We start from the raw sequence: 57,671 nt of genomic DNA, 5'->3' as shown, positions 1-57,671 counted from the left end.
AATCTATAACACTACATCATATCCATACCTGGCATCATACCGGGCATTCCGCCCATGCCATGCATCCCACCCATCGACTCCGCATCGACTTTTGGCTTTTTGGGCTCCGGTTTTTCAGTCACCATAGCAGCAACCGTCAATAAAATAGATGCAATAGATGCGGCATTTTTAAGCGCACTCTTAGTTACTAAGACCGGATCTATCACGCCGGCTTCAACTAGGTTTTCAAATTCCCCCGTTAAGCCATTAAACCCAAAATCGCCTTCTTTTTCTGCGATTTTTTCTGCAATCATTTCTCCTTGACAACCACAATTATTTGCAATGGCGATTGCAGGAGCAAAACAGGCTTTGCGCAAGATTTGTATGCCGATATTTTGTTCCTCGTCTAATTGGAGTGCCGCTAGTGCTGTTGAAGCTCTAATAAGGGCTACTCCACCACCGGGAACAACACCTTCTCTCATTGCAGCCCGTGTCGAATGGAGCGCGTCCTCTATCCTTGCTTTCCTTTCATTGAGCTCAGCTTCAGTCGGTGCTCCAATATGAATGACAGCAACACCTCCGGCTACCTTGGCTAAACGCTCTTCTAACTTTTCGCGATCGTAATCTGAAGTTGTAATATGCATTTGATGGCGAATTTGATCCGCTCTTTTTTTGATTTTAGCGTGATTCCCCTGCCCATCAACAATCATTGTTTCTTCCTTCGTGATTTTGATTGTCTTAGCAAGGCCGAACATTTCAGGTTGTATATCCTTAAATTGATACCCCATTTCTCCGGTAAAAGCAGTAGCTCCGGCAACAATAGCGATATCCTCTAAGATTTCTTTGCGTCGATCTCCAAATCCGGGCGCTTTGACTGCACATACGGATAGGCCCGCCTTTAATTTATTGACAACCAAGGTTGCCAAGGCTTCTGACTCAATATCTTCTGCAATGATGAGTAACGGTTGATTGCCCCGCTTTTGAGCAGCTTCTAGAATAGGAATGATATCATTAGCCGAGGAGAGTTTTTGATCTGTAACAAATATGAGCCCTTGATTGAATTCCACGCTCATATTTTCTGAATTCGTTACAAAATAAGGAGATAGATATCCTTTATCGAATTGCATCCCTTCAACAACTTTTAGATACGATTCAATACCGCGGGCATCAGCAATTGTAATACTTCCGTCATTGCCCACTTTTTCAATTGCTTCGACAATCATTTGCCCTACTTCAGGGTCATTATTAGATGAAATTGTGGCGATATGCTTAATTTCTTCCTTAGAAGAAATTTTATGACTCAAGCTATCCAACTTCAGAACAAGAGATTCAACTCCTTTTTCAATTCCCTTTTTTATAGACATTGGGTTAGCGCCCGCAATCACATTTTTGAGACCCTGCGTAAAAATGGCTTCAGCAAGAACGATGGCTGTTGTTGTTCCGTCTCCTGCAATATCTGCTGTTTTAGATGAGGCCTGCTTGACAAGTTGCGCTCCCATATTCTCAAACTTGTCTTTTAGAGCAATTTCTTTTGCAACCGTCACGCCATCCTTTGTAGAAAGTGGCGTTGATGCCCCTTTATTGATGACCACATTGCGCCCTCTAGGACCTAACGTAATAATCACAGCCTTTGAGAGTGTTTTGACTCCGCGATAAATCGCTTTCAATGCCTTTTCATTAAACATAAGCATCTTTGACATGATAACTCCCCTTATTTTACAATAGCAAAAATTTCATCTTGATTTAGGATCAACAAGTCTTCATCGACATGATCCAAAGTGACTTGAGTTCCGGAATAAGAGCCAAAAAGCACCTGATCACCCACTTGCACTTCCATCAATAATAAGTTCCCTTTCTCATCATAATCGCCCGGACCTGCGGCAATCACAGTCCCCGTTTTAGGCTTTTCTTGGGAAGATTCTAGAAGTAATATCCCCCCTTTCGTCATTGGAGATTGAGATCGTTTTACGAGTACCCGACTGCCTAGAGGCTTAATATGCGATGACATAGATAAAATCCTTTAAAAACAAATATCTCTTTAGAAGGTTAAAGGCGATGACTTTTTTTGTCAATGTGAAGGAATATTAACTTAGCAGAAAACAAAAATGACTGCTAAATTCAACATTATTCATATTCTGTAAATAAATATTTTTTTCGTTTTGTAAGGAAAGATTCGCTCTCTTTTTGAGACTGCTCTATAAGCTTCCATGCAAAAATCGATTCTTTTTGAAAAGCATTCCATGCATCTTGATTTCCAATGGCTTTACAAAATAATTCTTGCTTCTCTTTAGAAATCCCCTTAATTTTTATTTCCATATCTTTGGGATAAAGACTTTTTAAACATCCCAAAAGCAGCATTTGTACGCTTAATGGACGATAAACTTGATGATTTAAAATTTTGATTAAAACTCCTTCGCAATCAATACCTTTATAAATTCCATAATAGGGCTTGAATACAAAGGGAGAAAAATAAACCCCGGCTAATTTTTGCTTATTGAGATGCTCTGCAAATTCTTTCCCTTTAATCCATGGAGCACCTACAATTTTGAAAGGAAGGGTATAACCTACTCCGATATTGACAATACCGAGTTCACCAAGCGCACCCGTTGTTGCCGTATAATAAGGCGTATCGGGCTCCGGAATATTCGGTGATGGAGGAAGCCAAGGCAGGCCTGTTTCAGAAAAACTCATCCCCCTTTTCCACCCTCTCATTTTGATCACCTCTAGATCACTGTGCAAATGATATTCCTCATTAAAAAACGTAGCAAGCTCTCCAATCGTCATTCCATGGCAGTAGGGCACATTGATATACCCGATAAAACTTCTCAAGTTTTTTTCATCCAAGAGCGGACCGTCAACGAGAACTCCGGACATCGGATTGGGGCGATCTAGAACTATAACTTTAATGTGGTGCTTAGCCGCTTCTTCCATCGCATAAAATAATGTAGAAGCGTATGTATAGGGGCGAACTCCGATGTCTTGTATGTCATAGATCAAAACATCGATCCCTTTTAACATGGCATCGGTAGGACGCCTCGTTGCCCCATGTAAACTATAGATTGGCATTGTATCTTTTTTCTGATCGGCGATGAATTCCCAAGCATGGGATTGCCCACTGATGCCATGCTCCGGAGAAAATAGTGCAACCAAATTGAGTTGGCTCGACCCACTCAAGAGCTCTATCGTTGTTTGCCAATTTGAGTTGACCCCCGTCTGATTTGTAATCAGACCAACGTTTTTATTTTTTAATTGTTTCATGACGGGATGATCAAGCAATAAATCAGCCCCTGTCTGAACGGCAGATGCAACAGAAATCCAAATTAAAAATAAAAAAGGGCAATATTTTCTCATACGGAACAACTCATTTTGAACGGGGACCAAGCTGCAATCTCCCGGATTTAAGCCGGGAGCTCTCAGGCAGCCAACGATGTGCTAGCCAATATTCCTTAACCATCAAAAAATCTCCTCCATGGAGGTTTTTTTTAATCCTGTAAACTCAGTTCTTTGAGGGTTCTATCTAAATAGCGCTTCCTAATCGGATCCAGCGGTTCATAACGAGGTAATGACCGAACATACCGATCGATTTTTTCTTGGAAAGCTTTGCTAAGATTATGATCACTGATTGGATTGGTATCGTTATAGATATATAAAACATCATTGATAAACTGGTAATGACCTAGGGCCATCTCAATCATAGGCATCATTGACCCGACATCTCCTGACATTGTTAAAAACTTGCCGTCATAAAAAAGGTCTTCTTTTTTAATTTTTTTAAACAGCCATGCATAGAAAGTGCGTAGATGAGAAGGCAAATGAACATATTGTCTAAAGGAGCAGGTCTCATCGATCTGTTTTGGCATAGGGCTACACCATCCAACAGTATTTGAACTTTTGCATTTAAACTGCCCATATGTCAGTAAAGTTTTGTTTTTTTTATTTCGATATATTCTGTCTAGATAATTTAAAACTTTAGAATGAGCCAACGCATCATCCCCATCGAGAATCACAACAACATGATCATCCGGAACAAATGAATGAATAGCTGAATAATAATTGCCAATGGATGTCGATTTTTCTGAATTGTTCACAAATGTAACTAGATGTTCTTTGTTCATTTGTGCGACCAAATTTTTAGCCATTTCAAGTGTATTATCTGTCGAACAGTCGTTTAAATAATAAATATGAAAAAATTTAGAATCATACTCTTGATTGATTGCACTGGCTAAATTCCACTCTACCCACTGTTCGTTATTGTAAGATGCAATCATTATTGCAAATTTTGTTTTTTTAGGAGTTGTAATTAACGGATTGAAATCATGAGCCATGAGTAAAGAAATGGCGCTTGATAAAATGAATGACAAAATAAACTTCATAATCCCCTTATTCCTTGTTATGAAATCAAATTCTTATATGCCGCAATGAAGATTCAAATTTTTAACAAAAATGACACATCACATCCTTACTGAAGGACATTTCGATATAACCAATGGTCCTTTTCTAAAGCGAGCAATTTTTTCTTAAATTTACCATGGATTTTCCAGTTTTTTGCCTTTTCATCACTACTCGTATAACAATACGATGGGGAAAGAATTTTTGTAGGAGGATTCTTTGCAAAATAGGCATTCAAATGACTTTCATCATGCCATTTGGCAATCACATTGGATTCTAAATCTTTATGAATGTTTTGAGAACAAATTTCATTCATTTTTATAAACTCTTCTCTTGAACCACCATAAAAACCTCCGGCAAAGTAAATTCCTCGTAAGGCAATGGGGAGAAAAGCTCGCGAAATCTTCCTCCCTTCAAAATCACCGGATGGAACTCCCGGCCGCCTGACAGCATATCCCGGATGCATTGTTGCAACACGGTCATGTAATATTTCCGAGCCAACAAAATCGACAAATAGCATATCAGCATCTAGAGCAAATAAATAATCGCATCTGTTGAAACAGTCTTTATTTTTTGCATACACTTCAAATCGCATCATTGTATCATAGGGCCATCCCATCTTAATATGGGGGATTCTAATAATATTTTCTCCCTCAATTTCCCCATCTGTAAACACAAAATAACTCACATGGTCATCGGGCATAAAATATTGACGCGCGCTTTTAATTAATTCATCGACAAATTCTATATATCGACCTGTTGCAACAATACATAAGCCAATATTTCTGGGCTGCGTATGCTGTGCCGAAAAAATGATTGTTTGGAAAAGTAATATACAACAATAAAAAGAAATTCTTATCTTTCGCAGATCAAAATACATAAAACCCCTTTTAAAAAACCCCCTCCATAAATAGCTGAGATCTTTTGACGGTTAAGGAATAGTAGCTATCACATCATTGGGTGCTTAGAGCGCCCAGCTTGGATTCCGTTCAAATTCGAGCTATCATCACAATCGAACAAAAATTAGTCAAATAAAAAACATACATCAAGAAGGGGTAAAATACGAGCTAGAGAACAAAGACCGCGGCAGGCGGGACCAAAAAGTTGCAAAGTCGAGTTCAAGCCTAAAGATTACAAAGTTGAGATGAGGAGGATTCAATATCCTGGAATTTTTTCCCATTAATCTGTTAGGCTTTTCTTCAATGACCGATATTGAGCTTTTGAATTATGAATACACTTGTTCTTAACCCTCACCAACAAGAAGCTATTGAGCACATTCAAGGCCCTTTGCTCGTGCTTGCAGGAGCCGGATCGGGTAAAACCCAAGTTGTCACAGCTCGTATTGCCCACCTCATCGAAATCGGAGTTCCATCATCGGAAATTGTTGCCGTAACATTTACTAATAAAGCTGCAGCTGAAATGCAGTCGCGCATTAAAACTTTATCTAACCAAATTGTCTTAACTTGTACATTTCACTCACTGTGTGCTCGCATTCTAAGGGAGTCCATCCATTATCTTGGCTATCAATCCAATTTCACTATTTACGACCAATCAGATAGCGACAACCTCCTCAAATCATGCTTGAAATCCCTTCATGTTGATTCCGATAAAGCACAGGTTCGCTTTTATAAATCAGCCATTTCTCATGCAAAAAATGAACTGATTGGACCGGATTCTCTTTCAAAAAATGCGGCATTTGATCAAGTTTATCTGACCTATCAGCGCCATTTAAAAGAATGTAATGCACTCGATTTTGATGACCTATTATTTTTAACGGTGCAACTCTTCCAACACCACCCTGAAGTGAAAAAAATATATCAAAGTCGGTGGTCATTTGTTTTGATTGATGAGTATCAAGACACCAATAAGGCTCAGTATACCTTCGCGAAATTGTTAACGGAAAGACACCACAATATTTTTGCCGTGGGGGATCCTGATCAGTCTATCTATAGCTTTAGAGGGGCAAACGTCCAAAACATCTTGAATTTCGAACATGATTTTCCCAATGCCAAACTGATTCGATTGGAGCAAAACTATCGCAGCTCCACACATATTTTGGACGCCGCGAATCATCTCATCCAAAACAATCAGAACCGCCTTAAAAAAAACTTGTGGAGTGATCTTGGACCGGGTGAGAAAATCCGAATTTACATTGCTGAGAATGAGCGAGAAGAAGCCCAATTTGTCTATGACACAATAAAAGAGCTCTCGTCATCATTTTCACTTAACGATATGGTCGTATTTTATCGCACTAACTCCCAGTCTAGAATTTATGAAGATCAGTTTTTAAAACAAAATCTCCCTTATCAAATTATTGGGGGAATCTCTTTTTATGCCCGGCAAGAAATTAAAGATGTCCTTTCTTATTTAAGAGTTCTACTTTCACCAAGTGATTATATCTCCTTTGATCGGGCCATTAATCTTCCAAAACGCGGATTAGGGCCTTCTTCACTACAAAAAATTCGCGCACTTGCCCAAAATTTAAAACAACCCATTCTAGATATTGCTTATCAGATCGCTGAGGGAGCCATACACTCCGGTTTGTCTCAACGACAAATCAATGGGTTAAAAGAATTTACTGATACGGTTCAGTTTTTAAAACAGCGCCTCTCACTCCCAATTCATCAATTAATTCAAACTATAATTGAGCGATTCCGCTATATAGAACATCTAAAATTAGATCCTGAATCGTTTGCCGATCGGAAATCAAATATTCAAGAGTTGATTTCAAAAGCTCTTGATTGGGAAGAAGAAAATGAAAATAAATCTCCCACGGATTTTTTAGAAGAACTGTCCTTGAAAGGACAAATTGATGATCACGATCCCTATGTGAATAAAATCCGGTTAATGACCATTCATAATTCGAAAGGATTAGAATTCCCCATTGTCTTCATCGTCGGAATGGAGGAAGACATTTTCCCCCATGTCAATTGTAAAGAGACCCCTGATCAAATTGAAGAGGAACGCAGACTGGCTTATGTAGGAATCACCCGATCTAAAAAACAACTCTTTTTATCTGCTGCTAAGTATCGATTGCTTTGGGGGTCGCCTAAAATTATGCAACCCTCCCGTTTCTTAAAAGAACTCCCCCAAGAACATATTGAATCATCGAATAAAGAAAACAATGATGAAGATGATATGCTGTCTTCTTCCGATGAATTCCTAATCGGAACTGTTGTCTCACATAAAAGTTTTGGCAGAGGTGTCATTAAGAAAGCCTATCACACATCCCTTGGCTTAACTTATGATGTTTATTTTCCTTCCAGCGCATCAATTAAAACGCTTGTGGCTAAATATGCAAAACTTCAAGCTCTCGATGATTTATAGTTTTTTTTAATCAATCTATTGACAATCTCTTAAGAACATGGAATAGGGTTAGGAATGTTTCGTCATTTACCTGATTTGAGATATTATGCGTAAACCAGCCCTCCAAAAAGCATTCGTTTTATTATTGATGATCGTTTTGCCTGTTTTTATTATCAAAAAGCATAAAATTTTTAGAGATCGAACCGCTTATACTTCTACTTATAAAATGAATCATCAAGCCCATATTCAAGACAAACATTTTGCCGTTTTAATTCCCATTAACACCGTTACGGCAAAATTAGAAAACAACTTAAAGCATTTACTCTCTCAAAAGTACTCAAACTATGAAGTGATCTTTATTAATATCGAAGAGAGTAATCAACTGAAAAATGAAATAGAAACATCCTTTGCTAATATCAAAAATACACTCGAAAAAGAAGGGCATACCAAATTCCCCTCCTATTTTATTTCTAATAGTTATTTTGAATCGATACACTCTCTAAAAGATGATGATATTGTATTACATCTCGAATCAAGTGATTGGCTTGCAAGAGAAGATGTCTTCGAAAAGATTGCTACCGTTTTTGCCAATACGGATGTTTGGCTTGCCTATTCTACATACCTCGACTTTCCCTCGTACGAACACCGATTTGAACATTACCAAAAAGATGAAAAATGGTGGAAACTCCATAATAAAAAATCAGAATGGCTAACCTCCCCTCTAAAACTATTTTATGCAGGACTGTTCAAAGAAGTTAAATTTTCCTCATCCAGCCCAAAACACCTCAAACCCCGCCTACAATTAAATGTCTACCTCATTCCAATGGTTGAAAATGCAAAAAAACATATCACATATATTAAAGATATCCTATACGTTCATGATACCGGAACTCCATCGATTAATACTGACATCTTAATACACAATTAAAAATCTCCCCTAATGCATATTAGGGGCCTTATGGAGATTTGCGAGTGCCACTTTTTAATCGCTCTACCTTATTGTTTTGGATTGCTATATTACATGGTTTATTTCTCCCCATCTTTAGCAATGAATACCAAATTGTTTTTATTCATATCGGTAAACAACTCCCTTCCCATATTGAAGAAGCAATTGATCAGGCTGCCCTTTTTAACCCAAAGGCTCATATTTACCTACTAGGCAATGTTAACGCAATCAGTCATGTAGCGAAAAAATATGCATACACAAATATTGAAATCATTCCATTGGAAAGCATACCAAAATCTAAAGAACACTGCCGTTTTCTACGCTCTCCTAGATCAATATCTACGCCAAAACAAAGCGAGAGCCTTGATCAGCTAGAGCATCTTTTTTATCTAGATGATTTCACTCAAAAATTTAATTTAGAAACGATCTTTTATCTCGAAGACGACACAATGCTTTATGTCGATTTATCCGAATTATTGCATCTATTTAAGACATTTTATCCTTCAATTGGAGCAACTTTTGATAATGAAGAGAGATGTGTTCCCGGATTTATGTATTTCAAAAATCAATCTTCGATTAATCATTTGACTCAATTTATACAAAGACAAACGGCCAATAAATTGAATCACATGGAACTTCTTGCAAAATACAAAGAACAATTTGGAACTGAAAAAATTGATTCCTTACCCATTCTCACAAATGAATATGCCAAAGACTCTCCTATGATTTCCATCGATGGACACAAGGCAAATGAAAAACACGACTATCAAAAAAATATTTATTTTTTTAACTCAATTTTTGATGCTGTGGCTATTGGTCAGTATTTAAACGGCATTTATACCAATGATACGCTTAATTCATTACAATTTATTAATAAATCCTGTGTATTTAATCCCAGACACTTTTCCTATCTATGGAAAATGGATCATAAACAGCGCTTGGTCCCGTTCTTATCATACCATGGGAAGGAATATAGGATTAATAATCTCCACATCACTTCAAAACAGCTTTCTTATTTTTCATCTAAAAAAAATAAAGGGTAAAAATCCATTCTTTAGTTTATTTCGCCATATGATTGAAAGAGTTGCTCCCATTTTAATGAATGATCTTTCCAATATTGCAATTGCTTTTTAATTTCTTCAATTGAGAGCTTTGATAACGTGTTAATTTCATCATCGTCGAGCCGGATGGCAATGATCAACGGGTCAACGGATCGAAGAATCTTACTTAATTTTAAAAGAAGCCGATTGAACACCCTTTGCTTTCTAAAAAGACGCAGACACCCATAACCTGTGGTTGTGATTAAAAAAGATAGGGTAATGAAAAAGACAAATGACACAATCAGACCATTAAAAAGGGCATAGGCCCAACTTGATATAAGAGAGACAAAACACAATAGAAAATAAACGAGCGACTCTTTTGCATTTTGAAAGATAGGACCCAAAAACCGCCTGAATAAGCTCAAAGAGGTGCGATAGGCAATGAGTTCTTCATACTGTTTACCTTGCATCTGCGTCCGAACTGCATGAATCATCTCATGTGATAATACTTCATTCAATGAATACCCCAAAAAAGCCCCTTTTCTTAAAAAGGAAGTCCGGAATTGGATTAGCGGTATATTGATATTGTGTTTAAATAAACTCCATGCACAGGCCGCTTCCCACAATTGCAAGTTTTGATGCCCAACCAATATTGGAACCCAATAAGGATCAATATCATATCCATTAACCAAATGGTCCCTTTGCAAAGGTAACTCGGTCAAATCAAATGCAGGAGTCGATTCTGATATTTTTAAATCTTGTCTCGCATTTAAATACATCGCGACCCGAATCGCAAAATCTTCATATGACTCATCATGATTTGCAATGATTCCCAAATGATTCAATTGCTTCAAAGTCAAAGCGCCATCACTCATTTGCTTTTTCATTCCGAGGGCATTAATTTTTTACGTTGCTTCGCTAGCATCACTCCAAAGGAAATAGCAAAAACCATATTGATCATCACTGATATGCCACTAATCAATAAAATTTGATTCATCTTTCTTGACATCTTTATCAGTCGACGTCTCATCAAAGCTTCACTTGGATCTTCTGTTTTATACCACTCCCCTAAATACTCATGATGAGCAAAAATCCCAAATGATCCGTCAATTCGGTTAAAATATGCTGCCGGATAGACCATGTCTCTAAAATTAAACTTTAAAATGTTTTCGGAAACAGCTTCATCAAAAGGACAAAAAGTACGATGAAAAACCCTCAAAATTGTCGATTCCTGATCATTACCGGGGTACATTTCTTTGACGATATTCCAACGATTTTTTACCTTCTGAATCGACTTGCCTAAAATGGGATGCCCGGGGATCGACCCGATTAAATTATTGCATACGGATATGGATGTAGTTGCAATTGGCTTATGCGGAGGCTCTAAACCACAAAAAAATTGATGGATGGAGCGAATCGGCTCAAAACTTTGATAACAGGTGACATCATGATCAACATAGATTCCACCCTCACGATTTAAAATTTCATACCGTAAGAGATCAGATCGCTCAGCATAGTTATTTGAATCATTATAGCAATCATATAGAAAATTAAAATCAGCGGGACTAACCCGAACCATTTCCAAACCGGGAATCGGAATTGAACGTTGACGATCTGTCCAAAATTTAATCTTCCACTCCGGATTATGGGTTGACCAAGAGCGAATATTCTTAATTGAATTTTTGGGAAACTCTTTAGGACCTAACCAAATAAAATGAATAGTTTTAGGAATTTCCGGTTCCTGTGCTTGCCGAAGTTTATATTGGGATTCATAAATTTTTTGAAAAAACTCGAGCTGGCTTTGATCCTCTTTAGTCAAAATATATTTCCAAAGAGGCGTCCCTTTTCCCATTAAAGTTTCAAAGTCTATGTGATCGACTTTCTTTTTTTGACAGCCTGATACAACACAACCCATCCCTATGATAGCGATAAGAATAAACAAGGAGAGAATACTTGCACCTCTACGGGGAAAAGCAAAAAAGGAAAATTTCCGAAGACTATTTCTCATTGTTCATACCTCTTATAATGAATCTAGATTGAAATAAGAAAAATATTGTGAGCAATAATGTTAAAAATGAGAACACCACCAATATTCTAAACACCCTTGCTTCATATTTAAACAAAGGGGATAGCATCATGTAAAACTCTTTAGCTTTTGTCTTCTCACCCAGGTGATTCCATGATGTCCCATAATAATGTTTGGAATATAAAAACTCATTTTGATACTTCGAGGGATAGAAATATTGTGAAGGAAAAATAACATCACAATCGCGTACCGTTTTAAAATAATCAATCGCAGAGTAGGTTATGGGAATATAAGTGCGGTGGGTTACACGTTCCGCTCTTGATTGCGCGTCAAATGCATCAAACCGTTTTGTTTCTTCCTCCCAGCGACTAGAAATCAAATCAATGGTTTGCCGGATCAATGGGTGTCTCGTTTTTGATGCTACGATCCCTATCCCAACAGTGAGAGCCATATGGTCAATTGGATCATGCGGCGCTTCTAATGCAGCAAAGAAGTCAAGGTGTTGCACTAAATCGTCAAAAGACTGCAAACAATCTGCATCATGATCCACATAGATCCCGCCCTGTTGATTTAAAATTTCAAAACGTAAAATGTCTGATTTTTCTGCCCAATTATCCGATTCTTCATAATAGGGCTTTAATGATTCAAAATGGAATGCATCGACATAGCAAATATTCATCCCGGAAATCGGGGCCATTCTCGGTCTATCGGTCCAAAATTTGAATTCATAATTGGGATGAAATTGCTTCCAGTGCCTTATGTTTTCAATCGACTGCAAAGGAAAATTCTTTGGACCCAACCAAATAAAATGAATGATTCGAGAAATACGAGGCTGATGAGTTGGTTGCTTAAGTTGATCTAATACTCGGTTATACGTCTTTTCAAAAGAGTCTAAGTGAGCATGATCTGATGGGTGTTGAACCATAGCCCATAACAGAGAGCCTTCTCCTTGTAATGATTTAAAACTAGAATCTAATGGATTATTCTGATGTGTAATTTTCGCAAAAAGAGGAGAGGAAAAATCAGAAGACAGCAAACAGAAAAAGAGACACATATATGTTATAAAACGGATCATTATCACTTGAATCTCATTACAAAAGTTGGCTCATACTCCATATGAGGAGACCTATTTTCAATTTGATGTAGTGGTTTTAAATCGATCTTCTGCCCCTCTAAGAATTTTTTTAACAGTATTTCGACTGAATATGTGTTCATTGCTCTATTGATTGGATTTGAGACAAGATTGAGAGGGATATTGACAATGCGAGATTGGCGATGACAAAGCCCCCATTTTTTAAAATCGGCTTTTGACGCCCAAATCCCTTCCATTTCATAGGGAATCGTGAAATGAATTTCCGCAAGAGCCGACTCAATATCCGCTTTGCGATAAAGTGTAAAATCAACTGAATTGGGATATTTCCAATCATTTTGGCCTGCTTCAAACTCCCAAGCATACACATCAGCCCCGAGATCCATTAAATCCGGAACACCTTGATAAGCGTCGATCATATAACAATAATCGATATGTTGCCCTAAGCGATAGAAAAAACCATATGCCTGAGAGCGCTCTAGAGATTGTATCCCCTTTGCAAAATCGACTTCATCCTTTAAAACCAGATCATCCGTTGAAAATGTAATGTACTTTGATGATGACAGGGCCGTATTGAATGCGTATTTCATCACCATGGGTTTAAATTCTTTTTTCGCTTTTTTTTCATTTTGCCGAATAAATTTAACCTGACCAAACGCGCTTTTGACATTCGTGTATCCCATTTCAAAATCATCGTTGGAGGCTCTATAAATCACATAAACATTCCCAACATTTTTAGCATATCTCGTCAGAGATTCTAAAAAAGCATACAATTGCATCGGTCGATTATAGGAAAAAACCATGACATCACTTTTGAGATCATCAAAGTTTCTTTGTGTCTCCCATGGAGGATTTTTCAATTTTGAATAGGTAGGCAACTCTCTAATATATTGATTAAAAAATTCCTGCTGCTGCTCTGATTTTTTATGGTCATTGATTGGGTTCTCATCATTATACACATAGAGCACATCCCGAATAAAAACGGCATGCTCTCTCGCCATTTCAATCATAGGTAGCATCGCTGCGACATCAGCTCCCATGGGGAGAAATGCTCCATTATGCGTCAGATCTGAAAGTTTAATGCGCTTAAATAACCCCGCATAAAAAGTTCTGGGATGTGAAGTCATCCATGCCTTTTTCTTGATACGCCCCGACTTTAAAATAAAATGAGAAAGGGATGAAGATTTGCCTAATGAACGATCTATTTTTGATTGGCATTGGCCATAGGTTAGCCATGTATCCGGATTATTATAATATTGGTTGAGCTCGCTCAAAACATTAGGATGGGCAAAATAATCATCTCCATCAAGCATGACAATAATTTCATCATCAGGGCAAGAATGAATCGCTCTATAGGTATTTGCCATCGCTCCCTGATTGGATGCATTAGATATCAATGTCACCTTAGCTTGTGCTTGATACCTCTCCATTATAGATCGGGCCAAAGACAAAGTATCGTCTGTCGATGCATCATCAATATAAATAATGCGGTAATTCGGATAAACTTGAGAGAGGGCCGAAGAGAAATTTTTTTCAATATATTCGGCGTTATTATAAGAACAAATAACAACAGTAAAAGGCTTATAATCACTAATATTGAGCATTTTAACTGCATAATTTTGCTTGACAATATCAGCCCGCTTTTGATGGCGATGTTGACCTAGAATAATCGCAACGATCAGAATAGGTAGAATAATTGACAGGCTTAGCCACTGAATTTTGGATCGATTCATTTCTATGAATCCGCTCATAATTTTTGATCTATGCCACTATAATAGAAGTGAAAAATAAAAAAAACAACTCTTGAATCACGAGCAATATAACTTAAGTTAGGTAGTCCGGAAAATCTCGAGATAAATCCAAAATACAGGGTATAACATATTTTATGAGATTTCATTTTTTCGCCCCCCTTTCCCCTCCTTCTTCCGGTCTAGGCGATCAGATTGCCATCAAGCAAATTGCTATGGGACTTAGTGACCTTAAGCATGAGGTCACAATATCGGAAAATATATCTGAAGTCATTGAAGCAGATATCGTATTTCTTAGTAATGTCTATCTCAATCTCAATGCAAAATTACAAGTGCTCACACTACTCAATAAACCCTTTCATTTAATCCCCTTTTATGAAGATACGGAATTGTATTTGAGGCACTCGATGGCCTTTTTTACATACCATGCCCTGCAAATAAATATGCCCTTTGAATCCTATTGCAAAAAATTTCATTTCCCCATTTATGATCACAATCAAATCAATCAGCCCGCTCTTGCTGCTGCGAATTCCATTTTTGTCAATTCAGTCAGCGAAAAAAGGTCCATTTTAAAAAAACAACCCCATCATCATATCCATGTCATTCCTTGGTCACCCGGCCAGATACTCAATCAATTTTCAGAAAATTTCCCTTCATTTTGCTCTTTGGATCAACAATCCTATATTCTTCAGGTCGGTCGCCTTGAGCCCCGAAAAAACCAAATTGCCTCCATATTAGCAACACGCGATATCGCCTATCCGCTTGTTTTAGTTGCAACGCATCTATTTGAAAATAATAAGTCCTATGCAAATACCTGTATTGAACTGGCAAAGCAAACGAGACGATCCCCGGTTATCATCCTTTCAATGAATCTCCCTTCATTAAAAACACCTAATCTACATATCATTTCTTTAAAAGCCCCCCTTTCAACTCAACTATTAATGAGCGCCTATCAACACGCCGCATTAAACCTTCACCCCGCTTTTTATGAACTCCCCGGTTTCACAACTCTAGAAAGCGCCGGACTCGGCATTCCAACAATCGCCACCGAATGGTCTACATTAAAGGACTATTTTTTAGAGGATGACCTCTATACCCTTGACGACCGCATTGAATACATAGAACCGACTAATATTAAAGGACTTGAGACACTAATAAACAAAAAATTAGGGACCAAATATCCTATTTCCAATCATCCGATTTATCGACGTACCTATATAGATGTAGCAAAAGATTTTTTAGCGGCATTTTCCTTTTAACTCGACTTTGCAACTTTCTAAAAAATCTCCTTTACTTGTGGAGGGAATTTTTTAAAAAGTTACAACTCTTGAATCACTCCCGGTATAGATTTTATAAGCATTTATTTATAAATGATTTGATAAAAATTTTTTATTTTTGTTAAACTTAAACAAATTTAAATGCAGACGTCCTAATTTGATTAGAAAATCTAATTTTATCCGGTACTGAGATCACTTATCAATTAGGCACTCGTCACTTCCTGAAAACCATCTTTTTTACAGGAATGATACTAAGTTGTAAGAATAAGAGACCCTGTAATGCGTCTCTTTAGATAGAAAATATAAAAAATGCATGCTTTTTTTATGTATTTATCCTACAAGTCGGTCATCTCCCTAAAATAAAGAACAGCCATTCGGTACGATGAATAAAGCTCTTGTCATAGTCGAATCTCCTACAAAAATTAAAACTCTAAAAAAATTTTTAGGGAGCCAATATGTTTTTGCCTCATCGGTGGGCCATGTAAGAGATCTTCCCGCAAAAAAATTTGGAATTAATGTTGAAAATGGATTTGAGCCCGAATATGAAATCCTTCCGGATAAAAAGGATGTCATATCGAATTTAAAAAAACTCGCTAAAGATGTCGACATTGTTTACTTAGCCCCCGATCCCGATAGAGAAGGAGAAGCAATTGCCTGGCATATTGCACAAATTCTACCCAAATCAACTAAAATCATGCGGGTTACATTCAACTCGATCACTAAAGATGCTGTCGTTGGAGCACTGAAACATCCAAGAGATATTGATATCAATTTAGTCAATGCCCAACAAGCACGCCGACTGCTCGATCGCATCGTTGGTTATAAAATATCGCCTATTCTTCATAGAAAGATCCAAAGGGGAAGGGATGGCTTTCTCTCTGCAGGCCGTGTTCAATCCGTTGCACTTAAATTAGTGGTTGATCGTGAAAAAGAAATCATGGCTTTTGTCCCTGTTGAATACTGGAATATTTATGCAACTTTGCAAAAAAATCAATCATTGCGCCCCTTTCAAAGTAGCTTATATAGTGTTGATGGGAAAAAAGTAGAAAAAGAGCAAATTGAAGGGAAAGAATATTACCTTATTTCCAATCAAACTACTGCCGAATCCATTGAATCCAGGCTCAAAAAAGCTCATTTCTATGTTGAAAAGCTCGAAAAAAAGGAAAAGAAACGTCACCCGGTTGCACCTTTTATCACCTCAACACTCCAACAGGAAGCCGCACGCCACTATGGATTTGCTGCATCTAGAACAATGGGTATTGCTCAGAGTCTTTATGAAGGGGTTGATTTAGGTGGAGGAAGTTATGAGGGTTTGATTACATATATGAGAACCGACTCTGTTCGCATTGCGCCTGAAGCGCAAAAAGAAGCCGGGGATTATATTTTGAAGGAGTACGGCAGGGATTTTCTACCCCCATCGCCCCCTTCTTATTCAACTAAAAAATCAGCCCAAGATGCCCATGAAGCAATCCGCCCTTCAAATATTCACCACACACCTGAAAGCATTAAAAATCGCCTCACAAGTGATCAATTTAAAATTTATGATCTGATTTGGAAACGCCTTCTTGCCTCACAAATGACCTCTGCCATTTATGATACCGTCACTTGTCATATCAATACTGATCAAGACTTAGCATTAAGAGCACACGGTTCGGTCATTAAGTTCCAGGGTTTCCTAGTTTTATATGAAGAGAAAAGTGATCTCGATCAAGATGCTCAAGCAGATGAGAGAGATAAATTATTACCTGATTTAGAGGAAAATGACCCTCTACATCTCATTGAAACGCAAATTTCTCAGGCATTCACTCGTCCACCGGCACGATTCACTGAAGCTTCACTTGTCAAAGAACTCGAAAAATCAGGAATCGGTCGTCCCTCTACTTACGCGACGATCATGAATAAAATCCAAAGTAAAGAGTACACGGCTAAAGAAAAAAATACTCTTAAACCAACTGAACTCGGCTTTATTATTTGTGCGATGCTGGAACAAAATTTCAATCGCATTATGGATATTACCTTTACAGCTCAGATGGAAGACAAGCTGGATAAAATTGCAGAAGGCGATCGCGATTGGAAAAACTATATTGAGACTTTTTGGAATAACTTTATTCCTGAAGTCGAAATAGCGGAAAAAGAGGCGCATGTTCCGCGCATTCCAACAAGCAAACCTTGTCCTAAATGTGGCCATCATCTTGAGAAGATTTGGGCGCGCAAAAAATATTTTTATGGATGTTCTAAATATCCCGACTGCGATTATACCGCTCCACTTGAAGAACTTGAGCTCAATAAAGATGATTACATTGATGATTTTGATTGGGATCAGCCCTGTCCAAAATGCGGTGGCAAAATGCGAGTCAGAGCCGGTAAATTTGGAGTTTTCTTTGGGTGTGAAAAATATCCAAAGTGCAATGGAATTGTCAACATCCCCAAAAAAGGTGAATTCCACCCTGAACAACTTCCCGCCTGCCCGGCAACGGGTTGTCCCGGAAGATTAGTCCAAAAACGCTCTCGGTTTGGGAAACCTTTTTATGCATGTTCAACCTATCCTTCCTGTGATGTGATCGGGAACGAAGTTAAGGAAATTCTAGAAAAATTCGCAAATCACCCTAGAACTCCTGCCCCGGCTAAAAAATCACGGGCTCAATCGGGTAAAACAGTCAAATCAGCGAAAGGAAGAGCTCAACCGCTATATAAATTGAGTGCTATCTTATCTGAAATCGTCAATGCAGAAGAAATGACCCGCGGCGATATTACTAAAAAACTATGGGAATATATTAAAAAGCATGACCTTCAGGACAAAAAAAATAGACGTCTCATCGTTCCGGATGAAAAACTGGAAAAACTTTTTGGATCTAAAGAATCCTTAGACATGATGAAGTTAGCTCGTGTGATTTCAAATCACATTGAATAATAACCTGAGTTGTGAGGTTATCCCATCTATAGCTATTTTCGATATGTATCATTCTTTATTACCCTTACATTTATTCTTGTTTTTCCTAAAGGGGGAATCAAAATCCAAGATATCCCCATCACATGGGGGTATCTTCTCTTAGGGTTATTGATTGTTTTTGCTCTTGTTCGAAAATCCTATTCGATCCGCTTTGAGCGCTTATTGTGTTTATTTGCGCTTCTCCCCTTCCAATCCATTTTCATTCTCTCCCTCTTCCAATTTGGAACGCAAAATATGGGATTTACAATTGCATTTTTAATGAGCTTTTTTATTCTCCCTTTTGGCTTTTACTTTGCTTTTTCTGATATCCTCGAGGACCTCGATTGGCAGATCTTGCTGAACTATCTATCGAGATCTATTTTTTTGATTGCCGTTTATGGGATTTTTTTATTCTCATACAAGCACTTAACCGGGAAATTTATTGAAATCCCCTTTTTAACAATTAATCTTCAGGATCTGGGAACTTTAGAAGAGGCAAAATGTATCGATCGAGGAGGGATTTTTAAGTTAATTTCCACATACAACAATGGAAATTTATATGGCATTTGTCTCCTCATGCTCCTCCCCTTATACATGATCATTGAGGGATCTTTTCTAAAACGATCTCTTGTAAAACTCTCCCTTCTCTTGACTCTTTCTAGAACAGTTTGGTTTGGGCTTCTCTTTTCCGAATCACTCAGATTGTTTTATATGAAAAAACGTTCATTCAAAGATTGGGTGGCTATTCCTATTGCAATGGGGATTGAAGGAGGCGCTATTTATCTTCTCAATCGACTTCTCGAAAATACGAATGCATTTTTAATCGATTCAACCATGGGAGGAAGAGATGCTCAATTTGCGACATTTCAGGAGTTTAGCTTTCTACCGGCAAAACCATTCAATGGAATTGCGGAAATTATTTACTTGGGTATTTTAGATCAATTGGGGCTCATTGGGCTCTTGAGTTTTTTAGTTGCAATTCTCACGCCTATCCTATTAGTGATCATTCAAAAATTGCACTCAAAAATCCATCAAGCCATCTTGAGCGGACTGATCACTTATCTCTTTCTATCCATCAGCGACGGCGCAATATTATATATTCCCACGATGGCCATCTTTTTTTTCCTTAGCAGCCTAAGCCAAAAGTCTACTTTTGCAGATGACTGTTTGATTATCAAAAAAAGGAGCTTCTCATTCTAATCCTATCAGCAGTCGTTTCTTAATCTCTTCCGGATGATCTAGATCAATTAACTCACAATGCTTTTTTAATCGCTCATCTGAGCAATGGATTTTAGGATTCCGATCGCGCCTTGGATCATCATGGTCAATTAAAATTAAAGAATTCCCTTGTATGATCATATTATTGATCATCCAATCCGTGTGAAAGATAGATTGAAGTCGTTTCAATTCCTTTTTTAACTTTTCTTTTTCAGGATAAATCCCTCGTAACATTTTAAATGTAATAAGATTTATCCCCGGCTCCCAATTGGTCATTTGTTTTTGACCATTCATATCGCTCTCTTTTTTCATAAGCCATTTTGTTTCGAAATTTGAAATAATTCGATGCGATTTTTCACCCATTTCCGGCAAGACCCAACTTTTCCGCTTTAAATACTCGGGATTTGCATGGAGAATAAATAGAGAAACCTCTCCATTTGAATTTTGACCTATTTCAACAGCTTGCCTTGATTTTAAAAATCCGAGTAAATCTCTTTTATATTTTGAATAATGAGGAAATGAACCTTCTTTAGGAATTGAAATGATCACAGCCGATGTCAAACGACATATCGCCTCGAGATAAGATTTCCATTGATTCTGATAATCTTCAATGATGTGAGGCAAGAATGCAATATCAAAATGCTCACAATCGGCGAGGTGATAAATTTTATCAAGCGATAGCGGCTCAGCAAGTAATATTAAATTTTCACATGCGTTATTTTCTTCACAAATCGAATATAAATGCTCTTCAAAAACAACTTGATGACGATGGAGGGCGAGCGAAATAACACAAACACTATTTGGAAAATCATACGCAGATCTTAAAGAAACATACCCTTGAGAAGCTCCAAATTCAATCAGAGTGAATGGTCTCTCAAATCGATCCAAGTAGGATGAAATGAGTTGATACATTTGGTCATAATCAATAGATGGATCCGTCGCCTTTTGTACAGTAACATTATTAATAATAATATCTTCTTTTTGAAGATATCCCTTCCTCGTAATATCGACAAAGGAACTCAAGATAAGGATAATAAATAAACCGGCGATGATACTGAAGTAAGCCGGAGGAGTAGGATTTAGATACGAAGGATCCTCATAACTCTTTACCTCATTTCGTGATAATTTAATCTTCATGTCTCGCTTAAATTTTGATTTTTTTGTGAAGACCCCCTCTTCATAATACATATTCCCTCCGAAGATTCAGCTACAATGAGATCATCGACATCGATGATCTTAATAGGCTTTGATTTTGAAATGATGAGATTCCGATGAGAATTCTGAGATTGAATATTTCCGATGCAAACATTATCATCCCCATCTTTTTTGCATCTTTCATAAATTGCATCAAATGATCCGATATCACACCACTCCGTATCAATTGGAATCATTCTTAATTGCATACTCTTCTCCAAAATTAAATGATCGAAAGAAAGGCTGGGCAATAATTCTGCTTCATATGTATTTTCCAAGTAATGTTTGAAATCAGGCGCATGCCTTTCACATTCATTTTGTAGTGTTTCAAAAGTAGTGCAAAATAGGCCCGAATTCCAATAATGGCGACGAGATAGGGCATATTTCGAAGCTTCATTTAAATGTGGTTTTTCATGAAAATGAGAGATCTTATACCTCCCATTTTCGCATCTTTCCCCCACTTCTATATAGCCATATTCCACTTTGGGTGATGTGGGTTGTAGCCCAAATAGATAAATCCACCCGGAATCAAAATCTTTTTTTATATTTAAAATTGCATGAATTAAAGGATCATCCGATTCAAATTGATGATCGGAGGGGGAAAAAAGAATAGGCTCTCTTTCACAAAGCCCAAAAGATTTTTTTAGTTCTTTGAGCGCAAACGTAACAGCAAAAGCGGTATTTTTAGAAAAGGGCTCTATAATCAATGGAATGGTTTGATATCCATATTCATCGAGTAATTGCCTCATTTGCAATGAAATATCCGGGCCTGTTTGCACGTAAATTTCAGCCCCTATTGACAAGTTTTGAAACCTTTGAATTGTCTCAATGACCAATGGATTTTGAGCCCCTAACGAATGAAGTGTTTTAGGGAAATCTCTAGTGGAAATTGGCCAAAGCCTTCTCCCCTTTCCGCCGGCTAAGATCACAACTTTCATTGAAAATCACTCCATTTTTTTTCTATATAGTTTCTAATCGCCTCTTGAAATCGCTCTTTTGAAAATTGTGTGGCATAGGATCGAATCCTTTCGGGATCGAAACGGTCTTGCTCTTGATTAAACTGATGAATCGCGTCCATAATCGAATGAGAACTCTGTTCTTGAAAATGGATTCCCGTCTGATTGTGTTGAACCGTCTCTTTAGTTCCCCCTTGATTGAGCGCAATAACCGGTGTCCCACATGCCATTGCTTCAATTGGCGCTATTCCAAAGTCCTCAATAGCTGCGAAAATAAAAGCCTTTGCGCGCCCAAGCAACATCGGTAAGGATGTTGTGTTTTGAAATCCAATGAGCTCCACATTTAAAGGGGCTTTTTCTTTCAGTCGGCGCATTTCAGGCCCATCTCCAACGACAACAAGTCGTTCGTTTGGCAAACGACGAAATGCCTCAATCATCAAATCGATTTTTTTATATGGGACCAATCTAGATAGCGTAACAAAGTAGGATTCTTTCTCTTTGACAAGTTGAAAATTTTCAATATCAACAGGGGGATAAATGACAAGATCCACATCCCTTTGATATATTTTTTTTATGCGTCGAGCTGTGGTATAAGAATTTGCAATAAAACAATCCACTTGCTGGGCTGCTATAAAATCAAGGAGTCGCATGCGATGTAAAACGCGTTTGACATAGATTCTCGCTAAGGGGTTACTTAGCGTATGGATATATTGGTGGTATAAATCCCATGCATACCGCATGGGGGTGTGACAATAACAAATATGTAATTGATCTGCATGTGTTAAAATATGATGGGCAACTGAGTGGGAAGACGACACCACAATATTGTATTCATTTAAGTCAAATGACTGAATGGCTTGTGGAAAAAATGATAATAAGTAGCGATAGGCTTTATCAATATAAGGAATACAATCCAACCAAGATGTTTGAAACTTCTGTTGTTGAAAACTCCATTTTTTATCCCATTCTTTTGAACAAAAAAGAGTGAAGAGATCGCCCGAATAGCTCTCACATAATGATTCTAATACCTTTTCAGCCCCGGCGCTAGCAACTAACCAATCATGAACAAAAGCAATCTTCTTCACAACCCATTCCAATCAATGATTTTTTGAACAATTTTTGAACGATCAATTAAATGCATACACACCGGCTGCCGACAAGGGGCATACATCCTGCCATCATAACAAGGGCGACATTTTAATTGTTCACCTCCCCATAGGCAGTAAATTCTTTGGGCATAATTAGGATCATGCATCGGTAATTTCTCACTCGGCCTTGTGGGCCCAAAAAGTGCAATTAAATGTGCTTTAGCCCAAACAGCCAAATGCATTGGACCACTATCATGAGTAATCACTGCTTTTGCTTTTTGAAATAAAAAAACCAAATCAATAAAGCCCGTTTTACCAACGAAGTTAATCACATGCTCCCCCTGAAAAAACTGCAAATTCGTCTCATCAGAACAGTGCCCAATAAGGACTGTCATTATACCATGGCTTGCAAGATCTAATGCTAGTTTTTTATACATTTCAAGGGGCCACATTCTTAAAAACTTCCCGGGCTCAGTTAAGGGATTCCCCCCGGGATTCATGACAACATAGGCATTGGGAATTTGTTTGATAAATTGTTGCATGTCCGGTGAAACCTGCTGCCGAATGTCGGGAAAGATGAGCAATTCATCCCTTTCCAACTGCTGATATAGTAAAATGCGAATATATTCGTTTCCATGATATCGCCCGGGAATCATCTCATTATTTTGATTATCCGATAAGAAGCGCTTTTCTTTTGCAATGCTAAATAAGGATAAAAACCGGTAACGCCGATCAGCATGAGCCAATAAAATATAGTCATACCTATGAAAAGCAATCTGCTTCCATGCCTTCCATACTTGTCGAAACTTGTGAAAAAAATGCCCCCATAGAAGCTTGTGTTCATCAATTGTATACATTCGATCAACTAAATGAGTCGCTTCAATGATACACCGACCTTGCATTCCGCATAGCCAATCAATTTGAGCATCCGGGGCATTTCTTTTAATATAAGACAAAATAGGGAGTGTCATAATGATATCGCCCAATGCCCCAATTTTAATGATTAAAAATTTTTTAGACATTGACTTCCTTAATGAGAACACGTCGATAACCAAAAAAATGCAAACAGAGCACAACAGCGCTAAAAACAAGAATATATAAACATAATATTCGCTCGATTGTTAAATAGGGATGAAATAGAAAAACCAAGATACCGATAAGAGATAATGCAAATAAATAAATACTGAATAAGAGCTTGGCCTGAGAGAGCGCATTCATTAAGGTTGTATACGAATTCACTGCAATATTTATAAATATCCAAAGTCCTATATAGAAACCTTGATAAGGCTCATTGACATATTGATGAGCCCATATTTGAATCACCGGAGTATGAAAGAAAGTAATGAATGGGACCACCCCCATGCATAAAATCACTGCGATCAGTAACGACCACAAAAATGTCTTCCTAATCCATAAAAAATCCTTCTCCTCTGCCATTTGGGCATAATGACTCCATAATGGATTCATCATTGAGAAGTGGATTCCTAAAAATAATGTAGAAAGACGATAGATCAGGCTAAATTCACCCAGTTGCTTCATATCGATTATGGCGCTAATCAGAGTAGGCAGTTGTGAAATGATCAATACGCTTAATAAATTTTGCATCCAAAAAAAGAACCCAAGCTTCATTTTAGGATAAAAAATAAAAAATGCTTCTGAGACGGAAACTCGCACCCATTTCCAATGACGACGTAATAGAAAAAAGATAAATGAGGCAATCGACGTGAGGAGATACCCTGCAAAATAAAGATATACCATTGCAGTAAATGAAACATGCATCTCAATCATAAGAATTAGGAATAAAGATAACAAAAGCGATTCAACACCATCTAATATTCCACGAATATGTGTTTCGTGATAGGCATAAAACCCATCCGCATTCATCGCAAATGGAATACGCAGACACAGCAAAATAGACACCCATGGCAATAGAGATTGGATTTCCTTGTGCAATTGGGGATCATGGATATGAAAAATTTGCCCCCAAGGAATGAGAGAAAATACGATAAAGGAAAGTAGTCCAATCCCGACATATAAAATAAATAAAAGAGTCGTGATGGAAACATAATATTTGTTTTCATTGTCCCGATCTTTTTGGTGATTTAAATGAATTAATTGATTGCGTAAAGCAGCCCCCCCTAATCCTAGATCAAAGCAAGGCGAGAGCATCAAAAAACTCAAGAAAATGGCCCACAAACCAAACTGTTCAGATGAAAAAACTTGGGCCAAGTACCCGGTTGTGAAAATTTGACAAAGTAAACCTATTCCCTTAGAAATAAGGGTTGTGAAAGAGCCTAAAAAAATGGGTTTTAATTTTTTTGACATCTCATTATAAAAAAAGAGTGGGAATTCCCCGATAGATTAATTGAACGGAGGCCAAGCGGGGGCTCTCACGCGCCTAACCATTCATAGCCAATATTCCTTAACCATCAAAAAAACCTCCTCTATTTATGGAGGGGATTTTTTAAATAGGTTCATTATGCCCTACATTGTATATTCTATTCTAGTCAGTTGGTTATTCATCCCTTGTATTTCCGGAATAGAATTGATGAAAGAGGATTTTACTGATTCCCAATACCAATGGATGGATCGGCAAATACGGCTTCAATTCACTCCCTTTCATACTCAAGGAATCACAAAATCAATGATTGCAGATGCAGCGGCAGAAAATAAACCCAACATCATTCGCTTTCAAGTCATCAATAATCGCTACTATGGTGAAGAAGGGATCTGTAAGGAGGTAATTCAGAAACTCCTATCTGTGATTCCCCTCCCTGATGTCGATTGCCTTTACTACAAGTCAAACGGTCCGATTTACCGCGATCAACTTCCAAAAACACTTGCTCCGCTCTTAGCCGGATATAAGCATGAAAGCTGTAAAAATGTGATCCTCTATCATTATCCCTATTTTGATGTGGGCAAAAAAACAATTCGCGATTGGGAAATGGTAGGAAATACAGTCATTGATATCAATAAAACCTCACCTTGGGAAGATAAAATCAACATGTTGATTTGGAGAGGTGAAACAAATGGAATGGAAGCAATCTATACCCCTGAAAACTGGACAAAGGTCAATCGAGGAAAAGTCGTTGGATTAACTCTTTCTCATCCAATGCTTGTTAATGCTCGCTTTACAAAAATTATTCCGTGGAAGGTGAGTGAAATTGATCGATTAAAAGCGCGCCTTCCTCTATCTGAACCTTTATCACTACGAGCTCAAATACAATATAAATATCAAATCTGTCTCAATGGCGATACGTGCTCATCATCGGGAAGTTTATGGAAACTCCTCTCTAATGCACTCGTTTTTATTCCGGATTCCCCTCTTAAGATGTGGTTTCATCTCTTCATTATTCCCTGGAAACATTATATTCCTATCAGAGCAGATTTTTCCAATCTTATCCAATCGATAGAATGGGCCAAAAAACATGATGAAGAAGCAAAACAGATCGCTGAGAAAGGAAGCCTTTTTACACAAAAACACCTTCTTTCTAAACATCTTTATATTTATTGCTATAAAATTCTGTGTGAGTATGCATCGCATCAAAAATACCAACCGATTCCCACTAATAAACCGAACTAATAAAATCTATCGGTACCTTGTTCTGCTCTCCATCCTATTACTGCAATACGGTTTTAGCATCGATCTACTGCCCGATGAAATTCACGATCCAAAATATGATTGGATGGATGAAAGTATTGAAAGGGCTTTTGCTCATTTTACAATTGAACGCATTAACAAAAAAGATATTGAAGAGGCCACTCGAGAAAATAAGCCTTATATCAACCGCTACCGTATTATCAATAATCAAATCCATGGCCGGGGAGCATGTGTTAACCTTTTACAAGAGATATTAAATCACACAACTCTTCCGGATCTCGATTTTCTTTATTTTGAAGGCAATGGGCCTATTGATCCTTCTGACTTACCAAAAACAAACGTCCCCATCTTAGTCGGCTTCAAGAATAAACACATGTCAAATGCCATTTGTTTTCAGAATCGTTATTTTTTGAATACAATCAATCCGGAAAAAAATTGGATCGAATTAAATCAACAACTCAAAGACCAATCATGTTCATGGGATAAAAAAAAACCTAAAATGATTTGGAGAGGAAAAACTTTAGGCCCTCATGAAATCTATCGGATCCATAACTGGAAAAAAATGCTCCGCGGCCGTCTTGTTGCCCTCTCATTACTCTCACCCGACTTAATTGATGCCAAATTTACACGCCTCGTTCATTTCAGATCATCCGATTATCAAAAACTCATTGAAAGTATGGGTTCAGGATTGGGATCCCCCCAGTCATATTTGGAACAATCACATTATAAATATGCTATTTATCTCGATCAAAATGGAACTGCTCTCATTGATGAAGAAGCAAAACTCCTTTCCGGAGCCTTACTCTTCAAACCCGACTCGTTATTCCAACAATGGTATTCAGATGCCTTAGAACCCTTTATTCATTATATCCCTGTTGAAAGAAATTTATCCGATTTACTTGAGCAAATCAATTGGGCTTATAAAAATGAGGCCAAAGCAAGAAGCATTGCTCTAAACGGCAGATTATTTGCTATTGATTTTTTATCCCCTAAAGGTTTTATTATTTATTGCATTAAACTTCTTAAGATCTATGCCGAATACCAAAATTTTTAATTTTCTTTTTATTTTACTTCTCTTCTTTTCTCATTCGAATTGTGTCTTTAGCTCAGTGACGCTCATGCATGATGAGATCAGTCTGCCAAAATATGACTGGATGATCCCAATCATCGAAAAGGAACTTAGCCCTTTCAAAAAAAAAACAAGGCCTTCAGTTAAGAACAATTTAAAATTTTCAAAAAAAATCAACCAAAGATTTAAAAAATCAATTATCCAATATCGGATCAGTAAAGGCCAAATTTTGGGGCAAGGCCGACTGAGAAAAATTTTAGATCTCTTAAATCATGAACTCGGTCTCCCTGATATGGAGTTTTATTATTTTGAACAAGATGGGATCGTTTCACACCGGCAAATCCCCCGTCATTTTAACACCCCCATTTTAGCCGGAACAAAAATAAAAGAAATGGATAACATTGCACTCTTCCTCGATCCTTGTTTAACTTATGATGATCAAGGCGTCTATGACTGGGATTTCTTATACCAGGAAATGATTGACCTCAACTATTTTTGGAATTGGGAAGATAAAATAGAAAAATTATTTTGGAGAGGAGCAAATACGGGCCCATTTGAAGTTTATGATATCAATAACTGGAAGGATCTCACGCGTGGCAAGCTCGTTGCCCTAAGTGAAAAAAACCAAGAACACATCGATGCTAAGTTTTCTCACATTCTCGAATGGAAAACAAAAGATTATTCCCTTTTTTGCAAATCGGTTGTCATCGATAAAAAAATGCCTATTTCTCAACATCTAAAATATAAATATCAAATTGTGATCGATGGGGATACTTGTTGTTTCCCGGCAACTTTTTGGAGATTGCTTTCAAATTCCGTCTTATTTATGCCTGATTCCGATCTGATTCAATGGTATCATTCTATACTAAAACCTTGGGTCCATTATATCCCCGTTAAGAAAGACTATTCTGATTTAATTGAAAAAATCAATTGGGCAAAAAATCACGATGATGAAGCTAAAAAAATCGCCGATCAAGCCACGGCACTAGTTCAAAATCAATTCACAATGAAAGACATCTATATTTTCTGTTATAAATTCCTTGTTGAGTATGCAAAACTTTATGAGATGCCTTCAAAATAGAGGCGATTTTTTGACGGTTAGGGAATATTGTCTATCACGTCGGTAGCTGTATGGGCTTCCCGCTTGGATCTAGGGGAGATTGGGCCCACTTGGCCTCCGTTTAATAGCTTAAGCATTCCATTAATCACTTGATCAACCGAAATGTTTTGAATGCATGCCATAGAACGGCACCCCTTTTTGAGGTGACAGGGATAGCATTGAGTGGGATGAATTAAATTTAATGATCGGGATGAATATCCGGAAAATAATTCGATTGCATTGACCCCCGTAAAGAGCGCAACACAAGGGGTTTGTACTGCGGCAGCAATATGCTGCATTGCCGTATCGACAGTAATCACACATGCAGCATGACGTGTACACTCAACCCATTCTTCCCAGTTTAATCGGTTACAAAAATTATCCCCCTCATGCGCTATTTGATGAATCATATTAAACTCTCTCTTTCCGGATCCGGTGAAAATGACTCGATACCCCATCGCGATCACCCGTTGATAAGCACTTCTCCATTGCTTAATGCCCCATTCTTTGTGGGAAGATCCGCTTCCCGGATGAAAAATCACAAATTGAGAAAGAGCAAATTTTTGAAAGACATCTACAGGATAATAGGGTAAGCGAGGGGAAAGATGGATCTCATTGTCTTTTCGAATGGATATTCTTTCAAAGAGCTCCTTGTAATAATCAATCACATGTTGCTTCCGATCGATCCAATGGATTGGATCATTATAAAGTTGGCCTCCTCCTCCGCTTGTAAATCCAATGCGATATGGAATTTTTGCTTGGTGTAAAATAAAAGCGCAGTTGGGGTAATAGAAGTAAAGATCGATAGCAAGATCATATCTATATGAGCGTATTTCCTTGATCACCTTCATTAGGCTGATGCCATGATAAACTATTTTATGGAAGAGAGAGATCGGGGCCCTATTCAACTTATAATGATCAAAAATATGACTAGAATCAATATCAGGATGGTTTTGAATGACCTTTCGCGCATGAGAAGACGTTAGAAATCCAATGCTTGCGTTTGGATATAGGTATTTCACAACGTCAATAGCAGCCGTTGAGATGATAACATCACCTAGATGGGCAATATTACATAATATGACCCGCTTGATTAATTCAGGCTGAATCTCAGGTGGTTCTTTTCTTTTTTTTAATTTTATAAAGGCATCAAAGAGTTTTAAATAGGCAATTAATAATGGATTTTGCGCTAAATACTTTCTGCTTTTCATTCGCCTTCGAGCATTTCTAAAGAGAGATAGAACTTCAATTCATCTCGATATTTTGCTGCTTCCTCATATTGATATTTTGTAGCTGCATCATGCATCGCTTTTTGAAGCTCTTTAATCTTACGGCTGATTTCTTTGGGATCGGTTATAAAATTTTCTTCTTTAATTAGCTCTTGTTTTTCTTTGGTATATGACTCACCTAAAAAAGTTTCATTCAGGGTTTCAATTCTTTCTCTTTTAACTGTTTTAGGCGTGATTTGATGCTTCTGATTGTATTCATCTTGGATTTTTCTTCTCTCGGATGTGATCTCAATTGTATTCGTTATTGATTTTGTCATTACATCAGCATATAAAATCACCCTTCCATTTTCATTTCTTGCCGCTCGACCACATGTTTGAATGAGTGCCGTTTCGCTGCGTAAAAACCCCTCTTTATCAGCATCTAAAATCGCAACAAGCGTTACCTCGGGAATATCGAGACCTTCCCTCAAAAGGTTAATCCCCACAAGAACATCGAATTCACCACGCCTCAAATCTTTAATAATTTGAATACGCTCTAAGGTCACAATATCCGAGTGAAGGTACTTTGCCTTAATATTCACTTCCATCAAATATTTTGAGAGATCTTCTGCGAGTTTTTTTGTGAGCGTTGTCACTAAAACCCGCCCTTTTTTAGCCACTTCATGCCGTATTGCATCGATACAATCATCGACTTGACCTTGGGCCGGTCTCACTTCAATTTCCGGATCGAGTAATCCCGTAGGTCGAATAATTTGATGAATGACTTCGCCCTCTGACTCGTTAACTTCCCACAAACTAGGCGTTGCCGAAACATACACCACTTGATTGAGATGGGCGTAAAACTCATGAAATTGAAGTGGGCGATTATCATAAGCGGACGGAAGTCGAAAACCAAATTCGACAAGCGAGGTCTTTCGAGCGCGATCCCCATTATACATTGCCCGTATTTGTGGAACTGACTGATGAGACTCATCAATGAACATTAAAAAATCATCGGGAAAATAATCGAGTAGACAAGAGGGGGGATTTCCGGACGGTCTCTTATCAAAATGGCGAGAATAATTCTCAATTCCCTTACAAAAGCCTACCTCCTTGATCAACTCCATATCATATTTTGTCCGTTGCAAAATACGATGGCGCTCGATCATTTTTCCTTCTTTTTCAAACTCTGCCGCTCTTTGATCTAGTTCAACTCGAATGGATTCCACAGCATCAAGCCTCACCTCTTCAGGAGTTACGTAGTGGGATCCCGGATAAATAAATATGTCATCAATTCGTCTCAGAACTCTTCCGGTTAGAGGATCAATTTCACTGATTCTTTCAACCTCATCGCCAAAGAATTCGACACGAATTCCCAAGTTTTCTTCGTAAGCGAGGGCAATTTCGACAACATCTCCTCTTGCTCTAAAGGTCGAACGGCTAAGTTCTATATCATTACGTTTATAATGAATATCAACGAGTTTAAGTAAAAAATCATCGCGTCGCACTTCCTGATTAATATGGATACGGATTCGCATTTTCGCATAATGATCAGGAGAACCTATTCCATAAATACAAGAGACGGATGAGACAATAATGACGTCACTCCTCTCAACAAGCGATCGGGTTGCGGATAAACGCATTCGCTCAATTTGATCATTAATGGCTAGATCTTTCTCAATATACGTATCTGTTCGAGCAATATATGCCTCGGGTTGGTAATAGTCATAATAGGAAACAAAGTATTCAACTGCATTATTGGGGAAAAACCCTTTAAATTCTTGATACAGTTGGGCGGCAAGGGTTTTATTGTGCGCTAAAATTAAAGTGGGTTTGTTGACTTGGGCAATGAGGTTGGCCATGGTAAAGGTTTTACCTGATCCGGTAATCCCCAAAAGAACCTGGGCTCTTCTGCCCGCCTTTACTCCACTGACAAGCGCTTCAATTGCTTCGGGCTGGCTACCGCGCGGTATAAATTCTGATTTTAATTCAAACAAAACAGGCACCTAGTCCAAATAATTTTTTAATGCTTCATTAAAAAAGCCTCGGCTGTTGAGAATATCAATGACCACAATACTTGCTGCAAAGGCAATGACAATCATCAATAACGCCCTTCCCCTTAGTTTTTGATAAAAGATCGGTTTTTTTAATGTCCATGCCATGGCCGCGGGTAAAAAAATCAATAAAATTGCCACAAAAGCACCTGCATACTCGAGGGCAATTAAAAATCCTCTTTGATAAGTGAATACAAAAATAAGAGGGGGAACGAATGTCAAAAGACAAGCCCCAAGTTTTCCTTCCCATGTTTTTTTGATTTTTAATCCATCAATTAAAAAGTCAGATAAACTCAACGAAACACCCAGAAATGATGTCACAATAGCAAAAAATGAAAAAAAGTGAGCTCCTATTTTCACCCATTTTTGATGTAATAGTGCAGCAAGAGGTGTTGCTGAGGAAGCGCTGCCCGAAAGCCAAGACTGGGCAAGAGATATCTCACCCTTCACAGGAACAACGCCAAGAACCAAAATTTGCCAAAAAATGTAAATAACCAACGTAATTAAACTTCCCAGTATCACGACCTTTCTCAGTTCTTTTTTATCATGTTTTAAATACGTCGCAAGAGAAGGGATAATAATGTGATAACCGAAGGAAGTGATCACAACCGGCACTCCGATCAATCCTAGTTTAAAATCAACATGTGCCAATTTAGAAAGATCAATATGTGGAGGAACAAACACAACTAAAACCAAATATGAAAGCAAAAGTCCTAACATCAATAATCGATTGATTAAATCAACACCCAGTGTTCCAAAATAGATAAAACTCCCAAATAAAATGGGTAGTAAAAAGGGTTGAATCCAATGAGGTAAGATCAAACCCGTGATATATTGAATGGCTTCTGCAAATATGGGACCGGAGGCAGAAATATAGGCAGCAACAAGAGCATAGAGCAATAACATGTAAAAAACCCAGCCAATGGTACGGCCAAAACCATTGAGCGTTCTTCCTGCCATCGTAATGATATTTGTTTCATCTTGATATGCGCAATTAACATCAATGAAAAAAAAGGCTGAACAGAGCATAAAGCCCCAGCAAATAATAAAGAGGAGTAATGAGGGCCAAAACCCCATAAATCCGCATGTCAGCGGCACGGCTAACATGGCAGCACCGATAGTCGTTCCGGCAACAAGTAGTGTTGCCCCAATGGTATGGTTAGCTTTGATCATACAATGCCTTTTTTAGTTGGAATCATGTCGAAGTGATTCATACCCACTCCAAAAATAAATTTATGAATTTATTTTTTATCATTGGTATCAGATCAATTTTATGGATACTTGAAAAATGGCAATCCTATCATATTAGAAAGTTGAAATAACACGATAAACGCTGCAAATAACGCAATGCCAAAAATAAGCAGTTTACCCCCTCCAACGAGTTGCATCGACTCTTTCTTAAACTCATAACGCCCTTTCCAAATCATTAAAGCGGGCAAAATACCAAACAAAATCACTGCGCAAATTCCCCCTGCAAAGTTTATGGCAGCATAAAAAATCTTAGGATAAAAAATCCCAAAAACAAGCGGCGGAAGTAATGCAAGTGCAATAAGTCCAATGGAGTCACGATTTTTAGTTTTTAAACCATCTCCTAAAAAGTGAGCCAAACTTAAAGTTTGGGCTAAAAAAGATGTTAGAATCGCAAATAACGCCAAGAATTGGGCAGAAACCCCAATTGTTTGCACTTTTTCTATATTTTTTATCGCTTTTGCCGCATCCAAGCCATTTTTAAAACATTCAATAATTCCATATTCCCCTTGAAGGGGAATGATGCCAAGTGCAACGACTTCCCATATAATATAAACTGCAAAAATAAGAAGGGATCCCCCAATAATGGCCCAACGCATTCGCTTGACATCCCCATTCAAATAATAATGCAAACTCGGAATCATATTATGGAAACCAAATGAAATGACGAGAATGGGAAGCGCAAATAACATATAATTGACATCTGCATGCAAAAGGCGAGATGGGAGCATGCTAAACACACCAACACTAACAAGAACTAAAAATGAGCCGATTTTAAACAGCATCAACCAGCGATTACAGAGGTCAACATATCTTGTCCCCATTAAAACCAACCAACCAAATACGAAGACAAAAAAGATCGACGCTAAAAAGTTGGGCAAAGTACGACCCAATACAAGATCAAGTATTGAGGAAAAATGCTGGCCACTTAATGCAATGTAGGCAACGAGAAGTGAATAAAATAACAGTAAGTACGTGATCCAACAAACGAAACGCCCTAATGGCCCTAATGTCTCCTGAACCATTGTAATAAAATTAACCCGCCCCTTGAACCAACCATTCACTTCGACGAGAAAAAGAGCTGTCGTCGTCATAAAAGCCCAAGCAAATACAAACATTAACAACGCCGGGAAAAATCCGGCAAAACCGGTGAGGATAGGCAAGCCTAACATCCCCGATCCAATGCAACTTCCTCCAATTAAAAGCATCCCACCAAAGACGCTTCCCTTTCTCTCTATCTTTTTCATGAGAATATTTGCCTTTCATTCAATCGTTTTTCAGTGCGGATTTCTTGATCTAATCGCCCTAAATCATATCCTTCAAAATCTACAAATTTGAAAAAGGGGGCAAATTCAGGAAACTCTTTTATAACTTGCTGCGCCATTTCCTGAGCGATTAAACGATAACTTGGATGCCCTTGTGGAGATGACCTCAACTCGCACATCCATTGAAGCGCTCTCAAATTGATGTGGAAATACCAGCGAATATTATATGCCATTGGAACGACATATTGGGCTTCTTCAGGAAATTCAATTGAAATTTTATCATATACCGCTTTGGCTTGTTCTATAGCATCACAGTAAACTTTTTCCATGGGAGTTCCGACAACCTCTTTTGGGACATAATAACCATAATCACAGGTCAACAACTGTCGTTCTTGAGACAGCATTCGGTGTCTTTGAAGATCTCTGTAGACTCCAAAATCCGCCAAAATATCAAATGTAAAATAAACCTGTTCCAAAGCACGGGGTGATTTATGTCGGCGATTCGTACGAGTTGCGGATACTGTTTCAAATAGTTGTTCTCTTTCTAACTCGGTCATTCCATTTGCATAGGCCTTTAAATCACTAAGAGCACAAGGTGAGTAATGATATAGAAGGGCAGCTGCAAGCGTTTTGGGAGCATCTTCACTATATGAAATGAGTTGAACCCCCTCTTTTGTACTTTGAGGAATTTTCTCCGTATGAAATTCAGTTAACTCTCTTAGTCTCTTTTGCATCTCATCTTTGAAGCGGACATATCCCGTATAGTGCTTATGTGTTGTCTGTGATCGGCGAACAAAAGAAGGAATAATTTTTGAGAGCTCTTCAAAGCCCTTATGTCCTATATCTTGAAACTCAAGAAGGCTATGAGAAGATAAGCGTTGTAATAGCGTCTCAAAAAATCGTCCATTGCCGAAAAGCCCTAAGTTTGTCAACGTAGATGAGGGAAGTAAGCCCCGGATACAATCTAGAACTTTTGCTCTAAGGGCTGCTGTATAGGCTACCTTAGAAATCGACTCATCTTTAGGAAAGACTTGCTCCATTTGTTGCGTTAACGGGGGGATTAAAGCCCCATATGTCTCAAATAAATTTTGGCATGTTTGCAAATACTCTTCGCGATATGCGGAAGTCATTAATGCCTGCTCTTTATAAAACAAATAATCGCCGTCTACCTTCTGATCGAAATAAATATAGCGTGTCGATTTTTCTAAAGGCGATCCGCCAATCCTACAATCTTCAATTTCTTTTGCAGCAAGCATAGAGACATTTTCACAAGCAAGGTGGGCACCACCTAACTCACCAATTGAATCATCGCCATATCCATCTAAAATGCGATCATAAAAATTTTGAGCCTTTTTAATTGCCACCACTTGATCATCTTGTTGACCTTGACCTTCTCTTTGATTGGTAATTTCTTGGAAAGCCGTTTCGTCATTTAGAATAAATTCTTTTAAAAGTAGGGAGCGGAGTCCTAAGCACGATCTCGAATAGCGAGAAAAAAGAGCCCCCTTAATAACCTCAGGTAAATTTCTGAGAGCAAAGACATTACTCGATGTATTAGAGACAAATTTCTCTAATATTTTTATTTGGCTCTCTGAAAACTCTTCATAATTTTCAAGCATTTTAAAACACCTTTGTTCGCAGAACTCTACATATAGAATAGAGTCTTAGATTATGCCGAAGAGAATATTTTATACAAAGAAAGATTAAGATATACCGGGAGTGATTCAAGGGTTGGAATTTTTAGAAGCCGGCGCGCCGAAGGCCTTTTGACCCGAGCCGCTGCGCTATTGACAATAGGCAGAGGCGAGGTCAAATCGACCAAGCGGGGATGCCGGCGACAAAAAAAACAACTCTTGATTCACGAGCGGTATATCCTTCTGAATAGAAAAAAGATGCATAATTTTAAAACCGGTGATAAAATTTTTCTAACTATTTTTTATGGATAATCATGTTAATTCGACCTAGAAGAAACCGGAAAAACCCTATTATTCGCTCGATGTTACAAGAAACGTCATTAGATATTAAAGACCTCATTGCCCCCTTTTTTGTGATCGATGGAAAAGATAAAATAGAACCCATCGAAAAAATGCCCGGCATTTTTCGCTACACCATTGATACCTTGATTGAAGAAATTGAACATGTACATCGAAAAGGAATTCAAACAATTGCCCTTTTCCCCGCCCTTGATCAAACTAAAAAATCTCATTTGGCAAATGAAGCGTATAACCCTGAAGGGCTTATTCCACGAGCTATTCGTGCCATAAAAAAGGCCCTACCTTCAATTTGCCTCATCGCTGATATTGCTCTTGATCCCTTTACTGAACATGGGCATGACGGAATTATTTCTCAAAATCAAGAAATCTTAAATGACGAAACAGTAGATATTCTAATACGACAGGCATTAACCTTTGCAGAGGCAGGAGTTGATATCGTCGCCCCAAGCGATATGATGGATGGGCGCATTAGAAAAATTCGAATTGCCCTCGATAATGCAGGTTTTATCAATACATCGATCCTTGCCTATACGGCTAAATATGCTTCAGCGCTCTATGCCCCATTTCGAGATGCAGTCAAAGTCAATTTAGCATTTGGGGATAAGAAGACATATCAATTAAATCCGGCAAATATACGTGAGGCGCTACTCGAAACAAAACTCGACCAAGAAGAAGGGGCCGATATGCTACTTGTCAAGCCAGCAACGCTCTATTTAGACGTCCTCTCAAAAATGAAAGAAAATGCTCATATTCCTGTGGGGGCTTATCACGTTTCCGGAGAATACGCCATGGTCATTGCAGCAGCCTCTCAAGGTATCATTGACCCACATCAAATATTTTATGAATCCCTTTTGTCCATTAAAAGAGCCGGGGCCAGTTTTATTTTCACATATGCGTATCGTCATATGTTCGATTTTTTTGGCCATTAAAACTCATCTTACGTAAAAATCATACCTCCGATCATCTTTTTTCAACGAGGTGGGTCAAGAGCTCAAAAAGTCGAGATCATACGGGATATTGAATTTTCCCATTAAATCTTGAAAGTGTTTGAAGACTTGCTGAGCAGTTGGCCTATTTTCTCGTTTTGAATCCCTCATTGCTTCAATGAGCTCATTGACTCCAATTAAATTGAAAATTTTATCACGCATTTGCTGAGCAATCTCTTCGACTTTTTTCTCATCGTGAGTCATTCGTTGAACAACTTGAAAGATGAATCGATCTCGAATCAACATGATGGAAGTGCCCAACATAAAAATATCATCTTCTAATGTAAAGAACCCATCAGCGTCAGGCGGCTGTAAAATCTCCTGATTACATAAAAATCTAGCTTCTGTTTTTTTCCCAAGGGCAAACCCCTCAAAATCTGAAACAACTCCTTGAAAAAACCCTGTTGAAGTTTTTTTAAAAAAAATGTTTGAAGGCGAAACGTCACCGTGAACTCCCTTCTCATGGACTGCAACAAGCCCCCTAAGATACCCAAAGAAGACAGAAATGAATTGTTTGATAAATTGAAGCCCCTTATCCTGGAGAACCAGTGGAAGCGTATTATAAAACAGCGCGACGAGTCCGCCCTCGTATGCATGTTCAATGTGTACAATAGCCGTTTCATTTTCATTAATATATTTCTGATATAAAAAAAGAGATTGAACAATATTTGGATGCCCGCGAAACATCCTAAGATTATAAAACTCATATAACAAATAATTCTGAGCATTTTCAAATGTCATCGTGCTGATTTCATGAATTGAAGGGACTAATTCAATCCCATGTTCAACTTTTTTATTTTCATGGATGACAATGACTTCAAAAACTTTTTTGGAACTCCCTTCAATTTCAATTTTATCTCCAACTTTTTTCCTACTTCCTAAATTGAGAATGAAGTCACCATTTTCAAGAAAAACAAATGGTAAACAATTTTCTCTTGGGATTTTTGGATGAGATTGAAGCGCATATTCTCTACTGGCTGTATTGAGAAGATAATTTCGAAAAGACAGTAAGGCATTGAGTTGCTCTGAAGCGATCGCATTGTGTAAATCCAATGTATTTAGCTCTTGAATGAGTTCATCATCAAGTGCTTCATTTCTCAAAAATGGATGGATTTTCGCCCAACTCAAAAGTTTGACTCTGCACATATGAGTATTCACCTAGAAGATATATTCTCTCTATACCCTCTTCGCCTGATTTTTGACTCGGATATTTATACCATTCGCTGATTTTTACTTTGATTGAACAAACGTGATTTTAAACAATCTAATTGTAGAGCCTTGCATTGTTAATCGTCGGATAAAGGGGCTTCCCTGTAGCTGCTTGAGCCCCTTGATCACGCAACCAAAATGACATCCCATATCCTAAGGTCGCTCTTGAATTTTTGTGTAAAAAGAAATCAAAAGGGATAACAAATGCAATTCCTTTGTCGTGATAAACTCTATGGTTAATCATATCCTGAGCATTGGTGTAGGTGATCCAAAATGCGAATTGTACGCCACTAGGGAAGTAGCGCGTTAGAGTCAGTTTCACTCCACGATCTCGAGCTAGAAACTGCCCTGCGCACAATTTAACCCCTATGTCAAGCGGCTTGACATAGTAATAGTAATCTAAAAAATATTGATAGCCTACAAACGGGACATAAGTGGGTGTTGTATTATTGAGTTTTCTAATTTTGTACTGAAATCCAAGCCCGTCATATTCTCGCTTTAATACAGTTGCTGCCTCAAGACCAACGGCCCAATTCGCATTGACAGGATATAATAAGGCCTCAGATGCTACGCCTGCATAGGCACTTTCAAAATATCCCCCGGCCATTCTAAAAAAAACGCCCTTCCCAAAATTCCACCCCTTTTGAATATACAATTTTTCTAAAGAGACCGTGTTGCCTTTAAAATAGTTAATTGAATCAGACCTTACATTAAGCATCTGAGAGGGATTATATATATCAGTATCCCCCACATCTTGGTGACTTGAAAGAATGTTATAAGAAAGTTGCATCTTATAATAAAGAGAGTCAAATAAATATCCTTGAGGTCCTCCAATCAGCCCAAGTGCATACTTATATTTTCCTGTTGTACTTCCAAAAAAAGATAACAATCTTGGTCGGATTAAAAAAGACCAGAGTGTTTTATTTCGCTTAAACAATAAGGCAGCATCGAACTCACTAGGCTCAAGATGAACCTCTTCAATAGGAGCTAAAATCCTCATTTCGGATTCCGAGATATCGCCCTTTTGATAGGCAATCAAATCTCTAGTTAAATAGGTATATGCTTGGACAATTAAGGAACCTTCTTCGAGCGCAACTGTAATCGAATAGATGTCTTCGGGAACTAGGGCTGCTAAAATATTTTGTATTCTTTCTCTTGCATCGCGATTCATCAAATATCTCAAATTAATCAGACGAATCCACATCACCTTGCGCCCTGAATCATCATATGACAAATAGATCCTTGCCACATTTAACCCTTGTTTCCCAAATGCTAGGGCCATTTCATAAGCAAGTTCTTTGTCCGTACGCAATGGGCCCAATGCCTCATGATTCACCGGAGAACTATAGAAAGGAGGATCCTGTGTTTTGGGTAAAAACCCTTTCGAGTCCCCTAAATTATAAAATACTCCGGCACTTGCTGCCCAATTATTCCCCCTGAGGGATGAAACTTTGAGCTGGAGCGCATCAAATAAATTCCACGCAAAACCAATATTGATTTTTGATTTCTCTTCTCGACCATCAGGATGCTCATCGGGATGGTTTTTATAGTCATTTGCATCGTATTCAGCGAAAAATGTGATGTCTTTTAGCATAAACGTATCGGAAAAGCGCCATGGTGTAAAAGCAATCCCCCCAAAATATCCATGCATTCGGCCCTGTCCCCAACCTAAGGATAATTCCAAATTCCATTTTTTTAACGATTGTGTTCCAACGACATACATGGAATAAAATCGTCTTGAACCATAAAAGTCATCAAATCCAACAGCTAAATCGGGTAGATTAAAATTAAAAGAGCGTGCCGGAGAAAATGCAAACTTAATGTTTGCCATTCGATCGGCATCATCTCCAAATCCCCACTCACCAAAAACAGGCTCTAACACATCTTTAAAGACTCGATAATTCACAGCGAGTTCAATCGCTTGGTATAACTGTAAATTCGCCCCAAAATTATGATAAGGAGGATGATAAGACGCCCCTAAATAAGTGACTCCAACTCGGTTAACCCGCGCCGAAGGCATATTCAGATAGCCTACGATAGAGTTGACATTATAAATAATGGGTAAGATGCGCTCATTATCAGCATCAATATCTTTAGCAATTTTAATGTTGTTAAATAATTCTTCTAAATCTTGCCCTTGTGACAAGAGTTCACTGAAAATTCCAATAAAAAAGCAAATGGATATAGAAATAATTGTTCTCATGCACAAAAGAATATCTCATTTTGCCGATAACAGAAACCGCTCTTGAACCATTCCCGGTATATTATCTCGACTTTGCAACTTTTTGGACCCGCCTACCTTAGTCTTTGCTCTCGGACGCTCGACCTACGGCCGGACTAGGAGATTATTCTAAATATTGGCTCGCATAAATATTAAGCCCTCTGCGAATAATTCCCATATGATCAATTTTTGAAGGGCAAATGAAGGCGGCCAGCGCGAAATCTTCCGGAGCAATTTCTAAAAGGCCCAATTCACAAGCAGCTTCATAATCTTCAGCTAATAACGCTTTGATTAGGGGCATCGTAGGAATGCGCAAAGGCATGACTCGGTCGTAAATTCTTCCGTCAATAAAAGCTCTTTCTTCCCCATGCAATAAATTTGTCATCGTAAAACGTTGGCGAAGAGGCCTCAAGAATCGGCTCAAATAACCTCGGCTTAGGGTCAGTTTTTCTTTTCCTATGCGAATGAAATGGAGTATTTCTCTTTTTTGAGATTTCAATAAAGCAGATATAACATATTCATCAGCCGCTAAAAAGCCCATTTCGTGTTGTAAGGATCGGCCCGTCAGTGGATCTCCCGCAATAAGCTCTATTTGACTGTCAGAGCACAACTTGTCTTTACAAAGACTCAAAATATCTGCCCCTTTCCTGACTCGATATAACTTTCTATTCTTTAAATGAACCCCTTCACCTGCCATGCTAATGAGTTGCTCGCAATGGATACGTCCTTGCATAAGAGCTCCAATATAGACCACATCTGAAACGTGTACTGTCCAGATCTCATCACTTGGAGAATGAATAGGATCAATTTTTTCTATATGAATAGAGGGATTGGCAATGGGATGGGGACCCATAGCGGAATGCAGCGTAACTTCAACATTTTCAATCAATTTAAAGAGCTCTGAATCCGGTGATCCAATAAAATGAATATTCCCTGCGACAATTTTTGACAGAGCGCGCATCCCATAAACAAAATCATTTTCAAATCCAATGACATGCCTATCTGCCTTTGGACGAAAGGGCGCGGATTCAAGCCCTTGCACAAAAATAGTTCGAGGCAATTTTTTAGGATCGGCTAGTACATCACAAGGGCGCTTACGAATAAAAAAGAAGGCTCCCCCTTGTAACATCCTCTGAATGACCGTATCCTTAGACAACTTCTTTAATGGGGGTAATTCCACTTGTTTTTCAGAAGCGTCTCTTTTGACAACAATCGCGTGCAAGCGCCTCTTATCCCCTCGAATAATATTTGAAATAACCCCTGAGGCATGGCTGACAAAAACCCTTTCGGGATTTGACTTGTCACACAACAAGGGTTGTCCTATGTGAACAAAATCATTTTCATGCACCAATAGCTTAAATTTGATATCATGATATTTAGAAACATCATGCCCTATCAGATTTGTATTGAGGTCTTCATCGATTTCGTCTGTTGGTTCGCCCTTCATTGGGATATCAAAACCGGATTTTATCTTAATAAGTGTCATATAAGTTAAAAAAAGTAATTATCATGAATTGAGATGATTATAGTGAGTTGCGGATTTCTTCCTAAAAAAATATGCAACTTGTGTGAAAACCCTATCGAGGACTATACTTTTTTGCGTAGACAATATCATTTATTGTTTTGGTTCAAAAAGATATTCAAAGGCAATAAGGTGGTTTCCTAAAGCTCTGACTTATCTAGATGGCAACCAAATACATTTATTCCTTTTAGGGAATGGACAAATGCACTTCTCACTGAAAGTATACAACAAAGTAGGATGAAAATGGAATATTTTAAACAATTCAAAACGCGTATCACAAATAATGATCTTCCTTCTACTGTCAATCTATGGGAAGAATACTGCCTTTGTGATGAAATCGATCCGGAGGAATTGTGTTATATTCTAGAGGAATTGAAATCCTCCTCTTTAAGCGATTCATTTGGAATTTATGTCGATCAAATTTTTCCACTATGGGAAAATCTTCCCGACTCACTGATTAAACACACCATTTTCAAACTCATTATCGATATCCAAACGACAAATTCTGCAGCCTTAGCCGAAAAAACGATTCTTTATTTACAAAATTATTTTGGTGATTCAGAGGAGTTTGCAAACAAATTGCGCTTAGTTGGTTTGAGAGAAAAGGAAAACTTTCAAGGAGCCGTCAGTCATTTTGAATTATTAAACCACCTCAAAGAGCATCATTTTGTTTTCCACACAGGTGGCTGGGGTGTTGGAGAGATTATGGATGTCTCTTTCATTCGAGAGGAAATCAGCTTAGAGTTTGATTATGTGGCAGGACTAAAAGACATCTCTTTTAAAAACGGTTTTAACACCCTTATTCCTATCTCTAATGACCATTTTCTTGCTCGACGATTCGGAACCCCGGATGAATTAGAAAAACAGGCCAAGGAAGACCCTGTTTTTGTAATTAAACTATTACTCAAGGATTTAGGCCCTAAAACTGCAAGCGAAATTAAAGATGAGCTTTCTGATCTGGTTATTCCGGAAGATGAATGGAACAAATGGTGGCAGAATACACGAACAAAACTTAAAAAAGACACCATGATCGAAAATCCCAAATCGATCAAATCCCCTTTCAAACTGCGCAAAAATGAAATTTCCCATGAGCAGCAATTACAGAAATTACTAGAGAAAAAACCCGATCTGAATGCATTGATTGAAATTCTATACGGGTTTATGAGAGATTTTCCCGCTGCATTAAAAAAGGCTGAGTTCAAATCAGTCCTAATTTTACAACTCAATGACCTCTTAAACCACAAAGAAATCACACCGACTCAAGAATTACAACTTCAATTCTTTCTAAAAGATCTAAGTGAGGATGAGTCTCATGAAAATACGATATCCCAACGCATTCAAGAGGCTTCGGATTTTCTATCTCTCATTTTAGATATTCAAGTGATTGCCTTCAAAAAAAGACTGCTCACTCTAGTCCATCAAATCAGAGATGATTGGGCTCATATTTTCCTTGATTTATTTCTTGCGCCCATTCAAAACCCTCTGCGTGATTACATCATGCAACAATTAATTAAAGCGGGAAAATCAGAAGAATTAAATGGGAAAATCGAGGAAATGCTTCATCATCCTCAACATTCACCCCAAGCCTTTTTATGGTATTTCTCTAAAGTTATGGAAAGCGACTCTATTGCTTATGCCGATACTAAAGGGAAAGAACGCTTTTTTGAAACGTTTTTTGTCTTGATGTACTTACTAGAGCGCAATGGAGATCATCGCGATCTAGTCAAGAAAATGCATTCTTTACTTACAGATGGGCGCTATGCCATTGTAAGGACCATTTTCCAAACGGCCTCAATTGAAACAGTTAAAGAACTTTTACTTCTAGCGACAAAATGCCAAATTCTAGATGACCACGATATTAAGATTTTAAACTCTCTAGCTGAAGTCGTCTATCCGGTGCTTGTACAAAAAACTTCATACCGAGATGATGGCATAGAAAATGTGATCTGGACAACCGAAGAGGGCTATCTAAAGATTAAAGAACGTCTTCATCAAATTGCAACCGTCGAAACGGTTCAAAATGCAAAGGAGATTGAGGTTGCCCGAGGCCACGGCGATCTTAGGGAAAATGCCGAGTTTAAATTTGCTCTTGAGAAAAGAGAACAATTACAAAATGAGCTCAAACTATTATCAGATCAAATGAACAAAATGAGAATCATCACAATAGATGACATTGCAACACATACGGTCGGAGTAGGAACAGCTATTAAACTGGAAAATAATCGTGGTGAGATTTCAACGTTTACTTTTTTAGGCCCCTGGGATACCGATCCTGATAAGAACATCCTTTCTTTTAACTCTAAATTTGCCCAAGCTCTTACAGGCGCAAAAATTGGCGAACAAAGGCAAGTTCAAAATGAAATTTGGACTGTAAAAGAGATTACGAGCTACCTCGACCAACCGGGATCCTAGGCCTCAATTTTGTAACTGACTTAAGTAAGGCCCGCCTGCCTCGGTCTTTGTTCTCGGATGATCCCCTTGAGAATAAATATCTCGAGGCCTTCGAGTCCAAGTTAGAAAGTCGAACTAAGCAAAGTTACAGGATTTATGCTTATCCCATTCATGTGAGCGCGTCAAAACCTTGTATTAAATTACATACTATATTAAATTCGCCTCATTGCAATACTCGTTTCTCGTAGGAGGATCGTACTTGCTAAAAACCATATGCCTATGAGTCATTTGCTAAAGACCTGAGTTGAGGGTTTATTTTGTTTATGATCAAATGAATGAAATCTACAGCTCAGGTTAAAAGATATTTGCATTGCTCTGCATTTCTTGATTTAAGGTCAAAGATGAAACTTATTATTGCAACATCAAATCTACATAAAATTCGCGAGTATAAAGGGATTATCAAACCATTATTCCCGGAATTTGATATTTATTCATTAAGGGATTTTCCTTCATATCATCCTCCCGAAGAAACAGGGGTAACGTTTGAAGAAAATGCTCAAATCAAAGCACTCCACGCAGCACAGGCTTTTAATGAGCTCGTATTAGCCGATGATTCCGGCCTTGTTGTTCCGGCTCTGCATGGAGAACCCGGAATTAGAAGCGCACGCTACGCAAGTGATGATGCAACAGACCAAGATAATCGCAATAAACTGATTGGAAAACTAAAAGATCTGCAAGAAAAAGAGCGTGTAGGATATTTTGAATGCACAATTGCGCTTGCAACATGTGAAAAAATTGTCAAATCTACTCGAGGATTCTGCGAGGGATATCTAATTTGTGAAGAAAGAGGCGGCAATGGTTTTGGATATGATCCTCTCTTTATAAAATACGATTACAATAAAACATTTGCTGAGCTCGATGAGGCAATCAAAAACCGCATCTCTCATCGCAGAAGAGCCTTTGATAAGATGATTCCTGTTTTAGAATCGATGTTATCGACAATAGCAGAAGGATAATGCTATTTGGAATACTGGATTGATGGATATAATCTCCTTTTTAAAGTTAAGTCGCACCTTCGTAATCTTCGCCAACAAAGAAAAGAGCTCATTGATGAGCTCAAATTACATATGATCAAATCTAATTTTAGGGCAAAAATTATCTTTGATTCTTCAGAAGAAAATGCAACTGAATTTCCTAGTGTCTCTTCATCGACTCCTTTGGAAATTATCTTCTCCCCTAAAGGGTTAACCGCTGATGATTATATTTTGGAAATGTTAAAATCAATCAAATCAACCAAAAATACAACGATTGTCACTGACGATGCCCACCTGGCTTTCCATTGCAAACATACACAAGCTAAAACTTTATCTGTTAATGCCTTTTTTGACCTAATTTTTAAAGAAGAGCGGCGCAGACATATGTCTAATTATAAATTTTTAGAAGATGAAAAAATAGAATTGACTGAATCTGAAAAAAATATCCAATTGTTTGTCAAAATCTTTGAAGACCGCCTCAAACACAATTCTGATGAATTTTAATTCAACGATATTCCCTATAAAAAAATCTCTCGCTTTTGATCCTCCATTGATGTATAGAAAATAAATTTAAGATACTACCAAAAATTCAAGAAAATCTTGACAAGTAGTTTTATCTGTAGGAATTTAGTTCTTCTATTAGAGAAAACTACAATAGGGGCATTATGAAACAAAATAGAATTTTATTTTCTGCATTGCTCGGAGCAATGCTTGCTTGTTTTCCAAGTTGTAAATCATCGACGAATCAAAGCGCGAAAAAAAAGATCGTTACTCCTTCTGCAAAACAAATGATTAAGATCAATATCGTTTCCGAACCATACAAGCTTGATCCTAGACAAGCACGTAGTTTGAAAGATATTAATCTTACAAAAATGTTTATGGAAGGTCTGACTAGGCTGAAAAAAAATGATGAGCCAACGATGGCTGCTGCTGAAAGCGTTCAGGTTTCTGAAGATGGGACAATCTATACATTTAAAATTAGAACAAGCAAATGGTCAAATGGCGATCCTGTCACATCATATGATTTTGCATATTCCTGGAAAAGGGTCCTATCACCTGATTTTCCTGCTGAAAAAGCACATGAGTTATTTGTGATTAAAAATGCTGCCGATATTAAAAATGGCGACCTTCCGGTTAGCCTTTTAGGAGTGAGCTGTCCGGATGAAAAAACACTCGTTATTACATTAGAACATCCTGTTCCTTACCTTACAAAATTAGTAGCTCAACCCGTATTTTTCCCCGTTAACCAACAAAACGATAAAAAAAATCAAAATTGGGCATTTTCTTTTGAAACATACGTTGGAAATGGTCCTTTTATGATGGAATCGTGGAATCACCACAATAAAATTACTGCCGTTAAAAACCCGGGCTACTGGGATCATGACAATGTCAAATTAGAAAAGATTGAAATGTTGATGGTTTCTGAAGATACCGGATTAAAGATGTTTGAAAACAATGAGCTTCAATGGGATGGTGCCCCCTTATCAGCAATCCCTGCCGATTCTATTGATGCACTAAAGAAAATGCATTTACTCAATTCAATTCCTGCACTTGGAACGCATTGGATTCAAACAAACACACAAAAAGCCCCTTTAACTTCGACTAAGTTAAGAAAGGCTTTTGCTTTGGCGATCAATCGTCAAGAATTAGTTGATCTGATTATGAAGGGTAATCATCAACCAACAACCGGCATTGTTCCAATGTCAATGGGATTACAAAATGAACCTTATTTTAAAGATGGGGACTTTCAAGCAGCTCTATCTTATTTAGAAGAGGGATTAAAAGAAGTCGATTTAACTAAAGAAGACATCAATTCAATCCGTCTGAGTTATATTGATGAGGAGTATGCCCAAAAAATGGCACAAGCTCTCCAACAACAATGGTTTGAAACGCTCGGTGTTCTAGTGAAACTTGAACCACTTGACGCAAGCGTTTATAAAGAAAAAATTGAAAGCGGTGATTTCGATCTAGCTTGCACCCATTGGACTTCAGATATTGCTGACCCTATTGCTTTTTTAGAAGTCTTTTCACCTAATTCATCTATTCACAACTCGACTAAATGGACTGATCCTTTATATCAGGAATCTCTCCAGTCATCATTTATCTGCAAAGATCAATTGGGAAGAGAAACCCTATTAAGAAATGCAGAAAAAATGATCATAGAAGCAATGCCTGTTATTCCTCTTTTTAACCATTCCTTACTCTATGTAAAAGATAATAGAGTGAAAAGCGTTGAACTTTCGTCAGCAGGTCAAATAGATTTTAAATGGGCTTACGTCGATACTATATAAAAATGTCATTGATTAACTAGGTTTTAAACCTATTTCAATCAATGACTTTGTTCAATCAATGGGGTCATAAAGTGAAGATGTTTTATCGATTTTTAATCATCATCTTGAGCTTTATGGCCCTTTGTCATTCAGACTCTCTTCAATTATATAATGATTCTTTTTTCACATTAGATGCTGTGGTTATCGATGCCAACGGTAATGTGCTCGGTATGACAACAGTCGAAGCAAACAATCAGCTATACTGGTACTATAATACGGAAAATGTCTTTCTATATGCTAATAGGCCCTACGTCCCTTTTACAGTCATTTGGTATTGTCATGAAGGGGCAACCGAATATGGAATTTGGACAAATGCAACATCCGGGTCATTAGTGACGGCTCAAAATTCCGTTGGGAAAAAGACTTGCAAATTGAAAGATCCTAAAAAATTATTAAAAGAAGCAGAAAAACAGCAGTCGATTAATAATTTCACTTATGATTAAAAACACTCAAGTCGAGTTAAAAAGAAAAGACCTTATCTACAGGAACATCATGAGGCTCATTAGGCAATTGATCTATGAGCTGTTCTTTAAAACAAACGCCAATTTTTAACTTCTCATCAAGCATAGCTAATTGCTGATCATAATAACCTAAGCCATACCCCAAACGAAACCCCTTTTTATCAAAGGCAAGGCCGGGAACAAGTATGGTATCAATAAGAGACATATCAGCTTTTTTGCAACGCGCCGGATTAGGCTCTAAAATTTGGAATGCAGAGCGAATTAAATCTTTTTCGATATCCTCAACATGATAAAATTCAAAATGTGCATCGAAGACTCGGGGTAAAACTAATTTCCCCCAAGCGCATAAAGTCAAATTTAAATCCCAAAGATTGAGTTCAGTTAATCTACTTCCATATGAAGCAACATATCGGTTATTCTTTAATTTCTCTTTTAAAAAAGCGCCACACTCAAAAGAACCCTGAAGACGTCTTTCAACTGATAGTTGATCTCTGATGGCATTGAATGTTTTTCTCAATTCAATTTTTTTGGTCCTTATATCTATATTATTTTTCAACAGTTTCACCCTTTCTATAATAAATTCTTCTTAAAAAGACCCCATTCTCATCATACAGTGTTGCAGTACCACTCCCATTCTCAACTGAAGAAATGACTTGTGGTTGTCCCTTTTTATAATATTTTCCATAAACCAGCTTATCATTTTCATATTCTTCCATAAGCATCAGATCACCATTTCGATACCACGCATTAGACAAGCCTTGACGCATGTTATGAGCCATCTCCTTCTGACTTTCTAGAGATCCATCCTCATACCAAGTCTTAACGATTCCGTGAATTTCATCATTATACCAAGAAATTAATAACTTAGGTGACTGGTTGGCATGAGACCAATAAATCCACTCTTGCCCATGTTTTTGTAGATTTTTTACAGAATAAATACTTTCAATATCACCTTGATCATTAAAATTTTTAACAAGTCCATTTTGTGAACCTTTTTGATATTCAATGAGACGGGATAAAACTCCGTTTTCATATATTGGCATGAATCCATTGCCGTTATCAATAGAAGAAATTAAATGGTGTTCCCGATCAAAATACTCACCAATCAATAATTTCCCATTTTCATAATATTCTTCAAATGGGGGCGTTTCAAAAGAACCTGTATGAAATGTTTTCCCATGTTTTAAATCGAGCAAATAATGAGAGGAACCAATGAGGTTTCCTTTGTTATCATAGAGTTTAGCATCTCCTTCCAAGCAATTATTTACATAGGGCAATATCTTAGAAATGACCCCATTGGGATAGAAATATTTCGAGTCCCCTTCTAATATCCCCTTATCATAGATAAACTCTGCTTCAAGTTTTCCCTGCTGGTCAAAAACCCTAGATACCTCATCAAATATCCACGTTGATTGAGCATTTTCATTGAGTTGAGCAATCCCTTCAATCACCTGCGCTTCAATATGTAATTGCCCATTTGGATGCCACTGACAATAGCTTCCATGTGCTCTAGATGAAACAGTTTCAAGCTGTTGCTTGATTTGACCATTAATATGGTAGCTTGTTAAAATCCCGGTTTGCCTACCTAATGCATCGCGCTTGAATGAGCGCATGACCTCTTTATAGGGTTGAGGGGATCTAAAATCTATTTTCTCATATGAAGCGAGACGATCCGGTGCGTTAATTGTCTCAGTCATATCATGTCGATCAACAATTCGAATCACAGCTAAATGCGATTCATTTGTCGTCTGAATTTTATGACTACACGAAATAAAAAAAATTGAGCTTGCTATGAATAAATATAAAACTGCTTTCATCATGCCAAAATTATAAGTAAGTCAAGAGATTGGCTCAATCGAATTTTGCAGTAACCTCGACTTTGCAAATTTTTGGACCCGAAGGACTCGAGATATTTGTTCTCTAGGGAGTTATTAAAACCGGGAATGGGTTTTTTACCCCTTCCCCGGTTTTAATAATCTCCCAGTTCGACCGTCCGAGAGCAAATAGACGAGTTAGGCGGGCCCAAAAATTCGCAAAGTTGAGATAACGGCACAAGTTATACCGGTTCCACCTCATTCTCACCCTCTATCAAGATCTCTCTTGATTAAGGTAAAATCAATCTCATATGCATCTTCGTGAAAACTGTCTTTGCATCTTTTTAATGCAAAATGTTTAAAAAATAAGTCCGGTCGCCCACGGTAAGGGTGAAGATCATCAATGCCCCCCCCCTCAATTGCAACAAGAAGTCGTTTGAGATCTGATGTATTGATTAAAACGGGTTTTTTTAAATGGCCCGATATTTCTGAAAATCCGCCAACCTTAATTTTATTTTCTTCATTTATTTTAAATAAATCGATTCCATTCATAAAACTAGCCATTTTTTCTAAGATAGGCCTATACCCTTTAAATGCAGTAAAACTAGTAACATCCTCTAAAAATTGAAGTTCCGACTCGAAGGGAATATGTTTTTCTATAGCAATTGATAAATAGCGAGAATCTGTCGATTCGAGAAAGTGCTCATACTTTGTTTTGATCTCATTTTCTTTTATTACTTTGCATGCCAATGATTGCAAATACTCTAAGTCCGATGACAACCCTCTGTATGATAAAAATGCCTGGCTAGATTTATAGACTAGGAGAGATGCCAATACGAAAAATAGACCGATCAAATAGACATATAACTCCTTTCTAAAGAAAGTCTCATTCCAATTTATCCATTTAAGCTGTGTAAAATTGAACTTTAATTGCTTCATCATGTTCTTCGATAGAAATGTTTTTTATGTTTTGACATTTGTACTTTAACACTTGGATTAGAATTTCAGCATCTTTCTTTTCATTTAAGCAAATCTCAATCTTAGATTCATAAGGAAGAGAAGGGTTTTTCAATGTCGGAAATGAAATCAAATCAAAATTAAGGGAAAGCATTGATTGAGGATTAAACTCATTGCTATGTTCGGAAATAATTCTTAAAACATTCAAAATTTTTGGCTGATTGCCAAATACATTCATAAAAGGCTTGGTTTGTTCAAACTGATCCGTCAGATCTTCAATAGCATTTTTAAGGGAGATGTAACTATAATTCTCAAAGGCCGGGTTTTTTCTCTGAGTTAACAAAAGAATATGGTTAAATTCTTTGCTCATTGAATCTAATTTTTTTTGCGTTAAAACATGCAATGATAAAAAGCCTATTAAAATAGAACAAGTTGCAAGTGACAGTATCCTAAGTAATTGTTTTCGAATCCTCCTAGTGTGTACAACCGGAGTATACTCCCCTTCTCGAAATTGAATAGTCATCTTATCTTTTGCTAAAACATCCAAAGCTTGACCAATTTCCCGCGCATAAAAAGCATCTCTGACATCACGAGACTGATCGAATAAAGCAATATTAGGTCGATCAGTCAAAGCACCTACTTGAAGAGCATAGCCGGTCCGAAAAAGAGATAATGCTTGTTTATTTTTATTCTCTGATTGAATTGAATCAATATATCGGTCGAAATATTGTAGGAATTGGAGCATGTTTTTTTGATTAAATTCTTTAATTTGCTCCTTTACAATGAGTTGACTCATTTGTGAGGCACCGATTGGAATGTAAAATCGCTTTACAGAACTATCGTTCTTGTAATAGTAAAGAACAGATTGGTCATGACTTACATGAAGGATTAAATGACAATCACTGTACCCCTTCCACTTTAAAAATCTCTTGAGGGATTGGAAATCCGATCCAACCCATTCCGGCTCTAATTGCACTTTAGATAGAGTTTGGATCACATCTTTCAAAAAATCTTTATGAATAGCGGACACAAAAACATCCGTTGCTCCATTTTTAAAAGGAGACAATCTAATATTAAAAACCCCATTTTCTCTATTAAACGGCAGCTTATCAAGTTGAAAAGAAAGAACGGATCTAATTTTCCTGTGTGATTTCAAAGGAAAGGAAAGATGGTTGCAGTATAGCTTATCAGAATAAATAGATGTTGCCGTGGTTAGATTTTTCTCTTGTCTGATCATTTTGCCAATGCGACTAGATTGCTGCTCTAGCGCATCTAAATGCATAGACTCAGCCACTTCTATAACAAAATCCTTATTCTTTTTCTGAATAACCACATAACGAAAGAATTTCCCTTCGACTGAGTATGATAAAACTTTCATTGAATAGAGCTCCTCTATTTATCGAGGTGGTTTTTTAATTCATCTGAGTATAAAAAAGATAGCGCAAGCTTGTAAACAACATCCACTCTTTTTTTGATTATAATTCAAGTTTGATGTAAAATTGTCTCATTTATCTCGACTTTGCAACTTTTTGTGGGGCTGCCTGCTCCGAAAAGAACTATCTCAAGGCCTTGGGACCCACAAAAAGTTGCAAAGTCGATGTTTTTTTGACACCCTTTTTTTAAGACACCCTATGGACCTTATATTAGTTAGATTAATTCAAATCATTTTCAGCAGCTATACACTACTCCTGATTATTCGAGTTGTGGCATCTTGGTTCCCCAATATTTTTCGATATCGAATCATGCAATTCGTTGCCTTTTATACTGACCCTTATCTCAACGTTTTCAGAAAAATTATCCCTCCGATTGGCGGTGTTTTAGATATCAGCCCAATCATTGCTTTTTTTGCTCTTCAAATTATGGAACGCATCTTAATTTATATTGTCACCCTTATCGGATAAATATGTTTTATAGACCATTAAAGTTAGGCAATCTAACTCTTCCCAATAATGTGATGTACTCCCCATTAGCCGGTTGTTCAGATCTTTGTTTCCGCTCAATTTCTAAATTATTTTCTCCCGGTTTAATGTTTTGTGAAATGGTCAAAATGGATGCCTTAGTTCGCCACGACCAAAACTCATATCGATTGCTGGAATATGAACATGATATGCATCCCATCGGGGCCCAGCTAGTTGGAAGTAAAATTGAATATGCAGCGATCGCAGCAAAAATCGTTGAAGATCTTGGTTTTGATGTTCTTGATCTCAATTGCGGTTGCCCGGTCGATAAAGTAACAAAAGATAATAGTGGTTCCGGTTTACTCAAATTTCCCGATTTAATTGGCGAAATTTTGCATCAACTGGTTTCATCCGTCTCTATCCCTGTCACACTTAAGATAAGGGCAGGATGGGACGATAATAGCATCGTAGCGCCTTTAATTACTCGCATTGCAGAGCAAGCTGGCGCAGCAGCAATTTTTATTCATGGAAGAACTCGAAAGCAAGGGTATAAAGGGCCCGCAGATTGGAATGTCATTAAAGAATGTAAGTCTGTTGCCGACCGTATTCCGGTGATTGGGAATGGGGATATCTTCTCACCAGAAGCAGCTAAACAAATTTTTGAGCAAACGGGATGTGATGGCGTGCTTATTTCAAGAGGGACCTTAGGTCATCCATGGATTGCTGAGGATATTATTCGTTATCTAGAAAATAAACCTCCCATTCTTAGAACGGGATCTTTTATTAGAGAAATTGTGATGCTTCACATCACAAAAATCATTGAAACACAGCCTCCTAAAAAAGCAATCACAGATATTAGACGCATTGGTTGCTGGTATTTAAAAGACGCAAAAAATGCAAAAATGTTGAGAAACCAATTAAATCATATTCAAGATCTCTCGGAAGTTGAGGGTATTTTAGATGCGTTTGACTGGGATTCACTTGAACAAAAACTTGAAGGAGAACCTTTAATTCTCGCTTAGCCCTCATTTCTCACAATATCGGTGGATCAAGCGCTGTAATAAACCCAAAATTCAGGCTATTATGTTGATATTAAAAATCACCGGAGACATTCAAGGAGTTGGCTTTCGTGCTACGGCACGACGAATTGCCAAACAATTAAACCTTAAAGGTTATGCAAAAAATATGCCTGACGGCTCGGTTGAAATTCTCGTTCAAGGATCTCTCCAGGAAGCAGAGCAAATATTAGATGGTTTAAGGAATTTTAGTTTCAATATTGATTCGGCTACCATCACTGAGTCTTCATCTGATAAAAGCTGTTCTGATTTCTTAATCCTCTAAAAATCAAGCTGTAGATAGATTTCCAAACCGTGAAAGCTGATATCTTCAGAAAGATTGAAATAACGCCTTGCATTTTCTTGTAAAATATCGATGAACTGGTTCTGACTAAACCAATATTCTACATGATAGGCCGCACCTATGCTAAAATAGTTGCGATGCCGGTTCCAATATGTAGACCATTCTGCCCCTAAATTCATTTCAAAATTAGGTGCAAATTGATGAAATGACTCATTGATTTTGATCCGTTGCGCACTAAGATTACTTTGAGATTCATCATATTGGATCCTGAATAGTCCGTATTGCAGGGCTCCACTTACATCCCCCATTAAATAGACATTTCTTCCCAAGTATAATTTACCACTGGCGCCTATTGCAGGACCAATCCCCCAAAAATCACTCGAGTCGCGAACATGTAGCACGTTATTACTCAAATTTGTACCACCAAAATATTGAGTCCATTGCTCAAGATCTATCCAAGTGTTTTTTAATCCACCATATGGAATTAACATCACACTTGGGCTCACAAAATAGCTTTTTGAAACTTTTGCTAAAATTGTATCCTGCTCAACTGAACAATAAGACTTAGCCCAATTTACCCCCTGCCCAAGAATAGTTACACCTTTAAGAGGCATTACAGAGCCTAGTATCCCACTTTGCACCTTTTGAGAGGCATTTGACTCTATCCAAGTATATGATACGTCGAGAGTGACATCCTTTTTAGGAAACCAATACCCTATTCCACAACGAATACCTCCATTCCAACCAAATTTAATTTGCTGTGAATCAGCTCTGATGGGTAACTGATTTGCATTTCCGGTCGAGGTATAGGCATATGTCGTTCCATTGACTTTAGCATGAACGATAAGTGGGTCAATATAGATAAAAATATTCTTACTTTCTACTAACTGAGGATATCCACTAGGAAGATGAGCCCCCTCTGTCCCTAGCTGATTTTTTTGAACCAACTCATTGACCTTAGCTTCTAGTTCTGCGACTTGGTCACGCAAATCATTAAAAGCGGAATAGGTTGCTTCTAGAGATTGCATACAACCCATCAACAAAAGAGCTATTATGAAACCAAAAGTAACTGAATAAGCATTTTTTAATGGCATAATCATCTAATTATATTCTAATTATTTTTAAATATTTAATTATAAATTAAAATAACAGAGATTATTGAACAAAAATATTTTTCTATACTGTATATAAGAAAACCCCTCTTCCCAATTGAGAAAAGGGGTCAAAAGAAACTGAAGTAAAAACCTTCATTTTAAAGGTCTTAGATTTAAATCGAGGGGTAAGCTGCAATCTTTTCCCCTAAGGGATAAGTTCCAAGCAACCCAACCATCGATAACCAATAGTCCTTATACGTTAAATAATCTCCCCAATTCGGGGAGATTATTTAATCAATTAAAAGTCGAACCGAATCCAACCTACAATTCCCATCATGTTCATATCGCCATTCATATTTGTTGAAGCATAAACAGCGAAATCAGTTGGGGTTCTTCGAATCATTTGGTTCACAGACCAATAATAATTATACTGATAAGCTAAGCTGATATTAATATATTGATTATGATCGTTAAAATATCTTCCCCATGAAAGCCCTAAAAGAGCATCTAATTCATTCACCCCTTGATGTAAATTTGACGTAGCATAGTCAAAATAACCGTTTTCAGCATTTGACTGATTATCTGTCACCTCAAACCGGCCATATAAATAAGAAAGGGTTAGATTAGAAAAGAGACTAAAATCTTTTACAATCCACCATCGTGTATTAAACCCAGCTAATGGGCCCATTCCCCAAAATTTGGAAGAAGCACTCACCTTCCAATCATTTGTGCCGAGTTGTTCTCCCCCAAGATAATAAATTTTTTGAGTTAAATCAAGCCAGTGGGAACGAAGTCCGGTCAAAAATTGAAGAGAAAAATAGCGATTGGTAAAGAGCGATGATCCAGCTGTTAAATCCAAAGAATTATGTGAAATTTTAAAATTTGAACTAGCACTTGAGCAGTTATCAAAGGGTTCAAAATCTGCCAAACTAGGATATGAACGAATTGGGCTTATAACCCCATTCAAACCGGCACTTGTTTTTGTCGTAGAGGAATCTGTAAAATAGGTATAATCCAATGCAATATCCCAATTGTAATTTGGAATAATGTATCCGGCTCCGATAACAAGTCCCCAATTCCACCCAAAATCTTGTGTGATTACATCATGTCTTAAAGTATTATTACTTGAAGATAAACTTGTTAATTGCAAATTGTCTTTGCTTGCAAAGGCATTGCCTTGAACATTGGGATGCAAATAGAGAAATCCCGCTTCGGCATGCCACCCATTTGATAAATTTTCCGGATAGGCTGTCGCATTATTTGCCCCCCTATTTCCCATTTCAGTAATCGTTGATGTCATTGCCATTTTCTTTTCGAGTTCTGAAACTCGATCATCTAAAGTCATTGAAAAGCCACACAATGGCAATAGTGTCGCTATAAGACCTGTTTTGAAATTCATTGATTTTTCTCCCTAGATAAATCACTAATTTTTTTAAGAATAAAAAAAAACGATGAAAAAATACAACGTTAAATAAGTATTTTTGCGAGTTTCACACTTTTAATACCACTTTTGACAGCTCCCCATGGCTAAGGCCAGGGGATTCCTAATTCACAGAGAACAGCTTTGCAACAAATTATTGTTGCCGAGTCTTCCACTCTCTCCAAAGGCTAACCCCGCCAGCCCGACGGTTAAAATATTCTTAGCTGCATTGATATCTCTATCGAGCGTTT

Annotated in this window: 46 protein-coding genes; 18 read left to right on the top strand and 28 right to left on the bottom strand. The window is 37.7% G+C overall.

Translation table 11 applies throughout. The features are described from left to right. Window positions 1–11 precede the first annotated feature (11 nt). The 5 genes from groL to K9M07_02905 form a co-directional block, all read right to left on the bottom strand. Complete coding sequence (gene groL, locus K9M07_02925; GenBank protein MCF7852176.1) at window positions 12–1,679, bottom strand: chaperonin GroEL; 1,668 nt, start codon at window positions 1,677–1,679, stop codon at window positions 12–14. Window positions 1,680–1,690: 11 nt separating this feature from the next. Next, on the bottom strand, window positions 1,691–1,987 hold the full coding sequence (locus K9M07_02920; GenBank protein ID MCF7852175.1) for a co-chaperone GroES: 297 nt from the start codon (window positions 1,985–1,987) through the stop codon (window positions 1,691–1,693). Window positions 1,988–2,103: 116 nt separating this feature from the next. Further along, on the bottom strand, window positions 2,104–3,330 hold the full coding sequence (locus K9M07_02915) for a DUF1343 domain-containing protein (protein ID MCF7852174.1): 1,227 nt from the start codon (window positions 3,328–3,330) through the stop codon (window positions 2,104–2,106). Window positions 3,331–3,461: 131 nt separating this feature from the next. After that, window positions 3,462–4,352 carry a glycosyltransferase family 2 protein gene (locus tag K9M07_02910; protein MCF7852173.1) on the bottom strand — a complete coding sequence of 297 codons (891 nt, stop codon included), beginning with the start codon at window positions 4,350–4,352 and terminating at the stop codon, window positions 3,462–3,464. A gap of 86 nt (window positions 4,353–4,438) precedes the next feature. Then, window positions 4,439–5,248, bottom strand: a complete 810-nt coding sequence (locus tag K9M07_02905) for a hypothetical protein (GenBank protein ID MCF7852172.1) — start codon at window positions 5,246–5,248, stop codon at window positions 4,439–4,441. A gap of 347 nt (window positions 5,249–5,595) precedes the next feature. Here K9M07_02905 and K9M07_02900 point away from each other — a divergent pair, with 347 nt between their 5' ends. The 3 genes from K9M07_02900 (at window position 5,596) to K9M07_02890 (ending at window position 9,663) form a co-directional block, all read left to right on the top strand. Further along, window positions 5,596–7,695: a UvrD-helicase domain-containing protein gene (locus K9M07_02900; protein MCF7852171.1), complete on the top strand. Its 2,100-nt coding sequence runs from the start codon at window positions 5,596–5,598 to the stop codon at window positions 7,693–7,695. An 85-nt stretch (window positions 7,696–7,780) separates the two neighbouring features. Next, window positions 7,781–8,602 carry a hypothetical protein gene (locus K9M07_02895; GenBank protein ID MCF7852170.1) on the top strand — a complete coding sequence of 274 codons (822 nt, stop codon included), beginning with the start codon at window positions 7,781–7,783 and terminating at the stop codon, window positions 8,600–8,602. A gap of 38 nt (window positions 8,603–8,640) precedes the next feature. Then, the gene (locus K9M07_02890; protein MCF7852169.1) at window positions 8,641–9,663 is read left to right on the top strand and encodes a hypothetical protein; all 1,023 of its coding nucleotides are present in this window, start codon (window positions 8,641–8,643) and stop codon (window positions 9,661–9,663) included. Window positions 9,664–9,674: 11 nt separating this feature from the next. On the opposite strand, the gene K9M07_02885 is transcribed toward K9M07_02890, so the two are convergent. The 4 genes from K9M07_02885 to K9M07_02870 all read right to left on the bottom strand — a co-directional run bounded on the left by K9M07_02885 (window position 9,675) and on the right by K9M07_02870 (window position 14,509). After that, on the bottom strand, window positions 9,675–10,547 hold the full coding sequence (locus tag K9M07_02885) for a hypothetical protein (protein MCF7852168.1): 873 nt from the start codon (window positions 10,545–10,547) through the stop codon (window positions 9,675–9,677). Beyond that, window positions 10,544–11,668 (bottom strand): hypothetical protein, encoded by a 1,125-nt coding sequence (locus K9M07_02880; GenBank protein MCF7852167.1) that lies wholly within the window; start codon window positions 11,666–11,668, stop codon window positions 10,544–10,546. The genes K9M07_02885 and K9M07_02880 overlap by 4 nt, the downstream gene beginning before the upstream one ends. Then, window positions 11,658–12,611: a hypothetical protein gene (locus K9M07_02875; GenBank protein MCF7852166.1), complete on the bottom strand. Its 954-nt coding sequence runs from the start codon at window positions 12,609–12,611 to the stop codon at window positions 11,658–11,660. The genes K9M07_02880 and K9M07_02875 overlap by 11 nt, the downstream gene beginning before the upstream one ends. Before the next feature lie 152 nt (window positions 12,612–12,763). Further along, complete coding sequence (locus K9M07_02870; GenBank protein MCF7852165.1) at window positions 12,764–14,509, bottom strand: glycosyltransferase family 2 protein; 1,746 nt, start codon at window positions 14,507–14,509, stop codon at window positions 12,764–12,766. A 152-nt stretch (window positions 14,510–14,661) separates the two neighbouring features. On the opposite strand from K9M07_02870, the gene K9M07_02865 reads away from it, so the two are divergent. The 3 genes from K9M07_02865 to K9M07_02855 all read left to right on the top strand — a co-directional run bounded on the left by K9M07_02865 (window position 14,662) and on the right by K9M07_02855 (window position 19,930). Further along, window positions 14,662–15,783 (top strand): hypothetical protein, encoded by a 1,122-nt coding sequence (locus K9M07_02865; GenBank protein ID MCF7852164.1) that lies wholly within the window; start codon window positions 14,662–14,664, stop codon window positions 15,781–15,783. A gap of 400 nt (window positions 15,784–16,183) precedes the next feature. Further along, window positions 16,184–18,712 (top strand): type I DNA topoisomerase, encoded by a 2,529-nt coding sequence (gene topA / locus K9M07_02860; GenBank protein MCF7852163.1) that lies wholly within the window; start codon window positions 16,184–16,186, stop codon window positions 18,710–18,712. 147 nt (window positions 18,713–18,859) lie between these two features. Continuing rightward, window positions 18,860–19,930: a hypothetical protein gene (locus K9M07_02855; GenBank protein MCF7852162.1), complete on the top strand. Its 1,071-nt coding sequence runs from the start codon at window positions 18,860–18,862 to the stop codon at window positions 19,928–19,930. On the opposite strand, the gene K9M07_02850 is transcribed toward K9M07_02855, so the two are convergent. Genes K9M07_02850 through K9M07_02830 form a run of 5 tightly spaced genes read right to left on the bottom strand, consistent with a single transcriptional unit; the run spans window position 19,922 to window position 25,511 of the window. Further along, complete coding sequence (locus tag K9M07_02850) at window positions 19,922–21,085, bottom strand: hypothetical protein (GenBank protein ID MCF7852161.1); 1,164 nt, start codon at window positions 21,083–21,085, stop codon at window positions 19,922–19,924. The genes K9M07_02855 and K9M07_02850 overlap by 9 nt on opposite strands. Then, on the bottom strand, window positions 21,082–22,080 hold the full coding sequence (locus K9M07_02845) for an NTP transferase domain-containing protein (protein ID MCF7852160.1): 999 nt from the start codon (window positions 22,078–22,080) through the stop codon (window positions 21,082–21,084). Before K9M07_02845 ends, K9M07_02850 begins: the two co-directional genes overlap by 4 nt. Continuing rightward, on the bottom strand, window positions 22,077–23,183 hold the full coding sequence (locus tag K9M07_02840; GenBank protein ID MCF7852159.1) for a glycosyltransferase: 1,107 nt from the start codon (window positions 23,181–23,183) through the stop codon (window positions 22,077–22,079). The genes K9M07_02845 and K9M07_02840 overlap by 4 nt, the downstream gene beginning before the upstream one ends. Then, on the bottom strand, window positions 23,180–24,208 hold the full coding sequence (locus K9M07_02835) for a glycosyltransferase family 9 protein (protein MCF7852158.1): 1,029 nt from the start codon (window positions 24,206–24,208) through the stop codon (window positions 23,180–23,182). The genes K9M07_02840 and K9M07_02835 overlap by 4 nt, the downstream gene beginning before the upstream one ends. Beyond that, a complete protein-coding gene (locus K9M07_02830; protein ID MCF7852157.1) occupies window positions 24,201–25,511 on the bottom strand; it encodes a hypothetical protein in 1,311 nt (436 codons plus the stop codon). Before K9M07_02830 ends, K9M07_02835 begins: the two co-directional genes overlap by 8 nt. Before the next feature lie 154 nt (window positions 25,512–25,665). Here K9M07_02830 and K9M07_02825 point away from each other — a divergent pair, with 154 nt between their 5' ends. From K9M07_02825 to K9M07_02815, 3 genes are read left to right on the top strand one after another with little or no spacing between them, the layout of a single operon-like run. After that, a complete protein-coding gene (locus K9M07_02825; GenBank protein MCF7852156.1) occupies window positions 25,666–26,769 on the top strand; it encodes a hypothetical protein in 1,104 nt (367 codons plus the stop codon). After that, window positions 26,720–27,841 (top strand): hypothetical protein, encoded by a 1,122-nt coding sequence (locus K9M07_02820; GenBank protein MCF7852155.1) that lies wholly within the window; start codon window positions 26,720–26,722, stop codon window positions 27,839–27,841. Before K9M07_02825 ends, K9M07_02820 begins: the two co-directional genes overlap by 50 nt. After that, complete coding sequence (locus K9M07_02815) at window positions 27,819–28,937, top strand: hypothetical protein (GenBank protein ID MCF7852154.1); 1,119 nt, start codon at window positions 27,819–27,821, stop codon at window positions 28,935–28,937. The genes K9M07_02820 and K9M07_02815 overlap by 23 nt, the downstream gene beginning before the upstream one ends. 17 nt (window positions 28,938–28,954) lie before the next feature. Here K9M07_02815 and K9M07_02810 read toward each other — a convergent pair whose 3' ends face one another. From K9M07_02810 to K9M07_02790, 5 genes are all read right to left on the bottom strand, one after another. Then, the gene (locus K9M07_02810) at window positions 28,955–30,166 is read right to left on the bottom strand and encodes a glycosyltransferase family 9 protein (GenBank protein ID MCF7852153.1); all 1,212 of its coding nucleotides are present in this window, start codon (window positions 30,164–30,166) and stop codon (window positions 28,955–28,957) included. Further along, window positions 30,163–32,169: an excinuclease ABC subunit UvrB gene (gene uvrB, locus K9M07_02805; GenBank protein ID MCF7852152.1), complete on the bottom strand. Its 2,007-nt coding sequence runs from the start codon at window positions 32,167–32,169 to the stop codon at window positions 30,163–30,165. Before uvrB ends, K9M07_02810 begins: the two co-directional genes overlap by 4 nt. After that, complete coding sequence (locus K9M07_02800; protein MCF7852151.1) at window positions 32,170–33,390, bottom strand: tyrosine transporter; 1,221 nt, start codon at window positions 33,388–33,390, stop codon at window positions 32,170–32,172. Window positions 33,391–33,488: 98 nt separating this feature from the next. Continuing rightward, the gene (locus K9M07_02795) at window positions 33,489–34,712 is read right to left on the bottom strand and encodes a tyrosine transporter (protein MCF7852150.1); all 1,224 of its coding nucleotides are present in this window, start codon (window positions 34,710–34,712) and stop codon (window positions 33,489–33,491) included. Next, the gene (locus K9M07_02790) at window positions 34,709–36,349 is read right to left on the bottom strand and encodes an FAD-dependent thymidylate synthase (GenBank protein ID MCF7852149.1); all 1,641 of its coding nucleotides are present in this window, start codon (window positions 36,347–36,349) and stop codon (window positions 34,709–34,711) included. The genes K9M07_02795 and K9M07_02790 overlap by 4 nt, the downstream gene beginning before the upstream one ends. Window positions 36,350–36,678: 329 nt before the next feature. Between K9M07_02790 and hemB the strand changes: the two genes are divergently transcribed. Beyond that, window positions 36,679–37,653, top strand: coding sequence for a porphobilinogen synthase (hemB, locus tag K9M07_02785; protein ID MCF7852148.1), 975 nt, complete (start codon window positions 36,679–36,681; stop codon window positions 37,651–37,653). Between the two features lie 54 nt (window positions 37,654–37,707). Here hemB and K9M07_02780 read toward each other — a convergent pair whose 3' ends face one another. The 3 genes from K9M07_02780 to nqrA all read right to left on the bottom strand — a co-directional run bounded on the left by K9M07_02780 (window position 37,708) and on the right by nqrA (window position 42,587). Next, on the bottom strand, window positions 37,708–38,856 hold the full coding sequence (locus K9M07_02780; protein MCF7852147.1) for a hypothetical protein: 1,149 nt from the start codon (window positions 38,854–38,856) through the stop codon (window positions 37,708–37,710). A 118-nt stretch (window positions 38,857–38,974) separates the two neighbouring features. Next, window positions 38,975–41,122, bottom strand: a complete 2,148-nt coding sequence (locus K9M07_02775) for a YjbH domain-containing protein (protein MCF7852146.1) — start codon at window positions 41,120–41,122, stop codon at window positions 38,975–38,977. A 142-nt stretch (window positions 41,123–41,264) separates the two neighbouring features. Beyond that, window positions 41,265–42,587, bottom strand: a complete 1,323-nt coding sequence (gene nqrA, locus K9M07_02770) for an NADH:ubiquinone reductase (Na(+)-transporting) subunit A (GenBank protein MCF7852145.1) — start codon at window positions 42,585–42,587, stop codon at window positions 41,265–41,267. 312 nt (window positions 42,588–42,899) lie between these two features. On the opposite strand from nqrA, the gene K9M07_02765 reads away from it, so the two are divergent. The 5 genes from K9M07_02765 (at window position 42,900) to K9M07_02745 (ending at window position 48,860) form a co-directional block, all read left to right on the top strand. Beyond that, window positions 42,900–45,074: a GreA/GreB family elongation factor gene (locus K9M07_02765; protein ID MCF7852144.1), complete on the top strand. Its 2,175-nt coding sequence runs from the start codon at window positions 42,900–42,902 to the stop codon at window positions 45,072–45,074. A gap of 380 nt (window positions 45,075–45,454) precedes the next feature. Then, the gene (gene rdgB, locus K9M07_02760) at window positions 45,455–46,069 is read left to right on the top strand and encodes an RdgB/HAM1 family non-canonical purine NTP pyrophosphatase (GenBank protein ID MCF7852143.1); all 615 of its coding nucleotides are present in this window, start codon (window positions 45,455–45,457) and stop codon (window positions 46,067–46,069) included. A 6-nt stretch (window positions 46,070–46,075) separates the two neighbouring features. Next, a complete protein-coding gene (locus K9M07_02755; GenBank protein ID MCF7852142.1) occupies window positions 46,076–46,591 on the top strand; it encodes an NYN domain-containing protein in 516 nt (171 codons plus the stop codon). 161 nt (window positions 46,592–46,752) lie between these two features. Beyond that, the gene (locus K9M07_02750; protein MCF7852141.1) at window positions 46,753–48,378 is read left to right on the top strand and encodes a peptide ABC transporter substrate-binding protein; all 1,626 of its coding nucleotides are present in this window, start codon (window positions 46,753–46,755) and stop codon (window positions 48,376–48,378) included. A 77-nt stretch (window positions 48,379–48,455) separates the two neighbouring features. Beyond that, a complete protein-coding gene (locus tag K9M07_02745) occupies window positions 48,456–48,860 on the top strand; it encodes a hypothetical protein (GenBank protein ID MCF7852140.1) in 405 nt (134 codons plus the stop codon). Between the two features lie 16 nt (window positions 48,861–48,876). On the opposite strand, the gene K9M07_02740 is transcribed toward K9M07_02745, so the two are convergent. The 4 genes from K9M07_02740 to K9M07_02725 all read right to left on the bottom strand — a co-directional run bounded on the left by K9M07_02740 (window position 48,877) and on the right by K9M07_02725 (window position 53,027). Next, window positions 48,877–49,434, bottom strand: coding sequence for a 5-formyltetrahydrofolate cyclo-ligase (locus K9M07_02740; GenBank protein ID MCF7852139.1), 558 nt, complete (start codon window positions 49,432–49,434; stop codon window positions 48,877–48,879). Next, window positions 49,424–50,695, bottom strand: coding sequence for a hypothetical protein (locus K9M07_02735; protein ID MCF7852138.1), 1,272 nt, complete (start codon window positions 50,693–50,695; stop codon window positions 49,424–49,426). The genes K9M07_02740 and K9M07_02735 overlap by 11 nt, the downstream gene beginning before the upstream one ends. A 261-nt stretch (window positions 50,696–50,956) precedes the next feature. After that, a complete protein-coding gene (locus tag K9M07_02730) occupies window positions 50,957–51,442 on the bottom strand; it encodes a hypothetical protein (GenBank protein MCF7852137.1) in 486 nt (161 codons plus the stop codon). Between the two features lie 154 nt (window positions 51,443–51,596). Continuing rightward, complete coding sequence (locus K9M07_02725) at window positions 51,597–53,027, bottom strand: hypothetical protein (protein MCF7852136.1); 1,431 nt, start codon at window positions 53,025–53,027, stop codon at window positions 51,597–51,599. Window positions 53,028–53,280: 253 nt separating this feature from the next. Here K9M07_02725 and K9M07_02720 point away from each other — a divergent pair, with 253 nt between their 5' ends. The 3 genes from K9M07_02720 (at window position 53,281) to K9M07_02710 (ending at window position 54,888) form a co-directional block, all read left to right on the top strand. Further along, window positions 53,281–53,550 (top strand): YggT family protein, encoded by a 270-nt coding sequence (locus K9M07_02720; protein MCF7852135.1) that lies wholly within the window; start codon window positions 53,281–53,283, stop codon window positions 53,548–53,550. A gap of 2 nt (window positions 53,551–53,552) precedes the next feature. Beyond that, complete coding sequence (gene dusB / locus K9M07_02715; protein MCF7852134.1) at window positions 53,553–54,569, top strand: tRNA dihydrouridine synthase DusB; 1,017 nt, start codon at window positions 53,553–53,555, stop codon at window positions 54,567–54,569. 61 nt (window positions 54,570–54,630) lie between these two features. Continuing rightward, complete coding sequence (locus tag K9M07_02710; protein MCF7852133.1) at window positions 54,631–54,888, top strand: acylphosphatase; 258 nt, start codon at window positions 54,631–54,633, stop codon at window positions 54,886–54,888. Here the strand turns inward: K9M07_02710 and K9M07_02705 are convergent. Both K9M07_02705 and K9M07_02700 read right to left on the bottom strand, forming a co-directional pair. Further along, complete coding sequence (locus K9M07_02705; protein ID MCF7852132.1) at window positions 54,885–56,006, bottom strand: hypothetical protein; 1,122 nt, start codon at window positions 56,004–56,006, stop codon at window positions 54,885–54,887. The two genes, K9M07_02710 and K9M07_02705, sit on opposite strands and share 4 nt — an antisense overlap. Window positions 56,007–56,298: 292 nt before the next feature. Beyond that, entirely contained in the window at window positions 56,299–57,399 is a 1,101-nt protein-coding gene (locus K9M07_02700) for a hypothetical protein (GenBank protein ID MCF7852131.1), read from the bottom strand. Window positions 57,400–57,671: the final 272 nt, after the last annotated feature.

This window comes from Simkaniaceae bacterium (genome assembly GCA_021734805.1).
Classification (GTDB): domain Bacteria; phylum Chlamydiota; class Chlamydiia; order Chlamydiales; family JACRBE01; genus Amphritriteisimkania.
The sequence above is the reverse complement of the archived record's forward strand: the minus strand, read 5'-3'. Positions and strand labels throughout refer to the sequence as shown.

Excerpts from the sequence above, each read along its gene's own strand:
- K9M07_02825 (MCF7852156.1), top strand. The coding sequence starts at position 25,666 with ATGCCCTACATTGTATATTCTATTCTAGTCAGTTGGTTATTCATCCCT.
- K9M07_02920 (MCF7852175.1), bottom strand. The coding sequence starts at position 1,987 with ATGTCATCGCATATTAAGCCTCTAGGCAGTCGGGTACTCGTAAAACGA.
- K9M07_02810 (MCF7852153.1), bottom strand. The coding sequence starts at position 30,166 with ATGAAAAGCAGAAAGTATTTAGCGCAAAATCCATTATTAATTGCCTAT.
- topA (MCF7852163.1), top strand. The coding sequence starts at position 16,184 with ATGAATAAAGCTCTTGTCATAGTCGAATCTCCTACAAAAATTAAAACT.
- K9M07_02735 (MCF7852138.1), bottom strand. The coding sequence starts at position 50,695 with ATGAAAGCAGTTTTATATTTATTCATAGCAAGCTCAATTTTTTTTATT.
- K9M07_02725 (MCF7852136.1), bottom strand. The coding sequence starts at position 53,027 with ATGAAAGTTTTATCATACTCAGTCGAAGGGAAATTCTTTCGTTATGTG.
- K9M07_02790 (MCF7852149.1), bottom strand. The coding sequence starts at position 36,349 with ATGCTTGAAAATTATGAAGAGTTTTCAGAGAGCCAAATAAAAATATTA.
- rdgB (MCF7852143.1), top strand. The coding sequence starts at position 45,455 with ATGAAACTTATTATTGCAACATCAAATCTACATAAAATTCGCGAGTAT.
- K9M07_02880 (MCF7852167.1), bottom strand. The coding sequence starts at position 11,668 with ATGAGAAATAGTCTTCGGAAATTTTCCTTTTTTGCTTTTCCCCGTAGA.
- K9M07_02905 (MCF7852172.1), bottom strand. The coding sequence starts at position 5,248 with ATGTATTTTGATCTGCGAAAGATAAGAATTTCTTTTTATTGTTGTATA.
- dusB (MCF7852134.1), top strand. The coding sequence starts at position 53,553 with ATGTTTTATAGACCATTAAAGTTAGGCAATCTAACTCTTCCCAATAAT.
- K9M07_02765 (MCF7852144.1), top strand. The coding sequence starts at position 42,900 with ATGAAAATGGAATATTTTAAACAATTCAAAACGCGTATCACAAATAAT.
- K9M07_02720 (MCF7852135.1), top strand. The coding sequence starts at position 53,281 with ATGGACCTTATATTAGTTAGATTAATTCAAATCATTTTCAGCAGCTAT.
- K9M07_02895 (MCF7852170.1), top strand. The coding sequence starts at position 7,781 with ATGCGTAAACCAGCCCTCCAAAAAGCATTCGTTTTATTATTGATGATC.
- K9M07_02750 (MCF7852141.1), top strand. The coding sequence starts at position 46,753 with ATGAAACAAAATAGAATTTTATTTTCTGCATTGCTCGGAGCAATGCTT.
- K9M07_02745 (MCF7852140.1), top strand. The coding sequence starts at position 48,456 with ATGTTTTATCGATTTTTAATCATCATCTTGAGCTTTATGGCCCTTTGT.
- K9M07_02780 (MCF7852147.1), bottom strand. The coding sequence starts at position 38,856 with ATGTGCAGAGTCAAACTTTTGAGTTGGGCGAAAATCCATCCATTTTTG.
- nqrA (MCF7852145.1), bottom strand. The coding sequence starts at position 42,587 with ATGAAGGGCGAACCAACAGACGAAATCGATGAAGACCTCAATACAAAT.
- K9M07_02815 (MCF7852154.1), top strand. The coding sequence starts at position 27,819 with ATGCCGAATACCAAAATTTTTAATTTTCTTTTTATTTTACTTCTCTTC.
- K9M07_02885 (MCF7852168.1), bottom strand. The coding sequence starts at position 10,547 with ATGAAAAAGCAAATGAGTGATGGCGCTTTGACTTTGAAGCAATTGAAT.
- K9M07_02710 (MCF7852133.1), top strand. The coding sequence starts at position 54,631 with ATGTTGATATTAAAAATCACCGGAGACATTCAAGGAGTTGGCTTTCGT.
- K9M07_02900 (MCF7852171.1), top strand. The coding sequence starts at position 5,596 with ATGAATACACTTGTTCTTAACCCTCACCAACAAGAAGCTATTGAGCAC.
- groL (MCF7852176.1), bottom strand. The coding sequence starts at position 1,679 with ATGTCAAAGATGCTTATGTTTAATGAAAAGGCATTGAAAGCGATTTAT.
- K9M07_02915 (MCF7852174.1), bottom strand. The coding sequence starts at position 3,330 with ATGAGAAAATATTGCCCTTTTTTATTTTTAATTTGGATTTCTGTTGCA.
- K9M07_02875 (MCF7852166.1), bottom strand. The coding sequence starts at position 12,611 with ATGGTTCAACACCCATCAGATCATGCTCACTTAGACTCTTTTGAAAAG.
- K9M07_02870 (MCF7852165.1), bottom strand. The coding sequence starts at position 14,509 with ATGAATCGATCCAAAATTCAGTGGCTAAGCCTGTCAATTATTCTACCT.
- K9M07_02800 (MCF7852151.1), bottom strand. The coding sequence starts at position 33,390 with ATGATCAAAGCTAACCATACCATTGGGGCAACACTACTTGTTGCCGGA.
- K9M07_02795 (MCF7852150.1), bottom strand. The coding sequence starts at position 34,712 with ATGAAAAAGATAGAGAGAAAGGGAAGCGTCTTTGGTGGGATGCTTTTA.
- K9M07_02705 (MCF7852132.1), bottom strand. The coding sequence starts at position 56,006 with ATGATTATGCCATTAAAAAATGCTTATTCAGTTACTTTTGGTTTCATA.
- K9M07_02700 (MCF7852131.1), bottom strand. The coding sequence starts at position 57,399 with ATGAATTTCAAAACAGGTCTTATAGCGACACTATTGCCATTGTGTGGC.
- K9M07_02835 (MCF7852158.1), bottom strand. The coding sequence starts at position 24,208 with ATGTCTAAAAAATTTTTAATCATTAAAATTGGGGCATTGGGCGATATC.
- K9M07_02830 (MCF7852157.1), bottom strand. The coding sequence starts at position 25,511 with ATGTCAAAAAAATTAAAACCCATTTTTTTAGGCTCTTTCACAACCCTT.
- K9M07_02775 (MCF7852146.1), bottom strand. The coding sequence starts at position 41,122 with ATGAGAACAATTATTTCTATATCCATTTGCTTTTTTATTGGAATTTTC.
- K9M07_02850 (MCF7852161.1), bottom strand. The coding sequence starts at position 21,085 with ATGAAGATTAAATTATCACGAAATGAGGTAAAGAGTTATGAGGATCCT.
- K9M07_02865 (MCF7852164.1), top strand. The coding sequence starts at position 14,662 with ATGAGATTTCATTTTTTCGCCCCCCTTTCCCCTCCTTCTTCCGGTCTA.
- K9M07_02820 (MCF7852155.1), top strand. The coding sequence starts at position 26,720 with ATGCATCGCATCAAAAATACCAACCGATTCCCACTAATAAACCGAACT.
- K9M07_02910 (MCF7852173.1), bottom strand. The coding sequence starts at position 4,352 with ATGAAGTTTATTTTGTCATTCATTTTATCAAGCGCCATTTCTTTACTC.
- K9M07_02845 (MCF7852160.1), bottom strand. The coding sequence starts at position 22,080 with ATGAAAGTTGTGATCTTAGCCGGCGGAAAGGGGAGAAGGCTTTGGCCA.
- hemB (MCF7852148.1), top strand. The coding sequence starts at position 36,679 with ATGTTAATTCGACCTAGAAGAAACCGGAAAAACCCTATTATTCGCTCG.